Raw genomic sequence first — 57,671 nt, 5'->3', positions numbered from 1 at the left:
GCTGCTCGGCGTGCATATGCGGGTACTCGGCCTGCTCGCGAACACCCGAACGGTGGTCAGCGGCTACGAGCACAGCGGGCGTCCGGAAGAAGCCGAGGTCGATCAGGCGATCGGCCTGTTCCTGAATTCGATACCCTTGCTGACCGAGCTTCGGACCAACGAATCCTGGTCGGCGCTGGTGCGCCGCCTTCATGCGCAGGAGGTCGAATTCCTGCCGTATCGCCGGTTCCCGATGGCTGACATGAAGGCGATGCTGGAGACCACGCAGACGCTGTTCGAGGCCGTCTTCAACTTCACGCACTTCCATATGCTCAAGGCGCTGCGTGCGCTGCCCGGCATGAATGCATTGAACGTGCGGGTTCGGGCGGAGACCGAGTTCCCGCTACGCGCGGAATTCTCGCAGAACGCCTATACCGATCAGGTGCAGTTGAGCCTGCATTATCACCGCAACGAATTCGATGCAGAGCATGTCGCGCGGATTGGCGAGTATTACCTGAATGCGCTGCGCACCATTGCCGACGATGCCGAACAACCCTACTGGCTGGCCGAACTGATTCCGCCCGCCGAGCAGGCGCTGCTCGCGCGCCTCGGGCGGGGCGAGCAGCGCCCGCTGCCGTCTCATACGGCGATTCATCGGATCCTGGATCATGCGCAGCGCACGCCACGAAAAATCGCACTGCGCGACGCACGGCATATGCTGAGCTTCGAAGCGCTGGCCGCTGCGGCGAGCGCGGTCGCCTCGGTACTGCCGGCGCGTGCCGGTGCTCCTCGCGTGGTGGCCATCGCGCTGCCGCGCTCGGTCGAATGGATCGCAAGCATCGTGGGCGTGATGGCGGCGGGGGCCGTCTACATGCCGCTGGACGCAGACTATCCGGACGCACGCATCCTGGAGCTGCTGAACGAAGCTCGCGTCAGCGACCTGATTTGCGAGCGCGATCAGCATGCGCGCTTCATGGCTCTGCTGCAGGGACACGAGGCGCCGGTTCGCCTGCATGTACCGGCTGATCTCCCGGCCGGCACGCAGACTATCTGCCGCCCGGGGATGGACGATCTGGCCTACGTGCTCTTTACATCCGGCTCGACGGGCAAGCCCAAGGGGGCAATGCTCGAGCATAGCGGCATGCTGAATCACATGCTGGCAAAGATCGAGGATCTGGCGCTGAACGACTCGGACGTTTTGGCGCAAACCGCGCCCGTCACCTTCGACGTCTCGGTCTGGCAGGCCCTGACCGGGCTCGTGTGCGGCGCGCAGACCGTGGTCTATGCGAAAAACATTCAACTGGATCCGGCCACCTTCTGCGCGCGCTTGAAGCAGGACGGCGTGAGCGTGCTGGAAATCGTTCCATCGTATTTCGCGCTGCTGCTCGAATACCTGGAGCAGCATCCTGTCGATCTGGGCGCGTTGCGCGTGCTGTTGCAAACGGGCGAGGCGCTCAAGCACGAACTGGTGGTGCGTTGGTTCGCCCTGTATCCGCAGATTCGGCTGGTCAATGCCTATGGCCCCACCGAGGCATCCGACGACATCACGCATCACATGCTCGAGGCGCCGCCGGCCAACGCCATCGTGCCGATCGGCAAGCCGATCCGCAACATGTGGATTCATATCCTCGATGATCAGGACCGACCGGTACCGTTCGGCACGCCGGGCGAAATCTGCGTATCGGGAGTCGGGGTGGGGCGCGGCTATATCAATGCGCCCGACAAGACCCGCACGGCATTCGATTTTGCACACCCGCTCGGACAATGGTCGAACGGGCGCCTGTACCGTACCGGCGACGTTGGCAAATGGCGCGCAGACGGCGTGCTGGCCTACCTCGGGCGCAAGGACGAGCAGGTGAAGATTCGTGGCATGCGGATCGAGATCGGCGAAATTGAAAATGCGTTGCTGGCGATCGAGCATGTGCGCAACGCCGCCGTGGTGCTGCAAGCGGGCGAACACGGCGGCCGGCTGATCGGAGTGGTGCAGGGGCAAGCCGATCCGGATCAGGTTCGGCAGCGGATCGCGGCGCAACTGCCGGACTTCATGCTGCCCGAATACGTCCTGCGATGCGAGGCCTTGCCGCTGAACGCGGCGGGCAAAGTGGACAAGAAGGCGCTGCTCGCCTGGTGCGCGCCGCAGCTTCGGGTCGACCAGCCGGCGGTACAGCCGCCTGCCGGTGCGCTTGAACAGGATCTGGCGGCGCAATGGTCCGAGCTGTTGAAGATCCCGGCCCAGGCGATCGGGCGCGACAGCAGCTTCTTCGCGCTCGGCGGCAATTCGCTGCTCGCGATGTCGGCGGCGATGCGCTCGCAAGGCCGATATACGCTCGTCGATCTGTTCACGTATAAAACGCCGGCGCGCCTCGCGGCATGTATCGAGAGCGACCGGCAGGTCGCGCCCCGCATCCTGCATCGTTTGGCCAGTGGAGGATCGGGACCGGCGCTTGTCTGCTTCAGTTACGCGGGCGGCAATGCCGTCAATTTCCAACACGCGGCTAACGCGCTGCGCGAACGCCTCGATCTGCAGGTGTTCGCGGCGGAGCCGCCGGGTAACGATCCTTCGATCGATCGTGGCTTGCTGCCGGCGACGCAGCTCGCACGGCATTGCGTCGAGGAATTGCGTGAAGCCGGCGTATCGGAGGTCGTCGCGTGGGGTCATTGCTCGGGATGCGGGCCAGCGGTGGAATTCGCCGCCCAGGCCATCGATGCGGGGATGCACGTGTCCGCAATCGTGTTTTCGGGCAAGGTACTGCGCCCGGTGGAAATCCTGAAGCAACAGATCGCGAAGACGCAGCAGCTGGACGACAGCGAGATTCTGCAATGGTTGACCGATGTGACCGGGCTGGACCTGAATGTCGACGAGAATGTCGAGGTTCGGGCACGGCTTGCCGCCGCGTATCGCAACGACGCAGTCGGGGCCAATGAGATCCTGCTGAAAATCTGGCGTGAGCAGTTGGTGTTCCGTCGTCCGATCCGGGCACTGTGCCTGCTGGCGGACGACGATCCGCTCACACGCGGGGACGAAGGGCAGGCGGAAAACTGGGGGCATCTGAATCTCGATCTTCAGGTTCGGCGCCTGCCTGACGGCGGCCATTATTTTCTGAAGACGCGTGCGCCGCTGCTCGGCGATATCCTGGGTGAATACCTGGCGCAAGTGCAGCCCTGAGTCGTGGCGCGCCGCGCTTCCGCGCGCGGCGCGCCAGATGCTTCGCAAGAATCGGTTTCCATCGTACGAGATCCAAAGCATCAGTCGATCGAGGAACGACGAAGCCATCAACAGGCCGTTGAAATACCTTGGCCTATCCCGCACGATGCAGTCTCCCGAGATCAACGAAGAGGGAGCAGATGCGAGGCGCCGACGGCTACAACGAATCGTCGTTCAGCACGGTCAGGCTGGAGGAGTGTATTCCGCAGACCCATCCGTTGCGGCCGATCCGGACGTGACTGGACGAAGCGCTTTCGAAGAGGGATGCCAAGTTTTCGGCGATCTACGAAGCAGACGTCAAGGGTGGCCGCCCGAGCATCGCGCCGGAGAAGCTGATGGGCAGCCAAGCTGCTCCAGCTGTTGTACAGCATCCGCGGCGAGCGGTAGTTGGTCGAGCAGATCTCGTGCAACCTGCTGTTCCGGCGGTTCGTCGGCCTGTCGTCGATTGAGGATGCACTCTGGCATCACTCGGTATTCAGCAAGAATCGGGATCGGCTGATCGAGTTCGACGCGGTGAGTAAGCGCTGATTGGAGGCCGTTGTTCAGGCCCAATCGCTCGTCGTCAGTCGAGTCGATCTGAGACTGCGGTTCCGAGGCAACCAGCACCATGGCAAAGGCTAGGGACTGCATCCCTCTTCATTTTCAACTTATTCGCGAGGCCCTACATCGCAGTCACCGTTCATGCCTCCTCACTCTTCCGTAGACAGTTAGAGAATGACTTTCCAGGCCCGTTCGCGCGGATGAGCCTCAACCGTGAACGGGCGGTAGGCGCCTCCAACGTGGCAACAATGATACAGCGATCTTGATCAAACATTGCGCCAGAAGCCCAAGTCGGAAAATATTCGCTATCACTTTCTGCGAGTCGAGGCTGGTCGCAGCTTTTACGCACAGGACGGCAGTCAATTATTCAAAGACAACTTATTGAGACTACGGACATCTTTTCTGAGAGACAACACCAATAAGCAGTTGAATTGCCCGCTCACCAGTTCCGTACTGGTAATCATTCGTCAAATTGGCTCGGTACTGTACAGATACTGTCCACTAGACTTGCTCTCACCCTCAACGATTTCAGTGCAAAAAAGAGAGCATCACATGGACCATCTCACCGCCAGCGCGCTACCAGCCGGCCTGTTGTTCGCGCTTGTCACGTCGATCACGCCGGGCCCGAATAACACCATGTTGCTCGCATCCGGCGTCAACTTTGGCTTTCGCCGCACATTACCGCACATATTCGGCATCAGCGCCGGCGTAGCGATCCTGATGCTTGCGGTCGGTTTCGGCCTCGGTGAAGCATTTAAACGCATCCCGATGCTTTACACCTTGTTTGAGACCGCCAGTGTCGTGTATTTGCTGTACCTCGCGTGGCGTATCGGCACGTCCGGCGAAGTGCGTGCGCAAAACGGCAAATCGCGCCCGATGACGTTCATAGAAGCCCTGGCGTTCCAATGGATCAATCCGAAAGCGTGGATGATGGTACTGACCGCCGCGACCACGATTCAGCTCTCGGCCGACTATGGCCTCAACGCCGCATGGATGGCGCTCGTGTTCATCGCGGTAGGGTTGCCGAGCATTTGCGTCTGGGCCGCATTCGGCCAGGGAATGCGCGGCCTTCTGTCGAATTCGCGCCGGCTGCGCACATTCAACGTCATGATGGCAGCACTGCTCGTGCTATCGCTTTATCCACTGCTGTCAAAAATACTGGCGGCTGACTGACGCGCCGTGCGTTTGCCTTGGTGTCGTCCCTCGTTGTGATCCGTCCCGGCAAGGCGTACGCTGCAATCCTGACGCCGGTTCGCCGCCGTGCGAACCCGTCCCGGCTGGGAGGACGCTGATGAAGCCATTGCTGAAAGCAGGCGATCGGATCGAGGGGCTGCACTGGATCGCCGAATATCGTCACCGCGCGCATTTGATCCGGGTGCTGCGCGAACGTGTCGAAGTGGGCACTTACGGCGCGCCGTCCGCGTTGTTCGGCGACGAGGAAACAATGGGCGCATCGACAACCGCCGATCGCCGCAGCCGTGAAGCGGCGCTACGCGCCTACCTGCGGCACTTCGCGAAAGTCCACGACGCAGAGGAATGAGCTTGCCGGCCCGCCGTGCGCCCTACGCCGGAACGATCCGCGCGTATGCCCGATTGCTCCGACGACGATTCGGTGGCGATCCGGCGACGAAACGAACCACGTAACCGGAATCGTTCCATCGCCCGGCCATCAGGCGATACCGGTCGACACAGGCGCAGCCGCCTGCCGCCGCGCCGCCGAACGCTTGACGAGCAGCGCGCCCGTGGCGATCAGCGCCGGCACCGCGAGCATCGAGAAAATCGTGCTGAATCCGAGCTGCGCCTGCAGCAGCAAGCCTCCCGAAAAAGCCCCCAGAATTCCCCCAAAGCGCCCGACGCCAAGCATCCATGCGACGCCGGTCGCTCGTCCGCTCGTCGGATAAAACGCAGCGGCGAGCGTGGGCAACGACGATTGCGCGCCGTTCATGCAAACACCCGCAATAAACACGACGGTCGCCAGTAACGCAAGATGTCCGGCCTGCCAGCCGATCATCCAGACAAACAGCGCGGTCAACGCATAGGTGACGGCGATCACGCGATGCGGCTCGAAGCGGTCCATCAGCCAACCGCATACGATCGCGCCGATCCCGCCTCCCAGCGGAAACAGCGCGGTGACGAGCGCCGCGTCGCGCACGGAAAAACCGCTGTCGCGAATCAGCGTCGGCAGCCAGCTCGTCAGCAGGTAATAAACGAGCAGGCCCATGAAGTAGGTGAGCCACAGCATCGCGGTGCCAGTGCGATAGCGCGGCGACAAGACGACGGCGGCTCCCGATCGCGCTTCGCCCTGTTCTTCAGGCAACACGAAACGCACTCGATCGAACGACACGCCCGGAGCGATCCTGCTCAGCACCGCAGCGATCCGGTCCGGACGCGCGCCGCGCAGCGTCATGAAGCGGATCGATTCGGGCAACGCAATCAGCAACGCGACACCGAGCACGAGCGGCGCGCTTCCGCCGACGACGAACACGCTGCGCCAGCCGTGCTCGGGAATCAGCGCGGCGGCAACCAGGCCACCGGCCGACGAACCGAGCGTGAAGCCGCAGAACATCGTATTGACGAGAAACGAGCGCTTCGCGCGTGGCGCGTATTCGGCCATCAAGGTTGTCGCGTTCGGCATGGCGGCACCCAACCCGAGCCCGGTCAGCAAACGCAGTATCGCAAGCTCGACAACAGAATTCGCGAATGCACAGCCGATGCTGAAGAGTCCGAACCATACGACCGACCCGACCAGCACACGCTTGCGGCCGATCCGGTCGGCCATCGGCCCCGCGGTGAGCGCGCCAAGCGCTAGGCCCACGAGCGCCGCGCTCATCACCGGCGAAAGCGCTGCCTTCGTCACATGCCATTGCTGGCCAAGCGCGGGGGCAACGAAGCCAATCGCGGCGGTATCGAAGCCGTCGGCCGCAACGATCAGAAAACAGAGAACTAGAATCAGCCACTGATAAGGCGAGAAGCGCTGCTCGTCGATAAATTGCTGCACATCGAGCTGGCGCGCAAAATCGGTCATGAATGTCTCCTTGAGTTGCCGTGGACGCTCGCCACGTCCTCTTGTCTCGTTGCCCTCTCACCACGCCGATTCGATGCCAGCGCTGGCCGTCGCACGCGGACGGCGGTTTCGTTCGGTATGCCGCCCACGCAAGCGGCCTCTACGGGGCCGTTGCGTTGCGCGCGGCGTCAAGCCGAGTAGGCCGACTTAGGCAGGCGCGTCCTCTTCACCGAAGATCCGCTGCGCGAGATGAAACGCTGAATTCGCAGCTGGCACGCCGCAATAGATCGCAGTCTGCAGCAGCACTTCTTTGATTTCATCACGTGTCACGCCGTTGTTCTTCGCCGCACGCAAATGCAGCGCAAGTTCCTCGCCGCGATTCAGCGCGACCATCATCGCGATCGTCAGCAGGCTGCGGGTGTGACGCGGCAACCCTTCGCGCGTCCAAATCTCGCCCCATGCGTATCGGGTGATCAAATTCTGGAATTCGTCAGTCAACTCGGTGCGGCTCGCAAGCGAGCGATCGACGTGCGCATCGCCGAGCACGGCGCGGCGCACGGTCATGCCCGCTTCGTAACGTTGGTCGTCATTCATGCCGAGACTCGCTTCAGGCCGTCAGAAAATCGATCAGCGCGCGGCTGAAATCGTCCGCGCATTCGATATTGGAAATATGTGCGCAGTCGAACTCGACATGCTTCGACCCGGCGATCGCCGCAGCGAGCGCGCGCCCCTGGCCGGCCGGCGTCGACTGATCGTGCGCGCCTGTCACAACGAGCGTCGGCACGGCAATGCGAGACACTTCATCGCGCAAATCGGCGGCATTCAATGCATCGCAATTCGCTGCGTAGCCGTTCTGGTCCGTGTGAACGAACACATCGCGGATCACATCGATCAGACGCGGCTCGCGCGCGAAGAACGCGGGCGTAAACCAGCGCTGCAGCACGGCGTCGGCGAGCACGGCCATCCCTTCGCTACGCGCCTTCGCCGCACGCGGCGCCCATACTTCAGGAGAACCGATTTTTGCAGCGGTATTGGCCAACACCACGCGCCCGATTCGCGCCGAATGCCGCGCGGCAAGCGCGGCGCCCGTGAGCCCGCCCATTGACACCCCGCAAAAATGCGCGCGTTCGGCGCCGATATGATCGAGCAAACCGAGCACGTCACCTGTCAGTTGCTCGAGCGTATATGAGCCGGCCGGCGCTTCCGAATGGCCGTGACCGCGCGTATCGTAACGCAGCAGATTGAAATGCTGCACGAGCGCGCCTACCTGCGGCGCCCACATCGACAAATCCGCTCCAAGCGAATTCGAAAACACGAGCCACGGCGCGTCGGCGCGCGCGGCGCGGTCGATCCGGTAATGCAGCCGTATTCCATTGACTGACGCGAAAGGCATCGCAATCTCTCCTTAGTGACGGCCCGCGTAAAGCGCGAGCACGGCGTCGACGTAAGTACGCGCTTCGCCGACGTAATGAGCGGGATCGAGCAACCGCCGCAATGCGTCGGGCGCCAGATGCGCGGTAACCTCCGTGTCGGCGGCAAGTACGTCGTATAGCGTACCGCCGCTCTGTACAGCCTCGCGCGACGCGCGCTCGACGAGATGATGCGCGTCGAGCCGGCCGATCTTGTCGCCGAGCGCAAGCATCACCGCTTCGCCGAGCACGAGGCCGCGCGTCGCGTCGAGATTCGCGGCAAGCCGCGCCGCATCGATCTGCAAGCCGGCGGCGATCTGCGCGATTTGCGCAAGCGCGCCGCCCGCAAGCCGCGCGAGCTCGGGCAGCGCCTCCCACTCTGCCTGCCAGCCGCCAAGCGCGCGTTCGTGCTCTTGCACCATCGCGGCGAATATGGTTGCAACGAGCCCCGGCGCCCGCACGGCCGCCGTCAGTACCGCCGCGCAACCGACCGGATTGCGCTTGTGCGGCATCGTCGACGAGCCGCCTTTGCCGGCCGCGGCCGGCTCGGCAAGCTCGCCGATTTCGGTTTGCATCGACAGCGAGATGTCACGCGCGATCTTGCCGAGCGTACCGATCAGCATCCCGAAATATCCTGCGACTTCGGCGATCCGGTCACGCTGCGTATGCCACGGCACGGCTGGCAGCACGAGCCGCAAGTCGTCCGCGAGCGAGCGGGCGACGGCAGGCGACGCATCGCGCAAACTCGCGAGCGTGCCCGTCGCGCCACCGAATTGCAATACGAGTGTCGTTCGGCGCAGCCCGTTGAGCCGCTCACGGTGACGCAGCAGCGTATCGAGCCATTGCGCGAACTTCAGCCCGAGCGTGATCGGCAGCGCTTGCTGCAGCCACGTGCGGCCGATCATCGGCGTATCGCGATGCGCGGCGGCAAGCGATGCGAGCTTCGCGCATGTATCGTCCAACAGCGGCTCGAGGGCATCGAATGAATCGCGTAATTGCAGCACTGTCGCGGTATCGATGATGTCCTGGCTGGTCGCTCCCCAATGCACGTACTTTGCCGCTTCGGCATCGTGTGCCTTCACGCGCGCAGTCAGCTGCTTGACGAGCGGAATCGCCAAATTGCCGCCAAGCGCCGCATCGCGCGCAAGCGCCTGCTGGTCAAGCGCGCCGGCAACGCACGCGGCCTCGATCGGCTGCACGGCGCTCGCCGGAATCACCTGATGCGCGGCGAGCGCGCGAGCAAGCGCCGCCTCGACATCGAGCATCCGCTGCAATGTCGCACGCGGCGACCAGATCGCATTGAACGATTCGATGCCGCAAATCAGGGAACTCAGGCGGGCGCTGTCTTCAAGCATGAGGTCGATCGGAAAATCAGAAATGAGAAATGCGCTTATTGTCCACCGAAGCGCCGGTTGTTGCGCGCTCGTGCGCGTCGGTGGGCGCGGGTTCGGCCTCCATGCAACGCCGCGCCCGCCTCTTCTGCCGCAAATAACGGCAGACGGCGGCAGATGACGCGCGCCTTCACATCACGCAGCAGCGGTTTGCGCCGCTTTCGCGTTGCCCGTCGCGTCAATCAGCAGCACGCCGGTCAGCCGCTGCAATTCGTCAAACGAAATATCCGCGAAGATCTCCCGCACCGCGAGCCCATCGCGTGTCACATCGAGCACGGCGAGATCGGTATAGATGCGATCGACGCAGCGCACGCCCGTCACCGGATACGAGCATTGCGCGACGATCTTGCTGTCGCCCTGTTTCGTCAAATGCTCCATCATCACGAACACCTGCTTCGCACCGATAGCAAGATCCATCGCGCCGCCGACGGCGGGAATCGCATCCGGCGCTCCCGTATGCCAGTTCGCCAGATCGCCTTGCGCGGAAACCTGGAACGCGCCGAGCACGCAGTAGTCGAGATGCCCACCGCGCATCATCGCGAACGAATCCGCGTGATGGAAGTACGCGCCGCCCGTCAGCAGCGTCACGTGCTGCTTGCCGGCATTGATGAGTTCGTCGTCCTCGTCGCCGGGCGCGGGAGCGGGACCCATTCCGAGCAGCCCGTTTTCGCTGTGCAGGAAAATCTCCTTGTCCGAATCGAGATGATTCGCGACAAGCGTCGGCACGCCGATTCCGAGATTCACATACGCACCTTCAGGAATGTCTTGCGCGACGCGCTTGGCCATTTCGTCGCGAGTCAATCGTTTCATCTTGTTCTCCTCGGGAATTCACGCGGCGTGGCCGGCATGCCCGGCGCACGCGGCCAGTTCGGCGGCATGCGCGGCCTGCGGCGCCTCGACGATCCGTTGCACGAAAATACCCGGCGTCACGATATGCTCGGGATTGAGTGCGCCAAGCGGCACGACGGCAGACACCTGGACGATCGTCGTCTTCGCGGCCGTCGCCATCACCGGGCCGAAGTTGCGCGCCGTCTTCCGGTAGACGAGGTTGCCCCAACGATCGCCTTGGAGCGCCTTGATGAGCGCGAAATCGGCACGAATCGGCGCCTCGAGCACGTAATGCTTGCCGTCGATCATGCGTGTCTCCTTGCCTTCGGCGAGCTTCGTGCCGTAACCGGTCGGCGTGAAAAAACCACCGATCCCCGCGCCCGCCGCCCGAATGCGTTCGGCGAGATTGCCTTGCGGCACCAGTTCCAGCTCGATCTCGCCCGCACGATACAGCGCGTCGAATACCTGCGAATCGGCTTGGCGCGGAAACGAGCAGATGATCTTGCGCACGCGCTTGGCCTTCAGCAGCGCGGCCAAGCCGGTTTCGCCGTTGCCGGCGTTGTTGTTGACGATCGTCAGGTCACGCGCGCCCTGGGCAATCAACGCGTCGATCAGCTCGGCGGGCATGCCAGCCGTGCCGAAGCCGCCGATCATGACCGTCGCGCCATCGTGAATATCGGCAACCGCCGCGTCGAGTGAATCGAAGATCTTGTTGACCATGTCTGTTCCTGATGCGAATCCGTGTGCGGCCCCGCGCGGCGGGAGCACGGCATGCGTTCACGGGCGGCGGCATACACCACCGCTTTTGTTCGAAATATGAACTTAGATTCGTTAAACGAACGATTGGCCAATCATAGGGATGCGTGCGCCAGCTTGTCAAGGCGCGTTGTCACCAGCGGCACTTAAGCCGCCGCATCGATCGAATACATCTTCGCCTTGTCGTCGAACGGCAAGCCGACATAGTTTTCCGCCAATGCCTGAGCGCCCGCGCTTGAATGTGTGACGTACTTCAGCTCGGCGCGCTTCAGACGGGCCACGAACGGTGAATCGTCGGCGCACGGATGCAGCATGTTCGTCATCCAGTACGAGAAATGCTCGGCGCGCCATACCCGCTCCAGGCACGTCGACGAATACGTTTCGAGCAGATCGTTGCGGCCGTCCCGGTAATGCGCGGCGAGCGCTTGTCCCAACACGCGAACGTCGGCAACCGCGAGATTCATTCCCTTCGCACCCGTCGGCGGCACGATATGCGCGGCATCACCGGCGAGAAAGAGCCGGCCGTATTGCATCGTCTCGGAGACGAAGCTGCGCATCGGCGCCACGCTCTTCTGGATAATCCGGCCTTCGGTTGGCGTCCAGCCGCTGTCGTTCGCGAAACGCCGGTGCAGTTCATCCCAAATACGCGCATCCGTCCATTCTTCGACGTTTTCATCAGGCCGGCATTGCAGGTACAACCGCGTCACGCTCGGAGAGCGCATCGAGAACAGCGCGAAGCCGCGCTCGTTATGCGCATAAACAAGTTCGTCGAGCGACGGCGGCGCATCGGCCAGGATGCCGAGCCACGCATACGGATAAACTCGGTCGAACGTGGCCAGCCGTTCGGTTGGAATCGTCTGGCGCGATATTCCATGAAAGCCGTCGCAGCCAGCGATATAGTCGCAATCGATCCGGCCCTCGCGGCCGTCCGTGTCCGTGAACGTCACCGACGGGCGCCCGGTTGCAACGTCGTGCAACGCGACGTCGTGCACGCCGAAATACAAGCGCTGACCGTGCTCGCACGCCGCCGCGATCAGATCGCGCACGACTTCATGCTGACTGTAGACGGTGATCGCCCGGCCGGGCGTCAGCTCACCGAAGTCGATTCGGTGACGCACGCCGTCGAACAGCAGTTCGATACCGCGATGAACGAGCCCTTCACGCCGCATCCGCGCCCCGAGCCCCGCTTCGTTCAGCGTATCGACTGTTCCCTGCTCAAGCACGCCGGCGCGAATCCGGTTCTCGCAGTAATCGCGCGAACGCGTTTCGACCACGACCGATTCGACGCCGCGCAAACGCAGCAGATGTGAAAGCAGTAAGCCTGCCGGTCCGGCGCCGATGATTGCGACTTGGGTACGCATGTTTGTCTCCTTGCCGATCGGAACGGGCTTTTAGCGCCCCCTCCGGTCGCATGCCTTGATTGACTGGGGTTTGCGCTTCAGCGCCCTGTGTCGATCAGAGTGACCGCTTCGGCACTGCCTCCGCCGTCATATTTCGCACTCCGTCTCACGCCAAGCCCAACGTTGATTGGATTGGCGGCCCCATTGTCCATACTCTCCCGACTATTCAACAAGACAATTCAATGGATAAGTTGTATACAAAATCCAGATAGTGCTCCCCTCGATGCCCAACCTCGATCTGAACCTGATTCCATACCTGGTTGCACTCGACGAGACGCGCAATGCAAGCCGCGCGGGCGAACTGCTCGGCGTCGGGCAACCGCGCGTCAGCGCCGCGCTCGGCCGGCTGCGCGCGCATTTTGGCGATCCACTGTTCGTGCGCACGGCGCGCGGCATGCAGCCGACACCCCGCGCACTCGCCCTGCTTCCCGCCGCCCGCGCCGCGCTCGAGAACATCGAGCGCGGTCTCGGCGCACCGGTTCAGTTCGATCCGGCCACGAGCACGCGCACGTTTTCAATCGCGCTGTCGGATGTCGGCGAGATCGTGTTTCTGCCGCGCTTATTGCAAGCGTTTGCTCAGCACGCGCCGCACGCGAACCTGCGCTCCGTGTCGCTGCCGCACCTCGAAGTCGGGCGCGCACTCGAAGACGGCGACGTCGACCTGGCGGTCGGTTATTTTCCCGATCTCGGCGGTGGCAACGTGTTTCAGCAGCGGCTCTTCACGCACCGCTTCATCTGTCTGTTGCGGCGTGGCCACCCGCTCGCCACGCAACCGCTCACGCTCGAGCGGTTTCTCGCGTGCGGCCACGCAGTCGTGCGTGCGGAGGGCCGCAGCCAGGAACTGCTTGAGCGGCACCTCGCGAAACATCGGCTGGTGCGGCGCGCGGTGCTCGAAACGCCTCACTTCATGAGCCTGCCGTTCATCCTGAGCCGCACTGATCTGATCGCCACCGTGCCGCATGCGATCGGCTACGCCTATGCGGCCGAGCACGCGGCAATCGCGCTCGTCGAACCGCCCCTGCCGCTGCCCCGCTTCGACCTGAAGCAGCATTGGCATCGTAAATTCCACAACGATTCGTGCATTGCGTGGCTGCGCGGCGTCGTCGCCGGCCTCTTCAACGATGCGCTGGATGAGTGGCCCAAATAAGCGCGGCCATGCGGCGGCGCACACGCAAGGCCAAAGCATGAAACAATGGCCGATCTGGCCGAGAGATCGGCGGTACATACACAGGGCACGACACATGGCTAAAGGAAAGACCGCGGACAAAGCCGCCACGCCGACTGCTCACCACGCAGCGGGCAAGACAGCCGGTAAAACGGCAAGCAAGCAGAAAACCCCCGGCGCGAGTCATGCGCGCTCGAATGCGGCCCGGCCCAGCCGGGACGACGCCGAAGCAGCCGTGCGCGTGCTGCTGCGCTGGGCCGGCGACGATCCCGAACGCGAAGGGTTGATCGACACGCCCGCGCGCGTCGTGCGCGCGTATGAGGAATTCTTCTCCGGCTACGCGCTCGAACCCCGCGACATCCTCGCGCGCACCTTCAGCGAAGTCGACGGCTACGACGAAATGATCGTGCTGAAAGACATTCGCTTCGAAAGCTATTGCGAACATCATATGGTGCCGATCATCGGGCGCGCGCATGTCGCGTATCTGCCGAATCATCGCGTCGTCGGCATTTCGAAGCTCGCGCGGCTCGTCGACGCGTTCGCGAAGCGTCTGCAAATTCAAGAAAAGATGACCGTTCAAATCGCCGACACGCTGTTCGACGTGCTGCAACCGAAAGGCGTGGGCGTGATTCTCGAGGCGGCGCATCAGTGCATCTCGACGCGCGGCATTCATAAACCGGGCGTCGAAATGGTCACGTCGCGGATGCTCGGCACGTTCCGCACCGATCCGGCGACGCGGCGCGAATTCCTGTCGATCGTCGCGAATCCTTCCGCTGTCAATCTGACGAACACCTGAATGCAGTCGATGCAGTCGAATCCCAATCCAGGCCCCGCACCTGTCGTACTCGTGACGGGTGCCGCGCGCCGCGCGGGCCGCACGTTCGCGATGCGCTTCGCGCAGCGCGGCTATCGCGTCGCGGTGCATTACGACCGGTCGGCCGATTGCGCGCACGATACCGTGCGCGCAATCGGCGCCGCGGGCGGCGAAGCTGTTGCGCTGCAAGCGGACCTCGCTCAGCCGGACGCGATCGTCGCGCTCGTCGATGCCGTCTATCGGCGCTTTGATCGTCTCGACGTGCTCGTCAACAATGCGTCGGTGTTCTGGCAGGACCACTTGCCGAGCTTCGATCTCGCCGCGTTCGATCAGTCATGGGCGGTCAATTGCCGCGCACCGGTTCTGCTCACGCGCGCGTATTACGAGCGAGCGAAAGCCACCGGCGCGCAAGGCGTCGTGATCAACGTGGTCGATCAAAAAATCAAGGAAAATTTTCATCGCGACCACTTCAGCTACACGGTCGCGAAGACGGCGCTCGGCAATCTGACGCAGATGCTTGCGCTGTCGGCGAACCCGGTGCTGCGTGTGAATGCGGTGTTTCCGGGGCTGATGCTGCCAAGCGACGACCAAACCCCGGCTGACTTCGCGCATGCGAGCCGCGCATCGACGCCGCTTGCGCGCATCGCAGGCCCCGACGATGTCGCCGATGCGATCCTGTTGCTGACGGGCGCTGCGTACAACGGCGTCGATTTCGTCGTCGATGCTGGACAGAATCTGATTCGCGTCGATCAGGACGTACTGTACAAGCACCGCTCGCCCGCCAGCCAGCGCTAGCGGGTTGCCGTTCACGGAACCAACAGGGGCCGCGACGGCAAGGGCTTTCGTCAATCCTTCTCGGCCCGCTCCCCTTCGCGAATCTTCCCTTGCGCGACGCTGCTGCCGGGCGGCACGCTATGCGTCAGCCACACGTTGCCGCCGATCACCGAGCCGCGGCCGATCGTCACGCGGCCAAGAATCGTCGCGCCCGCGTAGATCACCACGTCGTCCTCGACGACCGGATGCCGCGCGTTGCCCTTGACGAGGGTGCCATCACCATCGGCGGGAAAACTTTTCGCGCCGAGCGTGACCGCCTGATAAAGCCGCACGCGCTCGCCGATGATTGCGGTTTCGCCGATCACGACGCCCGTGCCGTGATCGATGAAGAAGCTCGAACCGATCTGCGCGCCGGGATGAATGTCGATACCGGTCGCGGAATGCGCGATCTCGTTGATGAAGCGTGCCAGGAGCGGCACGCCGAGCCGATAGAGTGCATGTGCGAACCGGTGATGCATCATCGCGCGCACCCCCGGATAGCAGAGCAGGATTTCGGTGATGTGCTGCGCAGCGGGATCCCCCGTATACGCTGCCTGGATATCGCTGACGAGCAGCGCGCGGATGGCGGGCAACTGCGTGCCGAACTCGCGTGCGATCTCGAATGCGCGCTCGGCCAGAACGGCGGACGGCGTTTGCGCATGCTCCGGCAGGAACGGCAGCGCCCGGCGGATCTGCTCGGCAAGCAAGCGCAACGTGCTCTCGAGCGTATGGCCGACGTAATAGTCGACGCTCTCGTCGGTCAAGTCGGGCGCACCATAATGCGTCGGAAAAAGCGACGCGCGCAGCCCGACGACGATCTTGCTTATCGCGTCATACGACGGCAGTTCGCGAATGCCGCGCGGATGACGCGTGCGATGCAGGCTCTCGCGCGATTCGCGCAATTCGGCGACGATCTGTTCGAGGCCCCAGTTTCGGGCAAATTTCGACATAGGCAAAAACGCATGGCCGCGCGCCGACGCGCGGCCACCGATAAAAGTGACGGGTTCCGCAAGATTACCGCGTTTTTGCCGCGTCAGCGGAATGCGCGCCAACGTATGCCGGGCCGCCTACCTCGTCGGACTGCTTGCGTCGATCCATCGGACGGCCCAATCGCGCGCATGCGCGATCGCTGCGTCCTCATCGTTGAAATGCAGGTCGGACGGGAAGAAGCGATTCGCAACTAGTTCGCCGTCGCTCGATCGGGAGATGACGACATATGGCTGAAACGAGCCGTCACTGGCACGCGCCGGCGCGCAATTCAACAGATAACCGCGATGCATGAATGCCGTAGTCGTAGAGTGCATAAGTCCGCCCACCTTCAGTCCCCTTACCTTCTTGTTCGCTACCCGTCCGTTAAGGATGCTGCGGTGCCCAATCCGGGCGGAAGCGGGTGCGCCGGATGTCGCGCACCGCTTTGCAGGAAAAGAATCATACTCTGTAGATAACGCGTCTTCTAGTTGAAATATTTATTAGGAAAACATAGCGCATGGCGCGGCTGCGGCGCTCGCACGTGCGCCTTTTCCTGTCGTGTCCGCAGCGGGTTTTGCCCGCCGCCGGACGCCGCGCCGCGGAGGTGACTGCGATGAATTCGTTCGAACGCACCATACCGGCGCCCGCCAACGCCGGGCGCCCCAATGCACGCATGCATCCGCGCAGCATTGAGCAATTCAACGACGCGACACACGACAGCACCGTCGATGCCGACGGCAAGAACCGCGAAGCAACCCGCATCGCGAACGGCGAGCCTATCTCGCCGGATCAGATCACGACGAGCAACGCGTCGCTCGTCAACGCGGTGCCGGAAACGCCCGACGGCTTCGCCGGTTTCGATAGCCGGCCTGGCGGCAATCATCCGCAGTTCGCATTGCGCACCGGCTATACGGTCATCGACAAAGGGTTCGACTCTGCCGCGCCGCTCGACGCGATTGCCGACGACGAACGCCCGCCGTTGCATCGACCGCTGCAACGGCCTGCGCGCATCGTCGAACTTGCGCCGGCTCCGCGCTGACCGCGACGGCCGGCCAGGCAGCCGGCCGCTGCACAGTGGCACCGCTGCATCCGCAGGTGCGCGAGCCGCGTTCGTTAGCCCCCCGGCATGACATGCGGCATCGGCGCCCACGCGTCGATTGGTCGCGCCGGCCGGCGTCAGCTATCGTTTATTTTGTAAAAGGACGGCGGCGGACGCAATCCGCCAAACAGCCGATCTTTCCCCGAACACGCCACGGAGACATCATGTACAAACGCATCCTCGTCGCGGTCGACGGCAGCGAAACATCCCGCCATGCATTCGACGCGGCGCTCGCGCTCGCGAAGGAGAACGCAGCGGAATTGCAACCGTACTACGTCGTCGAAAACGCCACGGTCTACTACAACGTTCCGGGCTACGATCCGGCACTGCTGCGCAATCAGCTGATCGAGCAAGGCAACGCGCTCGCGCAGGAGTTCACGCAGAGAATGCGGCAAGCCAACGTTACCGGAACCATGAAGATCGGCGAAGCCGAGACGTCGCTGGCCGATGTGCCGTCGCTGATCATCGAAGGTGCGAAAGCATTCGGAGCGGATCTGCTCGTGCTCGGCACGCATGGCCGCCGAGGCGTCAAGCGGCTCGTGCTGGGTAGCGTCGCCGAGCAGTGCGTCCGCCATGCGGTGCTGCCCGTGTTGCTGATTCCGGCCGCCGCCCATCAGCCGGCCAACCCGTAAAAATGCGCGCCGCAGCAAACGCGCAGATTCGCCGCAACCGGAATTGCGCGATGTGGCCAAACTCAGCTCGCGCGCGCTGCGGCATTGATCCAACCCACTGAACTTCAAGGCCCGTCCGTCATGCTCACGCCCGTCCCCCGCTCCGCCGCCGCTCCGGCTCACGCATCCGGCATCCGCACGCCGCGCCGGTCCGCGCAGTGCTCGACGTGTGCGATGCGCCACCTCTGCATGCCGCAAGGGCTCACGGCCGAAGCGCTTGCGCATCTCGAATCCGTGATATGCAGCGCGCGGACGGTGCGCCGCAACGAAGCGCTATTCCGCGAAGGCGACGCTTTCGACAATCTGTACGCGGTGCGCTCCGGATCGCTGAAGACGGTCGCGACCCGATACGACGGGCGCGAGCAGGTCACCGGCCTGCATCTTGCGGGCGAAGCGCTCGGCCTCGACGGCATCTGCGACGACGCGCATCCGCGCACCGCGATCGCGCTCGAAGACAGTTCGGTCTGCGTGATCCCTTACAGCGCGTTGAAGGCACTGTGCTCGAAAGCCAGCACGATGCAGTTGCGGATGCACAAACTGATGAGCGAGCAGATCGTTCGCGAAACGTCGCAGGCGATGGTGCTCGGCTCGTTGAACGCCGAAGAGCGCGTCGCGGCGTTCCTGCTCGACGTGTCGTCGCGCTACATGAAGCGCGGCTATTCGCCGACCGAATTCAATTTGCGAATGACGCGCGAGGACATCGGCAGCTATCTCGGGATGACGCTCGAGACAGTCAGCCGCACGCTATCGAAGTTCCACAAGCGCGGGCTCATCGAAATGCACGGACGGATCGTTCGGATCGCCGATTTCGAAGGCTTGCAGCACTTGTGATCCATCGCGCCGCGCTGTCACGTTTCTTTTACCGCAATCAATCGAGGAACAACGCGGCGCGCGCCTTGAGCGCCGCGCCGAACTCGTCGAGCCAGCCGATCGACAATCGCCAGCTCTGCCAGTAAAGCTCGATATCGATACTCTTGCCCGGCGACATATCGATCAGTTCGCCCGCGGCAATCTGGCGCTCGACCATCCGGTTCGGGCACATCCCCCAGCCCAGTCCCGCTTCGCATGCGCGCAGATAGCCCGCGACGTGCGGAATCCAATGTTGCGGCGGATCGAGATCCACGCGCGTCACGCGCCGGATGAAACGCGCCTGCAAGCTGTCCTTCGAGTTGAACATTACGCACGGCGCGCGCCGCAGCGCGTCACGATTCAGGCCATCGCTGAAATAGCGCTCGAAAAACGCAGGCGAACACACCGGGTGATAGCGTATCCGGCCAAGGCGCGTCGAGCGGCAGCCTTGGATCGGCTCGGCAAGCGCCGTCACCGCGCCTTGTACGCTGCCGTCGCGAATCCGCTCGGCGGTGTGATCCTGATCGTCGATCACGAGGTCGAGCAGCGTGCCGCTTTGCGCGCAAAACGGTCCAACCGCATCGATGAACCACGTGGCGACGCTGTCATCGTTGACAGCGACCCGCAGCGTCGGCCATGTGCCAGGCGGCGCATCGGGCGCCGCCGGCATATGCGATGACAGTTCTGCCTCGAGCATCCGCACGCGCTCGGTGTGACGGCAAAGGAGCGCGCCCGACGTCGTCGCGACGCATGGCTGCCCGCGCTTAACGAGCACGCTGCCGACCCGCTCCTCGAGCAGCTTCACGCGCTGAGACACCGCCGACGGCGATATGTTGAGCGCCTTCGCCGCCCGCTCGAACGAGCCCTGGCGGATCACTTCAGCAAGCGCATCGAGCAACGCGTAGTCGAGCATTAATTTTCCTTAATCAACATTAGCCAATTTAGCTTTGCTTATGTAAACGGATATCGGAGACTAGCGTCTTTCATTTCGTCAGTCCATCGAAGCTGCCGCAACCGCCATGAATTGGACCGCTTTTTCCCACGGCATGATGCTGTCCGCATCGCTCATCATCACGATCGGCTTGCAGAATGCCTTCGTCCTCAGGCAAGGCATCATGCGCTCGCACGTCGGCAAGATCGTGTTGATCTGCGCGTTGTCGGACATGCTGTTGATCAGCGCCGGGGTGGGCGGTGCGTCGGCGCTCGTCGAGCGTTATCCGGCCTTCGTTCATGCCGTGCTGTATGTGGGTCTCGCGTATCTCGCGTGGTTTGGTTTCGGTGCGCTGCGTCGCGCGCTCAAGCCGGCGCGCACGGCCCTCGACGCGGCGGACCCGGCCGCCGCGCAACCCGAGCAGCGCGCGTGGACGATCGTGCTGACGACGCTCGCGCTCACCTGGCTCAATCCGCACGTGTATCTCGACACGTTCCTGCTGATCGGCACGGCCGGCGCACGCGAACCCGAGCACGCACGCAGTGCGTTCGCGCTCGGCGCGATGGCGGCCAGCGCGATCTGGTTCGTCGGGCTCGGCTACGGCGCGCGGCTTCTTGCCCCTTGGTTCAAGCGCGCGTTCGCGTGGCGCGTGCTCGACGGCGCGATCGGCGGCATGGTGCTATTCGTCGCAGCCGCGCAGTTGCACTGAGCCATCCGCCCGGCTTGGCCGGTTGCGCCGGTTTCATTGCGCCTGGCCGTTGTCCATTCGACATTCATTCACGAATATGGTGCATGGCCGGCGCATGCCAGGCCCCATGCGCAAGCGCGATACGCGACACCCAATGCGCGCTGGCCGCGCAAACCGACGGCAGCCTGCCGGCCAAGCAATCACTCGCATCGCAGCAAGCGTCATGCGATTTCGATCGACGTCACATTACCGTTGCTCAATGGGCCCCGCCAGCAAGCCGGATCGCGGAAAAATTCGGGGAAATCTCAGATTGACCCGCGCGTATCGGCATGCTTTATTTCCACATCCTCAACATACTCGCGCACGACTCATTAAAAACTTCGCGGGTAAAAAAAGCAGTCTCGCAAACCGCTTGCTACTGAAGAGCGGGATACTCAAGGCGACGAAAAGCCGCGAAGAGCATTGCATCACTGGACCATCATGGAGAGAGACATCATGGCCTACCGCAACGCGTGGCGACTGCCACGATGGACCGCCAGGCTCATTGCGATCTGCACGCTGGCGACCCTCTCCTTCGTCACCCGCGCCGCTGTTCCCGCCGGCCCCAGCGCGTGGAGCAGCCAGCAAACCTGGGCCGCCGATACCGTCAACGGCGGCAGCCTGACAGGCTATTTCTACTGGCCGGCCACCCAGCCGACAACGCCCAATGGCAAGCGTGCGCTCGTCCTGGTATTGCACGGATGCCAGCAAACAGCGTCCGGCGACGTGATCGACGGCGCCAACGGGGCCGGATTCAACTGGAAAACCGTCGCCGATCAATACGGCGCGATCATCGTGGCACCCAACGCGACCGGCAATGTTTATTACAACCATTGCTGGGACTATGCGAACGCGTCGCCGAACCGCGCATCCGGACACGTCGGCGTGCTGCTGGACCTGGTCCGTCGCTTCGTCGCCAATTCGCAATACGCGATCGATCCGAATCAAGTGTACGTGGCAGGCCTGTCGTCAGGCGGCGGCATGACGATGGTGCTCGGCTGCATCGCACCGGACATCTTTGCCGGCATCGGCATCAACGCCGGGCCGCCGCCAGGCACGACCACCGCGCAAATCAGCTATGTCCCGCCCGGCTACACCGCGGCCACCGCAGCCAACAACTGCAAGACGTGGGCAGGCTCGAACGCCGGCCAGTTCTCGACCCAGATTGCCGGCGCCGTGTGGGGCACATCGGACTATACGGTAGCGCAAGGATATGGCCCGATCGACACGGCCGCATTGCGGCTCGTCTACGGCGGCGCGTTCACGCAAGGCGCGCAAGTGTCGATTCCCGGCGGCGGAGTCAACACACCGTATACCGACAGCAGCGGCCACGTGCGCACCCATGAGATCACGGTATCGGGCATGGCGCATGCATGGCCGGCCGGCGCCGGGGGCAACAATGTCAACTATGTCGACGCCACGCACATCAACTACCCGGCGTTCGTGATGGACTACTGGGTCAAGAACAATTTGCGCATCGGCCCGGTAACGACACAGCCCGGCGGCACGCCGACCGGCCTTGCTGTCACGGGTACGACCCAGACCACCGTTTCGCTGGCCTGGAATGCGGTCGCGAACGCCAGCGGCTACAACGTGTACCGCAACGGCGTGAAGATTGGTTCGACCGCCTCGACGTCCTATACCGACACCGGCCTGAACGCCGCAACGACCTATTCGTACACCATCACCGAAATCGATCCGAAGGCGGGCGAAAGCGCCCAGTCCTCCGCCGTATCGGCCACGACGCAATCGAGCTTTGCCTGCACCGCCACCACTGCCAGCAACTACGCGCACGTGCTCGCCGGGCGGGCGCACGATTCCGGCGGCATCGCCTACGCCAACGGCTCGAACCAGAGCATGGGATTGGACAACATCTTTTACACGACTACGCTCGCGCAAACGGCGGCGGGCTACTACATCGTCGGCAACTGCCCATGACCGTCAGCGTCGGCGGCTTTTCGAGGCCACGCCGCAAAAATGGCACGCATCGGCCGTTGCCGCATGCGCGTTCGTCGAATGCAACGCGCATCGTGCGCCGAGCCGCTCGCGCAAGCGTCGCTTCATGCAGTTCCGGCGACGTTTGCGACGATGGCACCGCGCACGTTCCACTTCGCCGTCATCGGCATGCCGGTGCTCATGCGGGCGACGATCGTCCGGCGGCTCGGCCCCAGGCACCCGCAGCCTGGCGCGCAGGGCCGAGCGCGGCAAACCGCCGGATCGCGCCCGGTCCGGCGCATCCCGAACTCATTCACGCGAATCCGCGAAAAATGCTGCGTTATCGCAGCGTGGTTTATTTGATTCGGGGAATTAGTGGCGAACCCTTGGCGCACCGAGCGTCGATTCGCGGGCAAGATCGACGAACGCGGCCAAATAATCGATCGACGCATCCGCGTCCCGCGTGCCCAGGAATATCTGCTTGGCGATGCCGCCCTTGCCGAGTTTGACCGGCACCACCGGCATCCGGTCCGAGTACTCGTCGGCGAGCCAGCGCGGCAGCGCCGCCACGCCGCGCCCGCTCGCCACCATCTGGAGCATGATGTCGGTCGTCTCGATCGCCTTGTGCCGCTTGGGAACGATGCCCGCCGGCATGAGAAACTGGGTGTAGATGTCCAACCGATCGGTTTCGACTGGATAGGTAATCAAGGTTTCATCCGCGAGCTGGGCCGCCTTGACATAGTCCACGCTCGCGAGGCGGTGCTGATCCGCCACCACCAGCACCTGCTCGTAGTCGAACACCGGCTCGAAGCGCAGCCCGGGCTTGTTCAGCGGATCAGGAGTAACGAGCACGTCGATGTCGTAGCCAAACAGCGCGCCGATACCGCCGAACTGGAAGCGTTGCTTGACGTCCACATCGACATCGGGCCAGCGCGCCAAATACGGCGACACCACTTTCAACAGCCACTGATAGCACGGATGGCACTCCATGCCGATGCGCAGCGTGCCGCGTTCGCCGTTCGCATACTGCTTCATCCGCGCTTCCGCATGTTCGAACTGCGGCAGCAGCCGGTTCGCGAGCGCGAGCAAATACTGCCCCGCCTGCGTCAGCCGCAAGCTTCGCCCTTGCCGATCCCAAATCGACGTGCCGAGCTGCTGCTCGATTTTCTTGACGGTATGACTGAGTGCCGATTGCGTGAGATACAACGCGTTGGCCGCCGCCGTCAACGACCCTTGGCGCTCCACTTCACGGATGATGACCAGATGAAACCGCTCCAGCATGGCTAGGACTCACGAAAAATTCACATGAACAAATTTAATGGATAAATGAAATAATGCCATTTTATTTCATGCTTCGAAAACCCTATCATGACCGCCGAATCCTTCAATTCCACTGCAAACGGCGGCTCTCATGGTCACGACACACAATCTCGGCTTTCCCCGCATCGGGGCGACGCGTGAGCTGAAATTCGCGCTCGAAAACTACTGGAAAGGTCAGGCTTCGCGCGACCAGCTCAAGACACTGGGCACACAATTGCGCCAGCGCCACTGGGACAATCAACAAGGTCTCGATCTGGTTCCGGTCGGCGACTTCTCGTTCTACGACCAGGTGCTCGACATGAGCTTCACGCTCGGCAACTTGCCGGAACGCGTGCAAGGCTTTCACGGCGACACGCTCGACAACTACTTCCGGGTAGCGCGCGGCCGCTCCGCGCAAACCGCGGAAGAACACGGCGCATGCTGCGGCGGCGTCGCTGCCGCCGAGATGACCAAATGGTTCGATACGAACTACCACTACATCGTGCCGGAATTCACCGCGACGACCCGTTTCTCGCTGGACGCCTCGCGGCTCGTCTCGCAACTGACCGAGGCCCGCGCCGCCAACGTGAACGCCAAGCCCGTGATCATCGGCCCCGTGACGTATCTGTGGCTTGGCAAGGCAAAAGACGATTCGGACCGCCTCGCACTATTGCCGAAGCTGCTGCCTGTCTATGCCGCGCTGCTCGACCATTTTGTCGCCCAGGGTGCCGAGTGGGTGCAGATCGACGAACCGGCGCTCGTCACCGAACTCGATCCCGCGTGGCAACAAGCATTCGTCACCGCATACGAGGCGCTCGAGACGCGGCGAGTCAAGCTGCTGCTCGCGACTTATTTCGGCTCATTGCGCGAGAATCTCGCGCTCGCGTGCTCGCTGCCGGTCGAAGGTCTGCACATCGACGCGATCAACGCACGCGCCGAAGTCGCCACGCTCGCTCGTCAATTGCCGGCGGACCGCGTGCTATCGGTCGGCGCGATCAACGGCCGGAACATCTGGAAGACCGATCTAGCCGCAACGCTCGACTGGCTCGAGCCGCTCGCGCAGATGCTCGGCTCCCGGCTGTGGATCGCGCCATCGTGCTCGCTGCTGCACGTGCCGGTGGATTTGTCGAGCGAACAGAAGCTCGATCCGGCGATCCGTTCGTGGCTCGCATTCGCGCTGCAGAAGCTCGACGAACTGAAGGTGCTCGCGTCGGCGCTAAATCACGGCCGTGCATCAGTCGACAACGAACTGGCCGCGAATGCGGCCGCAATCGAAAGCCGCCGCACATCGCCGCGCGTTCACAATCCGGCGGTCAAGGCCGCAGTCGACCGCATCACCGCGGCGCTCGGCCGGCGTCAGAGCCCATACGGCGCCCGCGCACCGAAGCAGAATGAACGGCTGAAGCTGCCCGCGTTCCCCACCACCACGATCGGCTCGTTCCCGCAAACCGGGGAAATCCGCCACGCGCGCAGCCAATTCAAGGCCGGCACGCTTGACGAAGCCGGCTACAAGGCCGCAATGCGCGCGGAGATCGCGCGCAGCGTCCGCGAGCAGGAGGCACTGGGCCTGGACGTACTGGTTCACGGCGAAGCCGAGCGCAACGACATGGTGGAGTATTTCGGGGAGCAGCTCGAAGGTTACGCGTTCAGCCAGTTTGGCTGGGTACAGTCGTATGGCTCGCGTTGCGTGAAACCGCCTATCCTGTTCGGCGACATCAGCCGCCCAAACGCGATGACCGTGGAGTGGATCGAGTATGCGCAATCGCTGACCAGCAAACCGATGAAAGGCATGCTGACCGGCCCCGTGACGATCCTCAACTGGTCGTTCGTGCGCGACGATCAACCCCGTTCGGTGTCATGCCTTCAGCTCGCGCTCGCGATCCGCAATGAAGTGCTCGACCTCGAGAAGGCCGGCATCCGCGTGATTCAAATCGACGAGGCGGCGCTGCGCGAGGGCCTGCCGCTGCGGCGCTCGCAATGGAAGGAATATCTGGATTGGGCCATCGAATCGTTCCGCATTGCCGCCAACGGCGTAGACGACGAAACCCAGATTCACACGCATATGTGCTACTCGGAGTTCAATGACATCATCGCGTCGATCGCAGACATGGACGCCGACGTGATCACGATCGAGACATCACGCTCGGATATGGAATTGCTCGACGCGTTCGATAACTTCAAATATCCGAACGAGATCGGACCAGGTGTCTACGATATTCACTCGCCGAACATCCCGACCCAGGAGCATATAGTCCAGCTCATGAAGAAAGCGGCCGAGCGAATTCCGGCGCAACGACTGTGGGTAAACCCGGACTGCGGACTAAAAACGCGCCAGTGGACGGAAGTGATTCCGGCGCTGACGAACATGGTGGCCGCCGCCAACACGCTGCGCAACCAGGTGCAGTAATCGTATTGTCCCCGCCGAGCGCGCATGGCGGGGCACTGCATTGCGCCCCAGGCCGGTGCATTCCAGCCTGGGGCGATTTATTTCGTCAAAAGATTTTCTTCCGGAGTGACGACAGTGCTCATCACGCCTCCGGCCATACAAAACGGCCATCCTGGAAACGGGGCCTTGACGGTACTCTTCGTTCAAACAGTGCTTAAACGATCCACCATCCCGCTTCACTTATTTACAGCGCATGCCCATCACACAATTCAGTCAGATACGTCATTGCACACCATCTGGAATTAATTACCACCAAGAAAGAGTGAGCGGATGAAATTGGCTGTCAATAGATCACGGATTTTTAATTTTTAGATTCCTCAAGCCAAGTCCGCTTCATCGCCTCGCTCCACCAATTCACTCATCTTGGCTATCTCGATAAAACGATGAACCGGTCATAATTTCTTTTCGCCGGCATCGCAAGCGCCGAGATTGATTTAAGTGCGTACAACCGCGGAATTGAAAACATTCCGAAAATTCACTCCCAGGTAGCGTTGACACCAGTGGACAGTGCGAAGAGAATCAAACAGGCACGCTGATACGGCCAACCGCTCGCCATTCAGTCAGCAACGGCATGGCAGCTGCGAACAACCCGAAACATTTGCCGTTCGCAGCATCGCTGCCAAATCGTCCGCAATGCCGGTTTGAAGCCGCGCTCCGAATCAGAAAAAGCAATGTACGGCGGCACTAGAAGCCCAGTCCAAGCATCCAAAGGAAGGCCAGACTATGCACCGAAACACCCATGCTGATTATGAGTTAGATTGCCACAGCAGACCGGGCTCGATACCTCTCCATTTATCGAAATTCGAATCCACCATTTTGGCTTGCTCTCCGGGTCTATTTCGCCCGGAGTCTTCCCCATATTTCCATACATTGCCATTCCACTCAAGCAACCGAATAACCCGTCGCGCCCCTTCAAGTCGATTACATTCATACCATCCACTGCGAATAGGTGCCACGTCAGCTGAAAACCACCGAGTTTTGTTCATCCCCAACATTCCTCTTATTGGCAATAACGATGCTGCCGTACATCCGATGCAGCCACTCCATATAGCATCCGGCTCCTCTCAGCAAACTTATATAAAAACGACGTTGCCGTCACCTGCCAATACCAACAGGATATTAATTATAAAAATTGGTTTCAGATCGGCCACCCTTTACTGACGAACCAGACCCCTGATAAATGATCAAGCCGGACATGAAAATTGACCATTAGCATTACGATATAATATTGCAAATTGTCGTAACTTCGCGGGCTACAATGAATATTCGGAAAAATCAATACGCATTGGTATCAAGTCGTACATCTGGATAAAATCAGCTGCCTGAATTCAGCCTTCAGCCATGAATCAGAACACTCCTCCAAGCCCCAAAGAGCACTGTCTCCTCGCCGATCGGTCATCCAATCCCACTCAGCCCGCCACGCTGTCCGAAAAGCGGTTTTCCCCGTCCAAGCTGGCGGCCCTGGCCGAAGTGGCGCTGGATTTGGGGTTGGACATGCGTGAGGTGCTAGCAGGCACTGGCCTTAGCGCCGAAGACGTTGCCAACCCATTCATTCTTACGTCAACGTTACAATTCTTGACAGCCGCACGTAATACGATCCGCCTATGTCCGCGTTCGGATCTGGGTGTGCAAGTTGGCAGGCTGCTCCACGCTTCAAGCTATGGGATGTTTGGCTATGCCGGGCTGTGCTCGGAATCCATGGCTGATGCGTTTAACTCGGCAATCAAATTTCACCAGCTTGCAAATGGCATGCTCGGCGTTAGCTGGAACCAGCAGGGCGACTTAGTATTTTGGAATTTTTCAGGTTGGAACGAAACGAAATTGCCTGAAATCGATGCGGATTTGTATCATTTTCTCGTCGATATGCAATTCGCATTACATGTGACAGTCGTCAAGGATATCATGGGGACATGGTGTGTGCCGGTACGTGCGGAATTTATGCGTAAGCAACCACCTCATGCGAAACTGTTATCCGAAACGCTCGAATGTCCGCTTCTGTTTGAACAGCCATGCAACAGAATCAGTTATCCGTCGGCATGGCTGCCACGTGTTCCGCAGCTCGCTCATCCGGTCACGGCAGCACAGGTCTCACTGCAATGCGCGCGCCTGCTGGATGAAATCCGTAATCAATCTGATATCACGCAGCGCGTCTATCAAATACTTACACGCACGCCGGGCAAATTCCCAGAGATCGATGCTGTCGCTAGCGACTTATGCATGACCGCCCGCACGCTGCGCCGCAAACTCGACGCTGCGGGAACGTCATATAACGAACTGCTGACAAGCGTGCGAAGAGCGCTGGCCATTGATTACCTCAGTACAACCACACTGAGCATCGAAGACATCGCATTCTTACTGGGATTCAGTGATGCAGTGAGCTTTCGGCATGCATTCAAGCGTTGGATGGGAATAACCCCGAATGATATCCGCCGTAATCGAGAAAAATGGATCAACAGCGTGGAAGCCATGAACAAGCCGGAGTAATCTTCCTACGCAATCGCCATTCTTCCCGGCGAGAACTGCCTGCCGATACTCATGTCATCTCCCGCTTATCTCTCCGTAAAATGCATACGGGTCGACTTCTCAAAAAATCGAATTAATGATGGAAATGGTCATTTTTTTTGACCGTCTCCATCATTTTTGTAGCCCCCCTGGTGATCCATATTTAACCTGTCGAATCAATTTAATGCTTTACAAGCAATACATCGAGAATGCCATGCCTATCAGCATTAACGAAGATGGATCATCAACCCATACGAATCAATATTGCCGCGTTCAGCCGTCATCCAAGCGGATTGCGAATATTTTGGGCCGTATTGCTTCATACTCGATTCGGGCTTCGGCTAACTTAATTACTGCTTACCACGATAAGTCGGGGCGCCCCGTATAGCGGTGCTTCGCCCGCTTAAAGCGGTTCAAGCATAGGCGGTGGATATAAGTGCGCGCATGGAACAAGCCGTTCGACAGGTAAGAGAGACAGGCTATTCATTTTCGGCATACGGCTCTTGAAGCTGACCGCCGCCGCGATGTTTGACTTGTGCGCACGATGGGCTGTGCGCCAACACACCGAGTTCGCGTATCGGTTCACAATCCGGCATCGTCGACAAGGCAATCGCCCGTGACAATGTCGACTGTCACCTGCCCCGGGCATATCGAGCTGAAATGCGTACAGTCATTTTGGCAACTTATCCCCGACAGCATCATGCATACCCAAGCGCTCCTGATTCTCGCAGCGAGGTCTATCTATCGACGAGCCTGCTGCCAATCATGCTCGCGATATTGACGGTCGATCGTGAATCGTGGATTCGCAGAGCGGCACGAAAAGTATCAGCATTCGATCTGCCCAACCGCCTTATCATCCATCCGCAATGAAACCTATCGTAAAAATCACCGACTTCAAAAGCGTATGAATAGATCAAGCTCTCAAATCATTCACCGCGTCACTTACCATAAATTGCCCATACAAGCCCATCTCGATATTTATTTTCGTTTCACACGAAAATAAATTCATGAGCCAACATTTGGAATTTTAAAAGCACAATCCAAGATGGATCTTTTAACGGCAATGCGTGTTTTTGTCAATGTGGCGGAATTAGGCAGCTTTGTGCGCGCCGCGAAATGCATCGGAATTTCAACCGCTGTGGCAACACGACATATCGTGGCACTCGAAAATCGACTCGAAACCTGCCTTATCTATCGAACCACCCGCAGCCTTTCTTTAACGGAAGCTGGTTCGAAATATCTGATTAGCGCGCGGCAACTGCTGGAAGATCTCGAAAAAATCGAGGAAGAAATTTCCTCGACCAGTCGAGGGCCGATCGGAACTTTGCGCATAGCTTCGTCTCCGGGCTTTGCTCAGCATTGCCTCACTCCGCTCCTTCCATCATTCATGACGACATTCCCCAATATCTCCCCTGACCTGACGATCACGGAAAGACAAGTGGATTTCATCAAGGAAGGATTTGATATAGGAATATTAACGCCTCAACAAATACGCCATCCCAGCACGGTAACCCGCCCCATCACTAACATCCGCATGATTGCGTGCGCATCGCAACAATACTTAAATACGCATGGAACTCCACATTACCCGGTCGAATTGGAAAAACACTCGGTTCTCGTACTATCCAACTTATATTCCAACGGGAATAAATACAAATTCACGCATAAAAACGAAACTCATCAACTCAAGCTTTCGAGCCCGGTTTTAACCAATAACGATGAAATTATTCGTCATCTTGCACTACTAGGGTTCGGCATCGCGATATTACCGGAATACACGGTCGATCGAGATATTGCGCTAGGAAATTTGCAGGGAATATTGTCGAACTACGAGCTACCCAACCTCGAAATGTATATTGCGTACCCCAATCGTCAGCATATGCCAATTAAGGTTCGCTCGTTTATCGATTATTTACTTGCCAATTTCAATGAATGACTGCAATGGGCCCGGCAGAATTCCGCGGCAAGCTTCCCGATTAATGATGAAATGTAATACACGGGTCACGGGCAACCATTATTACCGGCCGAAGGCAACTCCGGGCGGCGTCGGCAAGTTATCTCGAATTGATTTCGCCTGGAACAATGGCCAATCCGGGGTCACGTCAACGCGAGATCAAAACGCTCCAGGCGTGGCTCGATACGCTTGGCATCGACCCACGCCTGATTGTCTTGTCGATACCGTCGTCACGCCTCGAGGAACGCCAGCAAATCCGCATTGACCTGGTCGGCATGCGTCACACAAATGCCGTGCGAGCCGCCCGGATACACTTTCAGCGTTGCTTGTTTGATGATCGCCGCGGACAAGCGCGCGGACGCGTCGATCGGCACAATCTGATCGTCATCACCGTGCAAGATCAGCGTCGGCACGTCGATTTTCGTCAAATCCTCGGTATAGTCGACTTCGGAAAATTCGCGCACGCACGCGTACTGACCAAGTATCCCGCCCGTCATCCCCTGCGCCCAGAATGCGTCGATCGTGCCTTGCGACACCTTGGCACCCGGCCGATTGAAACCGAAGAACGGCAACGCGAGATCTCGGTAGAACTGCGAGCGATTGTCCGCGACGCCCTTACGAATGCCGTCGAACACATCCATCGGCAGACCGCCCGGGTTCGCGTCGGTCTTCAGCATGATCGGCGGCACTGCACCGATCAGCACAACCTTCGCGATGCGTTGCGAGCCATGTCGGCCGACATAATGCGAAACTTCACCGCCGCCCGTCGAATGGCCGACGAGCGTCACGTTGCGCAAATCCAACGCGCCAATCAAGGCGGCGAGATCGTCCGCATACGTATCCATGTCATTGCCCGCTGCCGGCTGCGCGGAGCGGCCGTGTCCACGGCGGTCGTGCGCGATCACCCGATAGCCACGCCGTGCGAGGAACAGCATTTGCGCGTCCCACGCATCTGCGTTCAGCGGCCAGCCGTGCGAGAACACGACCGGGCGCCCCGAGCCCCAATCCTTGTAGAAGATTCGCGTGCCGTCTTTCGTCGTGATCGTGTCCATCCAAAGGCTCCGTATCGATGAGTAAGTGATAGGCAATCGGCACGACGCGCGCCGATCGGACTGCGGGTCATTTGTCGCGGCAGTAGGCTGCCTGGATCATGCCGTTCGGGATTTCTTCGGCACAGCGTAACAATCGGCGACGAGCCGGATGCGAAGTGCGTCAACTATCCATGCATGGCGTGTCGACCGCCGCACGCGCCGTGTTTAGCGTGCCATCTTGCGCTGCATCAGCTTACCCGCATTCGAGCTTTCCGTCCGGCGCCACCACGTCCGCCATGCATTCGGGCTGAGGCGAGCACCGCCATGCTCGGCACGATGCCGAGTACTAAGTCAACGCCGTTGGTCATGACGACGGCGTCCCCGGGGCGTCTGCCTCCAGCATGCAATGCTGACCGGCACCCTGCTCGTGCTGCGCACCGGTATTGTCTGAGCATTGCCCGGGATTCGCGCAATGGAATCCGGTCAAAAACGGGATTGGGGCTCTCCAATCGGGCACGGGCCGGTTCCGAGCACCGCTTCGTGACCGAAGCTACGCGTCAGCCTGCTCAATGGATGAATCACGCAGCGCCTGCTTTTCCTGCGCGACCTCTAACGCAAGCCGGTGTCGAGGATGTAGTTTCGATTGCTCTGCCCACTGGTGTGACAGAAGCGCTATCTGAGGCCGCTCGTCAGGCTCAAGGGAATCTATTGCTTATATTCGAAGCGGTTCATGTTCCGATTAAAAGGAATCATTGGCGGACGAGAATGCGCCGAGACCGGCGCCGGGGATAAAACATTGTGCGGGTCCTGCGGGCCGACGGCGTTCGCGCCACGGCGACCGACGATTGTAGTTGGGGGCTCCGGATCGCGTACCCGTATTCCGCGATCCGGATGGACGCACCCGCCGCGCTGCGTCCATACCCGCCGAGCGTGTTGATCTATTCGCAGCCCCAGCCGGTGATGACTTCGAACGCGGCATCTTTCGCAGCAACGACGTCGCCCCATCCCTGGCAATCGTCAGCGTCCATCACACGGCCGTGGCTCAGACACGAAAATCATCCGCGCCATCAAAAATCGTAACGGCTAGCTGCGTCGCCAACCTCATCAAAAGAGGCCATTTGTGTCATGCGTGGAACGCAAGTGCCGGCACACGCATCAGAAGCGGTGGCGTAGCCCAAGATTGATGATGCCTTGGGTCCGCGTTCCGCCGTAACCATAGGAACCGATCGAAGCCTGCGCCACTTGTGTACGTCCGTCGAGCGTGCGCTGTTCGCCGTTCGCACGCTGCCAGGCACCGACCGCATAGAGATCGGTGCGCTTCGACAGCACGTAGTCGGCACCGGCAGACACCTGATGGTAGGTTGCGCTCGTATCGCCGCGGGCGCGCGTGTAGCTGTAGCCGACGCCGACGAGCAGGCTGGCCGTCGCCTGATAGTTGAAGAAGCCGCGCACGGTATCGTACTTCTGCGTGCTGCGGAACGCAGACATTGCATCGGCCTTGTACTGCGCATTGCTGTAGTCGATGCCGGCGGCGAATGGCGCGAAGTTGTAGCGCAACGCGCCGCGCGCGATGTTGATCGATTTCGCCGAGATGTAGCCGCCGTTGACCAGCGACCCGTCGAACGTCCCGTCCGATGTGCCGTTCCAGCCGGTCCGGATACCGTTGGCGAGCGATGAATGATTCGCGGCGTAGTAATAGCCGCCCGCGACATCGACCGGACCGTTGCTGTACGAAAGACCCACCGACCAGGTTTGCCCGGCGCCGCTCTTGCCGGCCACGCCGCCGAGCGCATACATGCCGACGAACTGGAATCCACCGATCACGGGCGACGTGTATTTCACTGCGTTGTCGGTACGCGACGACGTGTCGTAATTGTCGACGTCGCCGGGCGTCGAATAGACGCTGCCGAAGTAGAAATCGCCGGTTACCGGCCACGCAACGTCGGCAAGGGAATCGTATTGGCGGCCAAGCGTCAGCGTGCCCCAGCGTGCGCTTTCGAGACCAACGAATGCCTGCCGGCCGAACATCCGGTTGCCTTGCCCAAGCGCACCGGTGTTCGGGTTGAAACCGTTTTCCAGCGTGAAGATCGCTTTCAGTCCGCCACCGAGATCCTCCACTCCTTTCACCCCGAAGCGGTTGCCGAGCAGATTGCCGTTGCCTAGACCGACGAGATTCTTGCCTTCCGCATTCGCGTTCCAGACAAACGACAAGGATGTGTCGAACAGACCATAAAGCGTGACTTCGGACGCTTGGGCCGCTTGGCTGATTGTGAGAAAAGTGCCCGACAGCATTAAGAACCGAAATGGCTTGTTCAAGGTGCGCTCCCCAATGTTCACAGTGGTTGTCTTATGCGTCGGATGGCTTCCGGTATCGTGCTTTACCACCTCTGGCGGGGCGGGAAATTTCCGAACGCGCTGCCGATTCTGGAAAGCATTCGCATCGCGGAGATGAGCAACAAATGACAAAAATGTCATTTCCGCGTCATCATAGATGCGGTGACAGTGATCTCGAATGCGCTCTGAAGAACGGGTTCTGAACCAGAATTGGGGAGAGGTGGCAACCCGATTCAGGCATGACGGCGTCACGCGAGCAGTGAAGAAAAGCCAAGGCGCCCGCTACGTGCGAAATGGGAATCGAGACGTAGTCGATGGCCGGGAAACGATCGATACGCACACCGCGATTCGCGGCTGCACTCATTCGATACCAATCCACAAGGCTGAACGACAACAACGCTCGCCGCCCTCATGCATAAACGTTATGCAGAATCTGCTTCGCGCATGACGCATGGCGACCGGCCGGTAGCTTCGTATCAATCGCGCAAACTCACGAAGCAGTTGCAATTGACAACGAGCGACCAGGTCATCGCAATGAATATCCGGGATAACGACAAAAGCCGGCGGTGGTGCAAACACACAGTCGATTCCCGGTCCGCTCTTCGTAACGAAGCAGCCGCCCTCGGCAACGGAACTCGCATGATCGACGCGTATCCAGCCCGCGCCACCACGTGGTAATTCGATCGTCGAGCATCGTTGCGTTGCCGAGCAAACACCCGCGACACGCGCAATCAAGCTGCGCCGATTGAGCCCTCGATCAGAAAAAACACGATGAAGCCGACAAAAAAGGCGGCAGTCGCCAGCGGCGTTTCCGGTATTTCATGTGCTTCTGTCAGCAACTCTTCGGTTACAAGATATAGCAGCGCGACTGTCCCAAGGCCCAGTAGAGCTGCGTAGACATTCGTCGGCAATCCCGAAAATGCCACAGTGCCCGCCACTGCAGCCAAGCTTAGCAGCACGGAAATCGCCATCGGTATGATTATCGCAAGCGCGCGGCTGATTCCCGAGGCCGCTAGCGCTGCGCTGACCGAAAGGGCAAGGAATAGCACCTCCAAGGTCAACGCGATGGTGAGGATGATGCCTGTCTGGTCGCTTGCAGAGAACGCGATGCCGAGCACGAGACCATCGATAACTAGATCAATCGCAGTGACGATGATGAGGCTGACGGGTAGACGCGTCTGTTGAAGCCGTGTCTCAATCACGCCGGATATTGTCCGGATCGCCAGCATCAACACAAGCCCCAACGCGAATCCGACGATCACGGGAACCGTCGCATAGGTGCGATCCTTGGGTAGCAACTCGAGCGCCGCAGCCGAAAAAACGATACCGCCCGCGAAGTGTTGAATGATGCTTGACGTCGTTGGCCGTGGGGCACGCAACGATGCGACCACGGAGCCCATGCAAGCCGCCAAGACAGGCGGAATCGTCAGCAATGCCAGTTTGGCCGTTGGAGTCATAAGTCGTTACGCCATAGGAGTGCTGCATTGGTTAAGGAATTTCGCGCGTGGCGGCAATGCGTAATTGCATTTCGCGTGGGCGGCCGGCAGCAATGGGGTTGCAACCGGGCACAAAATCTCGCTCCAGCCGGATTGGCGGCACGACATTGCGAAAAGATACGGCCATTGCTCGTGAGTGACAACGATTGGCTTGAATGTCCGCATTGATGATCAACCTGCCGGCGGCAGTCATATCCACCCTGATGACCGTGCGATCCAAGGTAGCCGCCGATATCCTGCATTTGGACAACACCCGGTTCCATGAAGAACCGAACGGACATGGCCGTCACATTCAGCAAGCGCTTACAGTGCCCGTCATCCGCTGAATTCACAATCAGGTGACCACGTTGATGGTGATGCAGCCTCTTCGGATATTCGTGAAACCGTGCCGGCTTGCCCTTTTTCGACATGCTCGCTCCGTCGCCTGTTTTCCGATCTTTAATGACTGCCACGTTGGAAACCGTGAACGAACGCGTCAAGGCTGCTGTTTACCACATTCACCGCCGTGGTCGCGGCAGCGATATCTATCTGCGGTTGAACCTCACTCAGGCCTGCAACGTCAAGCCTGCCGCGGGATATCGCATTGCAACAAATCTATCTGTCAGCAGCGACGGCATAGACCATGATATTAGCGCTCCATCGGCCGATACTTCGATGTACTTATGTCAAGGCTTCATCCTACTCGCCACCAAGCTGTGGCGTCTCGGCTCACCCGGACTAAATACGCCCGTGCCCAGCGAACCGGCGCCGCACTGACGCCGCAAACAGGCGTGAGGCGTTATCACGCTGTCCGTCACGAGCGAAGGAAAGAATGTCCGGTACAGCCTTGACGCAACCAGCAATTTATTCACGGAGGAGCCAGAAAACCGGGCCAGCGCGATGCGCGATACCGAGCAAACTTTCTCAATGGGGCCCGTACCGCGTTGCGATCGTAACTTTGCTTGACGCAGGTGATTTTCGAGATTGAAATTTGTGGCGACGAGGCGATCAACGAGCGTTGATATTTTTACTTGACCACAACACGGGGATTGTCATGGACGTTTCGATTCAGCAATCTGCGAGCCATTGGGGTGCCGTGCCGGCTGAATTTGCCATTCCGCTGGTTGAGAGCGCGTTCGTCCTCCGGCATCACGAAGACGGGCTAAGGTTGCGTGAGCATTCCCGTCGCTGGATGCTCGAGCATCGGCTGGTGCCGGTCGATGTCGTGGGAACACAGGCCGATGGGCTGCGTTACACCGAATTAGTAGCAAGTTATTCAGTCGGTGCGCCCTTTGACGCATTGTGCGCGATCTCGGATCTCAGTATCTGGTTCTTCGTGTGGGACGATAAGCACGGCCGATACGCGTTTCATCACCAACACGGCCGATGGGCGGCCCTGCGCGACGCCCTATATCGTGTCGTTGACGCGCCAGCGGCCTACTCGCACGATGCCGAACCGCTCCTTAGCGGGCTTGCCGATTGCCTGCTGCGTTTTCACGCGCTGATGAGCGAGCACTGGAATACGAGCATCGCGGAACACTTGCGCGCTGTGATCCACGCCTACGATATCGAATATCGCGAGCGTATCAACAACTACGTGCCGCCGATTGACGACTATGTGAAGCTGCGGGCCGGCACGTTCGGCTACCGCGTCTGGCTCGATTGCCTCGAACTCGCGGCGGGACGCGCATTGCCGGCCGATATCCGTCAGTGGGGCGAATACCGTCGCGCGGGCCTGGCCAGTCAAGAGTTTGCGGGCTGGTATAACGATCTGTGCTCGATCCGCAAGGAACTGGCCGCCGGTGAGCTACACAATCTCGGGATCACGCTGATCAAGCATCGGGGACTGTCGGTAGGCGATGCAATTGATGAAGTTCGCGAGCGCGTCATCACACGCGTCGAGGATTTCCTGCTCGCCGAGCGTGCGGCGCTGGAACGAGTGGATCGCGCGAATCTGCCGCCCGAAATTGCAGACGCTGTCCGGCATTGCGTGTTCAACATGCGCAACTGGATCTCGAGCGTTTACTGGTTCCATCACGCATCCGAACGTTACAACGTGAACGCGTGGGCAGACAGGTCGCACCCGCCATACGTCGTCGACGCCTGAGCGGGAAGCAGTCTGTGATGCTTGCATGTCACGCGCAATGAGGAAGCATGGTGTGGCGCGGCGACGTAGAAGCGCGAGCAAATGACGGAGGAAAGTTGAGTTATCCAAACTGCGTGGCCGGCAGCGGAAGCTGCCCGACCGAGGATCGTGGCCGGCGGGCCGGCCGTGCGCAACTTGTGCGCACGCTGACCGGTTACGGATTCGTCAATTCTCCTGTGGCCCAAAGGGGCTGTACGCTGTTTGGGTGCTGCTCGTGCCGGAGGATGACGATGTGCTTCTCCCTGCAACCGGAACGACCTCGACGGTCACGTGCGATAGATCCTTGAAGCGTTGCAGCAGGCCGTGATAGAAGCGCGAATCCCGCGCCGTGTCGCCGGTGGAAACGGAAACGACCGCGCTCATATGCCCCGGTCCGAGGCGCCAGACGTGCAGATCGTTAACCCGATCGCCGCTGCCTTCGATGGCGGCGCGCACGCCGTCTGCCAGCCGGCGATCCGAATTCATGTCGAGCAGAATGCCGCCCGTGTCGCGCATCAGGCCGAACGACCAGTTCGCGATCACCAGCGCGCCGATGATACCTGCGAGCGGATCCATCCAGACCCAGCCAAACGCACGCGCGAGCAGCAGACCAATGATCGTCAGAACCGATACTGCCGCATCGGCAATCACGTGAATGTACGCTGAGCGGATATTGTGATCCCGCGCCGCCGCAGCAGACGCGCCGTGATCATGTTCATCGAACGCAAGTTCGTGCTCTCGGCCGTTCAGGCGCACGATGGCCCTGAACTGATGAGGCTCGGGGATAACCTCGAGCGACTCCAGGTAGCCGCCACGGCTTTGCATCGCAAATTCTTGCCGGGTGCCGTCCGGGCGGATCGTCGTCACCGATACGGCATTCGCATCGACGAACGCCGTATCGTTCGTGGCAGGCGCCACGCGGAACACGGGCGGCACGCCATCTTCGAACACCGATACGAGCAATACCCCCTGCTGATCGAAGATTTTGTGCACTTCCTCTTCGTGCCCGTGATCATCGTGACCGCCATGCGCATGCCCGTGATGATGGCCGTGGCTATGGCCATGGTGATCGCCGCTTAGCAACCAGACGCTCGCGATGTTGACGAGCAGGCCGGCAACCGCAATCGGAATCGCTTCACCGAAATGGATCGGAACGGGAGCAAACAAGCGTGCGACCGCCTCATACCCGATCACGAGCGCGATCATCGCGAGCACGATCGCGCTCGTGAAGCCTGCGAGGTCGCCGAGTTTGCCCGTGCCGAATACGAAACGCGGATCGCTCGCGTGTTTGCGTGCATAGGTATACGCAAGCGCGGCAATCAGCATCGCGCCGGCGTGAGTCGACATGTGCAGCCCGTCGGCGATGAGCGCCAGCGAACCGAAAATCGACCCGCCGACGATCTCGGCCACCATCATGACCGCGCACAGCCCGATGACCATCCACGTTTTGCGCTCGTTCTCCTCGTGCGCAGCTCCCAGAAAAATGTGGTCGTGCCCCGCACCGAATGCAGCGTCCTTGAATTCGCTCATCACAGCCCCCGATTACTTGAAATAGCTGTGAACGACTTCGATCAATTGCTCGGTCGCGCTGCCCTCGTCTTCGTGCCCCTCGGCGTCGACGAAATGGCTGCGGATGTGATCCTCGAGCACGACCGCGAGCAGCCCGTTCATCGCGCCGCGGCTGCTCGTGATGCGCTGGAGGATTTCGTTGCAGCCGCGCTCTTCTTCCAGCGCACGTTCGATCGCTTCGACCTGTCCCTTGATACGGCGGACGCGATTCAGCAGCTTCTGCTTTTCCTTGACTGTGTGGCTCATGGCGGCTCCCTCATATAGTGGGGGGGAGTATAAGCCACTCCTCGTCACTCGTTGCCGCGGTAGACGATACATCCCACGCCAACGTCACCGAATGACCTAAATCCTCGCATTGCGCAGCCTCAGTGCATTCGAGATGACCGACGCAGAACTCAGACTCATCGCAAGCGCGGCAATCATTGGCGAGAGCAATAGCCCGGTGACCGGATAAAGCACGCCGGCCGCCAGCGGAACGCCAAGCGCGTTGTAGACGAACGCGAAACCTAGGTTCTGTTTCATATTCGCGACAGTCGCTTCCGACAGCTCGCGAGCACGCGCGATACCTCGCAAATCGCCCTTCACGAGGGTGATCTGCGCGCTGTTCATCGCCACGTCGGTTCCCGTTCCCATGGCAACACCCACATCGGCCTTGGCCAGCGCCGGTGCGTCGTTGATACCGTCGCCAGCCATCGCTACGATGTGCCCGGCTTGCTGAAACTTCGTCACCAAATCGAGTTTGTCGGCCGGCTTGACCTCGCCATGAAATTCATCGACACCGAGTTTCCCGGCGACGGCCTTGGCCGTCGCCACGCCGTCGCCCGTTGCCATCACGACTCGAATGCCATTTTCCTTCAACGTCGCGAGCGCTTCCGGCGTCGTCGCCTTGATCGGGTCCGAGACCGCCAAGAGCCCGGCCAAACGTCGGTCCACCGCCATATACATGACGCTCGAACCCTGCTCCCTCATGCCATCCGCTTCCTTTGCGAGCGGCTCGACCGATACGGAATCAGTCTGCATCATCGCGGTGTTGCCCAATGCCAATGAGCGGCCGGCAATGACGCCTCGCACGCCGATGCCTGTTACGGACTCGAAATTCTCGACACGGTCGAGCTTCAATGTCTTCTCACGGGCAGCTGCCACAATGGCCGCGGCAAGTGGATGTTCGCTACCCTGGTCTAGACTGGCCGCCAGTCGAAGCACCTCGTCCGGTGTATAGCCGTCAGCGCCCAAAGCGCGTTCGAAGGCAGGACGGCCCTCGGTCAAGGTACCCGTCTTGTCGACAATTAGTACGTCGACCTTGCGCAGATTTTCAATCGCCGCGGCATCCCGGAAGAGAACGCCGCTCGATGCGCCTTTGCCACTGGCGACCATGATGGACATCGGCGTAGCCAAGCCAAGCGCGCAGGGGCACGCGATAATGAGCACCGCGACTGCATTGATCAGGCCAAATACCCAACTGGGCTCGGGCCCAACGAGGCCCCATGCCACGAACGTCAACAGCGCTATGCCGACGACGACCATAACGAATACGCCGGCCACTTTGTCAGCCATCCGCTGCATCGGTGCTCTGGAGCGCTGGGCCTGGGCAACCATCTGTACGATTTGTGACAGCACCGTCTGAGAGCCGACCTTTTCGGACCGGATGACGAGACTGCCAGTCGCATTCATCGTCGCACCGATGACATGGTCACCGACACGCTTCGTTACGGGAATGGGCTCCCCGGTAATCATGGATTCATCGAGCGAACTCGAGCCGTCGGTCACCACGCCATCCACAGGGACCTTCTCACCCGGCCGGACTCGAAGCAGATCTCCCACATGCACGTGGGACAATGGCACATCCTCCTCCGAGCCATCGCCATTGATGCGTCGCGCAGTCTTGGGAGCGAGGCCGAGGAGCGCCTTAATGGCAGCTGACGTTTGCGAGCGGGCCTTCAGCTCGAGCAGCTGCCCGAGCAGGGTGAGCGAAATAATAACGGCCGCGGCTTCGAAATAGACGCTCACACGGCCGTGTGCACTGTATGTCGAAGGAAACGCGCCCGGGAAAACGGTGGCGACGACGCTGTAAATGTAGGCAGCCCCCGTACCGAGCCCAATGAGCGTCCACATGTTCGGGCTGCGGTTCAGGAACGAACGGACACACCGCTCGAAAAACGGGAAGCCCGCCCATAGGATCACCGGCGTGGAAAGCACGAACTCGATCCAACTCTCGGTTGACGCCGGCAGCAGTTCGACGCGATGGCCGAACATCGCCAGCACAAAGACGACTGCGGTCAGCGGCAATGTCCACCAGAAGCGGCGCCGAAAATCCACCAGCTCGGGGTTTTCACCTTCGTCGATGCTGGGCAGGATCGGCTCCAGGGCCATGCCGCATATCGGACATTGACCGGGATGGTCCTGACGAATCTCCGGGTGCATCGGGCACGTATAGAGCGCGCCCTCCGGTATCGGCGCCGCCGGCTCAGGGGATCGGGATTCAACGTACTTCTCCGGTGCCGACTTGAACTTCGTCACGCATGCGTTGCTGCAGAAGTAGTATGGTTTTCCGTCGTGCTCGGTATGAAAACGTGACGCATTTGTAACGTTCATCCCGCAAACCGGGTCGCGCAAGGCGCGGGCGGTATCGGCTGGCACGCGGTGTTCCCCATGCTGATGCGCGTGTCCGCCATGGCCGGTACGCGTGTCGCGCTTGCCCGCGCTGCCCATATCATCGGTGCTCGACGGCGCATGCCCTGAAATTCGTTGGTGATACGGCCTACCTTCGCTATCTCGATCGTTCATCTTGACGCTCCTCGATAATCTGCTCAGGCGCTTCCCCACTCCCCCCACGGAGCGGCCTGGCCCTTGAGCCCAGCCCTGAAACTTCCTCACAGTGACGAATCATCTTGGCCGGCACACCAGATGACTTCACGGCTTCTCCAATATTCGTGAACGGCTCCTCCGTCCAAACGCGCCATTGCGTCAGACGGAAACGAACAGGCTCTTCATCGGTTTTCTCCAGACCGGGGAAAACCCGTTTTCGAGCTAGATGGTATTGAATCGAACGTTGGTGCATCACTGGCCGCTCGCACACGACGGCCCTGCAGCAGCATCCAGGCAGCCGGGATCACGAACATGGAAAGCAACGGCGCAGTAATCATGCCACCCACCATCGGGGCGGCAATACGCTGCATGACTTCGGAGCCGGCACCCTGCCCCATCATGATGGGAATGAGGCCGGCCAGCACGACCGCGACCGTCATTGCTTTCGGCCGCACACGCAACACAGCGCCTTCGCGAATCGCATCGAGCAGCAATGCTTCAGTGAGCGGCTCGCCCGCTTCCAGCCGCCGGTTCAATGCACCCTTCAGGTAAAGTAGCATCACGACGCCGAATTCGGCGGCCACGCCAGCCAGGGCAATGAAACCGACCGACGTTGCGACGGAGACCGCGTGCCCCAGCATCCAGATGAGCCAGAACCCGCCGACGAGTGCAAACGGCACGGTCGACATCAGCAACAATGCATCCGCTGCGGAATTGAACGTCAGGAACAGCAGCACGAAGATGACGGCGAGCGTAACGGGGATGACCATACGCAGCTTTGCCGCTGCCCGCTCCAGATACTCGAACTGTCCCGACCAGGCGATTGAATAGCCTGGCGGAAGTTTGACCTGCCGCGCAACGGCCTTCTGCATGGCCTGCACTGCGGACTGAAGATCCGTATTGCGGATATCCACGTACACATAGCCGGACAGCCGCGCATTCTCGCTGCGAATCATCGGCGGACCGTCGGCGATCGTGATGTGCGCAACGTCGCCGAGTTGAATTTGCGCACCTCGGTCCGTGACGACGGGCAACTGCCGCAACTTTTCAAGCGAGTCCCGGACTTCGCGTGGATAACGGATATTGATCGGAAAGCGCTCGCGGCCGGCGATCGCCTCGCCGACGTTTTCGCCACCGACAGCCGACGACACGACCGACTGGACGTCCGCGACCGACAAACCATATCGTGCGGCCGCGAGCCGATCGATGTCGACATCGATGTATCGGCCGCCGTTCAGTCGCTCCGCCAGCGCGGATGTCACGCCGGGCACGTTCTTCACGGCCGCTTCGACCTGCGTCGCAATGCTGTCGATTTGCGTCAGGTCGGGCCCTGAGATCTTGACCCCGACCGGCGTCTTGATACCCGTGGACAGCATGTCGAGCCGGTTCCGGATCGGCGGTACCCAGACGTTCGACAGGCCCGGCACCTTGACGGTCCGGTCCAACTCGTCGACGAGCTTCTCCGGCGTCATGCCAGGCCGCCACTGATCACGTGGTTTGAACTGTATCGTCGTCTCGAACATCTCCAGCGGCGCGGGGTCGGTCGCCGTATCGGCGCGTCCGGACTTGCCGAATACCGTTGCCACCTCGGGCACCGTCTTGATCAGCCGATCAGTCTGCTGCAACAGCTCCGATGCCTTTGCCGCCGACATTCCGGGCAGTGCAGTCGGCATGTACAGCAAGTCGCCCTCATCGAGCGGCGGCATGAACTCGCCTCCGAGCCGCGAGATCGGGATAATCGTCAGCGCCAATGCAGCGGCCGCCAGACCGATCGCGAACCATGGACGCCGCAGTGTTCCGTCAAGTAGTGGCTTGTACAGTTGAATCAACACGCGGTTGATGGGGTTCGCGTTTTCATGCGGAATGCGCCCACGGATCAGATAGCCCATCAGCACGGGCACAAGCGTCACGGACAATCCGGCGGCAGCGGCAATCGTGTACGTCTTCGTAAAGGCGAGCGGCGAAAACAGCTTGCCTTCCTGGCCTTCGAGCGAGAAGACAGGAACGAACGACAGCGTGATGATGAGCAGCGAGAAGAACAACGCCGGCCCGACTTCCGCTGCAGACGTCGCGATCAGCTTCCAACGATGCGCCATTGATATCGGCAATTCCGGATGCTCATGCTCATAGGCTTCCAAATGCTTGTGTGCATTTTCGATCATCACGATGGCCGCGTCGATCATCGCGCCGATCGCAATCGCGATGCCGCCCAGCGACATCAGGTTCGCATTCACGCCCTGGTAACGCATGACGATGAATGCAGCCAGCACGCCAAGCGGCAGCGACAAAATGGCGACGAACGCGCTGCGCAGATGGAACAGAAATACTGCACAGACGAGCGCAACGATGATGAATTCCTCGATGAGCTTGTCTTTCAGGTTGCCGACCGCGCGCTCGATAAGCTGCGAGCGGTCGTAAGTCGTGACAACCTCGACGCCGGCTGGCAACGAGTGCTTCAGATCCTCGAGCTTTGCCTTTACCGCGCCGATAGTGTTCAAAGCGTTCTTGCCCGAACGCATGACGATGACGCCACCAGCGACCTCCCCTTCGCCGTTCAGCTCGGCGATGCCGCGGCGCATCTCCGGACCGATCTGGATACGCGCAACGTCGCCCAACAGCACGGGCGTGCCAGTGTCGTTCGTGCGGAGCACGATATGGCGGAAGTCATCCAGCGAGCGCAGATAGCCGGACGAGCGCACCATATACTCGGATTCGGCGAGTTCGACGACCGAGCCGCCGGACTCCTGGTTCGCCTTGCCAAGCGCATCGGCAACCGTCGATTGCGTGATGCCATAGGCGCGCAACTTGTCGGGGTCCAATACGACCTGGTATTGGCGCACCATGCCGCCAATGCTGGCGACTTCGGAGACATCAGGCACCGACTTCAGCTCAAACTTGAGGAACCAGTCATTGAGTGCACGCAACTGCCCGAGGTCGTGCTTCCCGCTCCGGTCAACGAGTGCGTACTCGTATACCCAGCCGACACCCGTCGCGTCGGGTCCGAGCGAAACGGTCGCGCCCTGAGGCAGACGGCTTTGTACCTGATTCAGGTACTCCAGCACACGTGAGCGTGCCCAATACTGATCAGTCTTGTCGTCGAACAGCACGTAGACGAATGCATCGCCGAACAATGAGTACGCGCGAATGGTCTTCGCGCCCGGTACGCCGAGCAGCGTCGTTGTCAGCGGATACGTCACCTGGTCCTCGATGACCTGCGGAGCCTTGCCGGGATACGAAGCCTTGATGATGACCTGTGTATCCGAGAGGTCGGGCAATGCGTCGAGCGGCGTTTCCTTGAGCGAGTAAACGCCCCACGCAGCGATGAGCACGGTCGCGAGCAGCACCAGGAGCCTGTTGTGAATGGACCAGTGGATGACACGCGCAATCATTTGGCGCCTCCGAGCGGTTCAACCTTCGTCAATTGGTAGCCGTCGTCCGTTTGCTCGAAGACGAAATGCACGGTCTGCCCGGCCTTTACGTCAGGAAAGGCGTTTGCAGCCGGCTTGTTGAACGCCATCGTCATCGCCCCCCAGCCGAGCGCCGGCACGGGTTGGTGAGAAAACGTGATGTCCGTGGCCGTGACCTTTTCGACCTTGCCGGTGGTCTCATAAGATTGCACGGCGGTGGCCGGACCCGATGCGGGCATCGCTACATTCGAGCCGGCGTTTCCTTCAAGCCGTGGCAGAACGGACTTGAGGCTCGCCTCCGAATCGATGAGGAACTGTCCCGACGCGACGACGGTATCGCCTTCGTTCAATCCACTGAGCACTTCGGTTTCGTCGCCGGCATCATTGCCGATGGTTACCGAGGCAGGCTGCAGGCGACCGTCGCTGTTCTTAACGATGACGACCGATCGCTTGCCGGTGGTAATGACCGCTTCGGACGGCACGAGCAATCGAGAAACGTTCTTCCGGCCGGCGACGCGCACACGCATCAGCATGCCGGGCGTCAGTTTCAGCGATGCATTGTCGATTTCCAGGCGAGCCTGCAGCGTGCGGCTGCTCGTGCTGATGCCCGGCAGGATTTCGCGGATGTGCCCGGTGAAGTGTTGCGCCGGATCACCGGCAAACGTCGCGTCGACCGCCATTCCCGGCTGCACCGTCAGCGCAAGCGCCTCCGGAATCTCGACGATCAGCCAGAGCTTCGACAGGCCGGCAATCTTTGCCAACGTCTGCCCGGGTGCCACCATCGCGCCGTCCCGAACATTGAGTTCGCTAACGACGCCCGTCTCCGGTGACGATAGAACGACATGGGTTTGCGCTTTGCCGGTCCTGTCGAGGCTCGCGATCACGCCGTCCGGAATCGACAGTGCACGCATCCGCGCACGCGACGCATCGAGCAGGCTGCTATCCAGCCCGCCGCGCTTGAGCGCAAGATATTCCTCTTGCGGTGCCAGCCAGTCAGGCACGAACAGAGATGCGATCGGCTCGCCCTTGGCGATGCGCTGCATCGGCGCACTGGCGTACAGGTGATCGATGTAACCGGTCACACGCGATTGAACGACGTCCGAGCGGGATTCGTCGAACTGTGTGGTGCCGACCGCGTCGAATCCAGCCGCTGTCTCTTGCCGGCGAACGGTCGCATAGCGAATCCCGAGATTCTGCTGCAGGCCCGAGTCGATCTTGATGCCGGACGCACTGCCGCCTTCATCGGCGTAAACCGGTTCGAGTTGCATGTTCATGAAGGGAGACTTACCAGGCTTGTCGAAGTGCTGGCTCGGCACCATCGGGTCGTGCCAGTACAGCACCTTCCGGCCGGTCTTCGGGTCGATTTTGTCGCCCGAAGCGGCGTTGGCGGCAGACATCGCCGTCTCGTTCGTCGAGGCATGGCGCGTGCCGGCGAAATAGCCTGCGCCAAGCAACGCTGCGCCGGCGAATGCCGCAAAAATTGCGCGCATCAGTGGTTTCTTCGTCATGTTGCGCTCCTTCACTGGGCTACGGCCATCGTTGACGGAACCACTTGATATTCGAGCCGGGCCCAGGTTTGCGACACCTCGCGCTTCAGATCGAGCACTTGAAGCTGCGCTTCCAATTGCGCGCGGCGGGCAGCAAACGTGTCCGCAAGCGAGCCGGTGCCGGCCCGGTAGGCAGCGTCGGCGAGTTGCACGCGCTGGTCAGCGGCAGGCAGAAGCGACCGGCTCAGGTTGGCGATACGCTCGCGGCCGCTCGTCAGCGTAGCGGACTGCGTGCGGATATCGGTCTGGATCTGCCGAAGCGTGTCGTCGTACATCAACCGAGCCTTCGTCGCCAGTTCGGCTTTTTCGGCGACGTCTCGGTTCTGACGGTTCTTTCGGTTCAGCGGCAGCGGGATGGTCACGCCCACCGACACCATGTTCGAATACGCACCGCCGCGCTGCTGGTAAGCGACTTCCCACGTCCAGTTCGGACTGCGTTCGCTGTTCGCGACTGCAGTATCGGCTTCGGCCACCGCGATATCGTCGGCAGCCGCCACGAGTGTCGGCTGCGAAAGGCGCAATTCGTCGGGCGGCAACGACGACACGAACGATTCCGGCGCCGGCGGTTCACCGCTCACATCGGATGCGGGTACCGCCGTCCAACGCGATAGCGCAATGAGTGCGGTTTGGTAGGTCTGCTGCGCTTTGAGTACCTGGTCTTGCGTCTGTGCCAGCATCGCTTGCGCCTGGACTACATCGGCCGCGCTGGCCTTCGCACCGCGGTAGGAGGCTTGGGTGGCCGCCAGTTCGTGCGTCATGTGAGCCAGCAATGCTTGCTGGAGCGCGACGGCTTGCTTTGCGTAGACGGCGTTGAGCCAGGCAGCCGCGGTTTGCTGGCGGACATTTGCGAGCTGCATCAGATAACCGGCCCGCTCGCGCCCGACCATTTCGCTGGCCAGCGCCGAACGAAGACGCCGCTTGTCGCCGGACACCCACTCCTGCTCGATGCCAATGCGCCGCATCGTCATGAAATCCTGACCGACCGTGAACCGCTGCGGCCCGTTCACCGGCAGGTTATCGATACCGGCTTTGAGCATCGGATCAGGAAGTTGGCCGGCCTTGACGGCCGCCTCCGAGCTGGCACGGATGGACGCTTGCGCGGCTTGCATCGATGCCGAATGGTCGCTGGCCGACTGCAGGGCCGCGTCGAGCGTGAAAGGAGCTTGCTGCGCATGCCCGACGCCCGCGACAAGCAGCGCGGCAACAAGGATGGGCACGCGCCGAAGAGCACGCCGACCGCGCGGCGTGCCAAAAATAAATGGCATGGTCTAACCCCAACGGCGAAATCCCATAGGGATTCCACGTCCTGGCATAGGACGAACCTCACCGCATGCGCGGTGAACCTGTCAGCGTGGGATTAGATGAGACGCGGAGGTCGCCACAGCCCATTGGGGTCGCGAACCGGAAGTGAATCGACGTAGTGGAAGACGACCGAGCAGACCAACGCCGCAGGACGGCTGACGTCGGCACATGCCGTTGGATGATAGAGGCTGCCGAACTGGCACTCGGCGGTGGCCTTGCAGAACACGCCCTTCGCAGCGGCTTTTCCCGGCGACGACGAGTTCATCGAATCGCAGCCGCGCATATCGGCGGACATACTCGAATCCGAGTCCATGGACATGGATTGCTGCATCGGACATTCGCCGGTCAGCCCGCTCGCTGCCAACCCACTGATGGGCAGCATCGCGCAAAGCAACAACAGGAGGATAGTCCGGAGCAATTTCATAGGCCGCATTATAGTCCTGCGATACCGCCGATTGCAGCGCAATTGCAATGATGTTTAGGCCCCGAAACATACGCTCGATACGAGCGCCACGACGAGTTCATGCTGAATTTGAGTACAGCGCTTGCGTGCCTGGCCAAGAGACAAGTTACGCCATTCAGCGACTGCATCAAACTTGGCCTGGATTGCGCGAGCGGTCTGTCTGCTCGTGTCGAGCACGAGCCAGCCAGGTTGAATGCGCGGCCGTTCGGAACACGCCGCGCCAGGTTTTGAACAGCGACGCGTGCATCAATGTTGAGCGGCCCACTTCGGCTCAACCAGCCGGTGGAGTTCCTTGTTGCGTGCGATCGTCGCTTCGCTAGGCGGATAGTCGAGCTTGCTCGTCGGCAACAAACCATCGTGATAAGCCTGGATCAGCTCTTGCCGAACCTGCTCCCGAGTCTTGCCTGACGATACGGTATTTGCGCTTTGTGCCTGCAACGCCGCGGGCGAAATCACACTGGCGCCAGCGACGGCGCTGCTGTCTAGTGCGACAACGGGATAGGCGTGACCGCCATCGGCAAATGCAGACGTGGAGGCGAAAGCGGAAATAACGACGGCAGCAATGATTTCAAGTTTCATGTTTTCTCTCCATTGTGAAGTACGCAGCCGCACCTACGGCTCCATTGAGATCTATTCTGAAGAGGTAGCCCTGATCGGACCGTGACATGAAGATGATTTTTTGATCATGCTGCTTTTATTTTCAGTCGTACCCTGCGGCACCACGCGCGGTTACCTAAAAAAGCCCGGCCTAATCAGCCGGGCTGACAAAGACAAGATCCCTTACGAATCGCTCTCCCATGAGTGACTCGGCGACGTGCACGAACGGAATGCATCGGACGAATCACGTCGTTCCCGGCAACGGACTCGAAACGAGCACGGCAGCAACCGTCAGAACGCCCAGTAGAATCAGGGATTCGACGTGGAGTACAGCACCGAAGCGCCGAAGCGGCTTAGTAAATTCTGATTTCGTCGGTATCCTGAGCGTCGACAGCAGCGTCGGCATCTCGAAGAAGCGGTTATGTCCGCCGAGCGCGGCCGCAACCAGCACGAGCACAAGTTTCAACAAAAGAATCTGGCCGTATGCCGATCCCCCTAGATTCACCGGCGTATCGATCCATCTCCATCCGTTGTATGCCCCGGTGCTGAACAAAATCATCAATGCATAAGTCGACGCGTCTGAGAGCGATTGCACGAACGACGCACTGGTTTGCCGCTCGCTTGCAGGCGCATCAAGCAGGCTCGGCATCACGACGTAGGTCGTCACCAGAACGAGCCCCACCCACGTACTAATGGCCAGCAGATGCAACCAGTCCACCCACACCGGCAGGCTGAAGGGCCCCGTATCGACCGGATGACCGCTGTTGCTGCGCGCCAACGCAACGCAGGCCAATGCAACCCATATCCCCAACGCGAAGCGCTTCTCGCTGCCCTGGCGCAGGAATACCAATACGACAACGCAAAGCATGAAAATCGCCCCGGCCAGCCACGCATGTCCAAAGCCGGTTCCTACGAGCATGGACCACACGGCAGGCCCAGCCTCGAGCAGCGTCGAATCACTCATCAACGCACAATGTGCCCAGAACGACAGCATGCTCGCCAGCAGAGAAAGAATGGACGCCATCCGAATTGTCATGGCAAGCCGGCGGCCAACGCCGGCTTGCCACGTGGAGTCTCCCCGCACAAGCCAACGGCTGCTGAGTAACCCGCCCACGATCACCGCGAAGCCAACATTCTGAATCGCCACCGCGATCAGACGCAGGATGCCCAGGAACCCGTCGTTCATTACTTCACCTTGAACGTGTAGACACCCTTGGTCTTGTGCGCGTCCGCAGTCATGACAGCCCACTGAACCGTATACGCGCCGGATGCGAGCTTCGGTACGGCAAGCGTCATGACGCGCGGATTGGTCGCATCGATCTTCGCTTTTTCCTTCGTCACCGGTGCACCGGTCGCATCGGCGATTTTCACCGAACTGAAGGTCGACTCGAGGTCTTCATTGAAAGTCAGGCGCAATGCGTCTGGCGTAGCGTCGACGGTGCTGCCCGGCGCCGGCGTTGCGCTTTCCAGTTTGCCGTGTGCGAACGCGGCGAGGGGCGCGGATGCAACAGCACCAGCGATAGCGAGGCCGGCGAAATGTCTGAGAGTCGAAGTCTTCATATTGTTGCTTATCTCGAAGAATGAAACGGGGACTGCGGCATGCGCGCCCCCGTCATTTGTCATCACTGTTTCTGCAGCTTGACGACGGTCAAGGCGCCGTTGACTTCCTCGGCAACGAAATCGATCTTGTCGCCGACCTTCACCTGCGACAGCATCGCCGGATCCTTGGCCTTGAACACCATCGTCATCGCTCCCATACCGAGGTTTTCGAGCGGACCATGCTTGATGGTCAGCTTGCCTGCAGCCGTGTCGATCTTCTTGATTTCGCCGTGCGACATGCTGCCCGGCGCGTCGGCGCTTTGCTTTGCGTCGCCGCTCATGTTCATGTTGCTCATATCGCCTGCTGCATACGTCGACGCAGAGAACGCCAGCGCGCAGCCCATTGCTATTGAAAACAGTGCTTTCTTCATCGTGCTATCTCCAGAGTTGAGGTGATGAAACCAACGCTTGGGGGGTGGCCCCGGCCTTGTTGTGTCAATCAGCTGTCCGGCAATTCGCCGGTGTATTCGTATGCAACGGTGCCTTTGGGATGCTTGAACCAGCCGGGATCACGATAGTCGTTCCGCCCGAGCCCGCGCCGAACCTTGACGACCGTGAACATGCCGCCCATCTCCAGCGGCCCGAATGGGCCCGTACCCGTCATCATCGGCAGCGTGTTGTCGGGCAGCGGCATTTCCATCTCGCCCATTGCGCCACCGGTGCTGCCCATTGCCATGTAGTCGGGCACCAGCTTATTGATGCGCTTGGCCAGGTCCTTCTGCGGCACGCCAATCATGGTCGGCACGCTGTGCCCCATCGCATTCATCGTGTGATGCGACTTGTGGCAATGAAACGCCCAATCTCCCGGCCGGTCCGCGGTAAATTCGATCGCACGCATCTGGCCAACCGCAACGTCGGCCGTCACCTCCGGCCAGCGGGCCGCCGGCGGAATCCAGCCACCATCCGTACCTGCCACCTCAAAGTGGTAGCCATGCAGGTGAATCGGGTGGTTCGTCATCGTCAGATTGCCAAACCGGATTCGCACGCGATCGCCAGCCCGAATCGGCAATGGATCGATACCAGGGAACACGCGCGAGTTGAAGGTCCACATGTTGAAGTCGGTCATCTCGTTGACGCGCGGCGTGAAGCTGCCCGGGTCGATGTCGTAGGCGGACAGCAGGAACACGAAATCGCGGTCGACCGGCATTACACTACGGTCCTTCGGGTGCACGATGAACATGCCCATCATGCCCATCGCCATCTGCACCATCTCGTCGGCGTGCGGGTGATACATGAAGGTGCCGTGCTTCTCGAGCTGAAACTCGTATACGAACGTCTTGCCGGACGGGATGTGCGGCTGCGTCAAGCCGCCGACACCGTCCATGCCGTTCGGCAGCAGCATCCCGTGCCAATGGATCGTCGTATGCTCGGGCAACTTGTTGGTGACGAAGATGCGGACCTTGTCGCCTTCGACGGCCTCGATCGTCGGGCCGGGTGACTGGCCGTTGTAGCCCCACAGATTCGCCTTCATCCCGGGGGCCATTTCACGCACCACGGGCTCGGCTGTCAGATGAAACTCCTTCCAGCCATTCTTCATCCGCCACGGCAACGTCCAGCCGTTCAACGTCGCGACCGGTGTGTATGGGCGGCCATTGGGCGGCACGAGCGGCGGCTGCATCGTCGCCTTCGCCATGGTTGGCGCTTCCGGCAACGAAGCCGCGCCGGCCTTGCTGACCATCGCGGCGCCGAGGATTGCGGCCCCCGAGCCGCTGAGGAATTGTCGACGGGACACCATGTTATTTACCTTCCGAATGCATTTCGTGCGCCGGTTGTACTGTGGATGCTGACGCCGGCTGGGCCGTCGTTGCCGTGGACGGTTTCGCTGACGATTGCACGTCCGTCGGCGTGGACGCGGCCGGTGTGGCGTCGGCCTGCGGCAGACGTCCGCCCAGCGCTTGCTGGAGATCCGTTTCCGCCAGCCAGTAATCCTTCAGCGCGTCGATATAGCTGTTCACCGCGCTGACTTGCTCGCGCGAGTCGGCGAGTAGTTCGAAAACACTGGCAAGCATGCCGTTGTAGCGGAGCAATAATTCGTCAGAGATCGTCTTGCGGATCGGCACGACCTCGTCACGATAGTGCTTCGCTACGTCGTAACTGCTGGCGTAAGCGGAATACGACTCACGTACCTCCGATCGCGCATCGATCGCCGTTTGCGCAAGTCGGTTCGCAGACTGCATGTAGATGGCCTGCGCGCGGGCGACCTTGGCACTGCCGAAATCGAAAATGGGGATTTCGATGCTGATTTCGTAGCCGTGCTCGTGGCCCTTGTCGGTCTCGTAGTTGTTCTGATAGCCGGCATCGAGTGCGTTGATGAACCGCGTTGCCTTGCTCAGGCCCAGAGACGAAGCAACCCCCTGCGTCCGCAACTTCGCCGCCTGAATGTCGAGCCGGTTCTGCATCGCGAACTGCTCGAGATCCTTCAGTTCCGGCCGCTCCTTCGGCAGGTCCGGCAAGCGATCAGGCAAGATGTACTGCGTGCCGGTACCCCATACGCCCATCGTGCGTGTGAGTTTCTCCCTAGCCGATACCGCTAGCTGCCGGGCCTTGGCGACCTGGGCGATCGAGTCGGCGTAGAACGCCTGCTCCCGCGCATAATCGAGCTTGCTGAAGTTCCCCGCCTGCCGCATGCGCGAAGCCAGTTCGGCCCCTGCGTCGGCAGAGTCCTTCACCTGGTTCGCGTAATTGGCAGCCTGCTCGGCGGCCACTGCGTTGACATAGGCGCGCCTCGCCTCGGCCGCGAGCTTCAGCATCGCATCGGCGGTCTCGAGTTTCGTTTGCTCGAAGCGCCGGCTCTCGAGATGTGCGGCGAAAGGCAAGGTCAGAATGCTCAGTACGTTCGCCGAAAACGTACGGCCGATGCTCAGATCGCCATTGCCCGCTCGCGTGCGGCTGAACGTGAAGCCCGGATTCGGCAGCCGCCCCGCCTGCACCAGATCGGCCTCCGAAAGCCCCAATTCCGCATACGATGCCTGCAATCCTCGATTGTTCAGCAGCGCGATCTGTACGGCATCGTCCATCGAGAGCGGCTTGGCAAGCAATTCCTGCGTCCGCTTCGCCACTGTGTCCCGATCGGTATCGGTTTTGACGACAACCGCGTCCTTGCCGAGCCGCTCCGTGGCGATCGACGACACCGCACCGAATCCGCCGTCCTTCGAGAAGGTGGTACAACCGGCCAGAAGCACCATGAAAGCAACACCCGCGCTCATGCGTGTTGAAACGAATCGTTTCATCATTTGGCGGGCTTTCCATGCTGCGAATGATTCGACTTGCGATCGCCAACTGGCTCGTTCATCGCGCCGCCGTGCGTCACGCCGCCGTTGGCTGGCTTGTCCTGGACCGCTTGATTGAGTTGTTGCCAAGTCAGATTGCCGGCATCGTTGTATCGGCGATAGCCGTCGAAGGCCGACGCCGCCGAAATCGCCGGGACGGACGCCGCTGCATCCGTCGGGTCGGGAATCGTCTTTGTGGCGTGCACGAGCGTCGGCAATGAAGCCGCCGCGCCAAGCAGCGCCGCAGAAATCAGTCGCATAGATTTTCTCGTCGTAAATCACCTGACGGGCCCATGCAGGGCCGTCAGTACGAATGGCACATCCCGCGTGCTACCCGCGGTGGAAAATTAGATGAGGGCGTAGCGAGGAGGTCGCTCGATGCCGTCGGTCAGGAAAGACACGACACCGGCACAAGGCGGAATGGACGTGACGACGCGTGTTGCGTCCGAGGATATGACGACGGCCGGCACCGCCGGTAACCCGGTGCCGAAGCAGCAGGCCTCACATGTCGCACATGAATGCGCGTGATGGCCACCGCCGTGGTGACGGGTGTGATGGTCGTCGGCCGCGAGCGCCGTTGCGCGCATGTCGTGATGATGCTCGGACATGCGTTGCTCGGCATGAACGATTGGCGTTTCGCCGGCTTCGGCATGCGAGGTAACGCATTTCATCGAGACAGCCGCAAACGACTGAACCGGCAGGCTCAGCGCCAACAGCACGACGATGAAGAATTTGCGCCAATATGACATGGGTGCAGAGCTTAGCACGAGCAGTTCGCTACGATAACTTCGATAACGTGTTCGGGGTGGCCACCAGCGGTTTAGCCGGGATCTAGCTTATCGGCCGATGTGTGACAACGGCGTGGTCGAAAAATGACCATTTTTTCATCCAGCGATGGGGGCAGCGCTCGCCGGCTGCGACCATCGCGGATTCATGAAAAAATTGTCACCAAGCCGTCATGTTTCATACCCTTTCTCGCCCGTATGCTGGGCGCAGCGCTTGCTACGCCGAGCCCGTTGATAGGTCTACTGCACTTCCATGCGGATACTCATAGTCGAAGACGAACCCAAAATGGCGTCATACCTCCGAAAGGGGCTGACGGAAGCGAGCTATACCGTCGATGTTGCCGAGAACGGCAAAATTGGATTGTTCCTCGCGCTGCATGAAAATTTTGACCTCGTCGTGCTCGACGTCATGCTCCCGGAACTGAGCGGGTTCGAGGTGCTCAAGCGCCTCCGAGCGGAAAAGCAGATGCCGGTGCTGCTGCTTACCGCCCGCGAGGCTATCGAGGACAAGGTAACCGGACTTGAACTCGGCGCCGACGACTATCTGCTCAAACCGTTTGCCTACGCGGAATTTCTCGCCCGCATCCGGTCCTTGCTCCGGCGCGCACCCAGAAGCGTCCGGGACATTCTGCTCATTGCGGACATGGAGATTGACCTGCTTAAGCGGCGAGTCCGCCGCGGTGACAATCGCATCGAGCTGACCGCACAGGAGTTCGCGTTGCTGCAGCTTCTGGCTGATCGGGAGGGTGAGGTTTTGACGCGTACTTTCATCACCTCGCAGATTTGGGACATGAACTTCGACAGCGATACGAATGTCGTCGACGCCGCGATCAAGCGCTTGCGCGCCAAGGTCGACAATTCATATGACAAAAAGCTGATCCACACCATCCGAGGCATGGGATACGTGCTCGAGGATCGTTCATGACGGAAAAGGCGGCGCCTTACTCGCTGCTCACGCGGTTGACGGTCGCCTTTGCCGTCGTCGCCAGCATAGCGTTTGCGTTGACCGGTGCTTGTCTGTATCGATCCCTGTCGACCGAATTGCAGCGGCGCGACGATATCGAGATTAGCGGCAAGCTGAGTCAGTTTTTGCAGTTGGCTCACGCCAGCGGTTCGACACAGGGCGTTCGCGCGACTCCCGCGACGTTTCATGAGGTACTTCTCTCGCACCCCGGCGTCTACCTCGGTATCTACGACGCGCAAAACAATCCGCTCATCGAGCACACGGCCGGGCCGGGCGTGACGTTGAGGTCGATCGCCACCGGCGGCCATCCGTCTCGTGTTCCATACACGTGCGAGCCGGAGGGAATCGGGCCGTCACGCTGCATTTTCGCGAGAGACAAGTTGCCATCCGGCGAAGACATACAGGTCTCGCTTGTGCGAACCGCGACTGACCGGCAGTCGCTTATGGAAAACTATTGCGTCGACATCTGGCTTGCGGTCGCAGCCGGCGCGGCATTGCTCGGCGGCTTGGGTTATGCGATCGCCCGCCGAGGCCTTCGCCCGGTGGAAAGCCTGGGCCGCCAGACCTCGACGATTGAGGCGCACAATTTGAGCGAGCGACTCGACATACGCGGTGGCCCGCTCGAGCTGCGCGAGCTCGCGCTGTCGGTCAATCGAATGTTGGATCGCCTCGAGCGCGCGTTCGTGCGCCTCTCGCAGTTCTCTTCCGACCTCGCTCACGATATGCGTACTCCCCTCGCCAACGTGATCAGCTCGTCGCAGGTCACATTGTCGCGGCCGAGAACGCGTGACGAATACGAGGCGTTGATCGGCTCGAACATCGAGGAATGCGAACGACTGCAACGGATGATCGAAAGCATGCTGTTCCTCGCACGTACCGACAACGCGCAGCAGCACCTCAAGCTGTCAGATTTCGAATCCGGTCACGAACTGATGCGGCTGGCCTCTTACTTCCAGAGCGTCGCTGACGAGAAGCGCGTCGATATCGTGATCCAGGGCAACGCCCGCGTATCGGCTGACGCGACGTTGTTTCGTCGGGCAGTCAGCAATCTCGTGTCAAACGCAATCGACCATGCGGCGACCGGGTCGATCGTCGTACTGGCTTCGAGTCGCTCAGCGGGGCATGCCGTCATCGAGGTAACCAATCACGGACGGCCGATCCCGCCCGAGCACATCGACCGAATTTTCGAGCGCTTTTATCGAGTCGACACCGCACGGCACGGATCGTCCAGGAACGCAGGGCTCGGTCTCGCCATCGTGAAATCCATCATGGAGTTGCACCGCGGAAGCATCGACGCGACAAGCAGCGACGCCGCTACGACTTTCACTCTGCGCTTTCCGGATTCGACCAGCACGTGATCCTTTGACGCAGAAGCGCTAAAGGAGATCGAGAATGGCACTCCACATCCGAGGGTGGCGCTATGTGCAGCCGGCCCGGATCAATTCTCCGGTTTAAGCCGGGCGGGCGGCACCCACGCGAAGCTGATGCAACCGTGGTCATGAGTCTTTCCGTTGCCGAAGACCGGCGGCATGACCTGCCCCCGGTTTTAGTCCGAACTGGAGTTAGAGTCCGAGGTTAAAAACTGCTGCTTTGCATCGTGCGCCCGAGCGAACTGCGCAGGCGTCAGATAGCCGAGTGAATCGGCCCGGGTTTTTCGGAGACCTCAACCTTTGAGAGAATGGGGTCATGGAAACCTTAAAACCTGAAAGCAAT

The 57,671-nt window shown here is 60.7% G+C and carries 48 protein-coding genes and 1 pseudogene (1 of these 49 running past the window's edge); 22 read left to right on the top strand and 27 right to left on the bottom strand.

Annotation, left to right across the window (positions count from 1 at the left end):
* The 4 genes and pseudogenes from WS68_RS24270 to WS68_RS24260 all read left to right on the top strand — a co-directional run.
* Positions 1 to 3,145, top strand: the 3' end of a protein-coding gene (locus WS68_RS24270; protein ID WP_082710283.1) for a non-ribosomal peptide synthetase. 3,329 nt of this gene lie to the left of the window's left edge; the window shows 3,145 of its 6,474 coding nt (coding positions 3,330-6,474); the start codon falls outside the window, past its left edge; its stop codon occupies positions 3,143 to 3,145.
* Positions 3,146 to 3,324: 179 nt separating this feature from the next.
* Positions 3,325 to 3,700: pseudogene (locus tag WS68_RS27045) on the top strand (transposase); the annotation flags it as partial.
* Positions 3,701 to 4,276: 576 nt separating this feature from the next.
* On the top strand, positions 4,277 to 4,897 hold the full coding sequence (locus WS68_RS24265; protein WP_059573267.1) for a LysE family translocator: 621 nt from the start codon (positions 4,277 to 4,279) through the stop codon (positions 4,895 to 4,897).
* A gap of 118 nt (positions 4,898 to 5,015) precedes the next feature.
* Positions 5,016 to 5,264, top strand: a complete 249-nt coding sequence (locus tag WS68_RS24260; RefSeq protein ID WP_059573266.1) for a hypothetical protein — start codon at positions 5,016 to 5,018, stop codon at positions 5,262 to 5,264.
* A 129-nt stretch (positions 5,265 to 5,393) separates the two neighbouring features.
* Here WS68_RS24260 and WS68_RS24255 read toward each other — a convergent pair whose 3' ends face one another.
* The 7 genes from WS68_RS24255 to pobA all read right to left on the bottom strand — a co-directional run bounded on the left by WS68_RS24255 (position 5,394) and on the right by pobA (position 12,473).
* On the bottom strand, positions 5,394 to 6,749 hold the full coding sequence (locus WS68_RS24255; RefSeq protein ID WP_059573265.1) for an aromatic acid/H+ symport family MFS transporter: 1,356 nt from the start codon (positions 6,747 to 6,749) through the stop codon (positions 5,394 to 5,396).
* Positions 6,750 to 6,935: 186 nt separating this feature from the next.
* Positions 6,936 to 7,322, bottom strand: coding sequence for a 4-carboxymuconolactone decarboxylase (gene pcaC / locus WS68_RS24250; protein WP_059519481.1), 387 nt, complete (start codon positions 7,320 to 7,322; stop codon positions 6,936 to 6,938).
* A gap of 13 nt (positions 7,323 to 7,335) precedes the next feature.
* Positions 7,336 to 8,121: a 3-oxoadipate enol-lactonase gene (gene pcaD / locus WS68_RS24245; protein ID WP_059573264.1), complete on the bottom strand. Its 786-nt coding sequence runs from the start codon at positions 8,119 to 8,121 to the stop codon at positions 7,336 to 7,338.
* Positions 8,122 to 8,133: 12 nt separating this feature from the next.
* Positions 8,134 to 9,492, bottom strand: coding sequence for a 3-carboxy-cis,cis-muconate cycloisomerase (locus tag WS68_RS24240; protein WP_059573263.1), 1,359 nt, complete (start codon positions 9,490 to 9,492; stop codon positions 8,134 to 8,136).
* Between the two features lie 171 nt (positions 9,493 to 9,663).
* Positions 9,664 to 10,338, bottom strand: coding sequence for a CoA transferase subunit B (locus tag WS68_RS24235; RefSeq protein ID WP_059573262.1), 675 nt, complete (start codon positions 10,336 to 10,338; stop codon positions 9,664 to 9,666).
* Positions 10,339 to 10,356: 18 nt separating this feature from the next.
* The gene (locus WS68_RS24230; RefSeq protein ID WP_059573261.1) at positions 10,357 to 11,076 is read right to left on the bottom strand and encodes a 3-oxoacid CoA-transferase subunit A; all 720 of its coding nucleotides are present in this window, start codon (positions 11,074 to 11,076) and stop codon (positions 10,357 to 10,359) included.
* 182 nt (positions 11,077 to 11,258) lie between these two features.
* Positions 11,259 to 12,473, bottom strand: coding sequence for a 4-hydroxybenzoate 3-monooxygenase (gene pobA / locus WS68_RS24225; RefSeq protein WP_059573260.1), 1,215 nt, complete (start codon positions 12,471 to 12,473; stop codon positions 11,259 to 11,261).
* 262 nt (positions 12,474 to 12,735) lie between these two features.
* Here pobA and WS68_RS24220 point away from each other — a divergent pair, with 262 nt between their 5' ends.
* The 3 genes from WS68_RS24220 to WS68_RS24210 all read left to right on the top strand — a co-directional run bounded on the left by WS68_RS24220 (position 12,736) and on the right by WS68_RS24210 (position 15,286).
* Positions 12,736 to 13,659: a LysR family transcriptional regulator gene (locus WS68_RS24220; RefSeq protein WP_059573259.1), complete on the top strand. Its 924-nt coding sequence runs from the start codon at positions 12,736 to 12,738 to the stop codon at positions 13,657 to 13,659.
* A 94-nt stretch (positions 13,660 to 13,753) separates the two neighbouring features.
* A complete protein-coding gene (gene folE, locus WS68_RS24215; RefSeq protein WP_059573258.1) occupies positions 13,754 to 14,473 on the top strand; it encodes a GTP cyclohydrolase I FolE in 720 nt (239 codons plus the stop codon).
* 9 nt (positions 14,474 to 14,482) lie between these two features.
* A complete protein-coding gene (locus WS68_RS24210) occupies positions 14,483 to 15,286 on the top strand; it encodes an SDR family oxidoreductase (RefSeq protein WP_059573290.1) in 804 nt (267 codons plus the stop codon).
* A gap of 50 nt (positions 15,287 to 15,336) precedes the next feature.
* On the opposite strand, the gene epsC is transcribed toward WS68_RS24210, so the two are convergent.
* Positions 15,337 to 16,254 carry a serine O-acetyltransferase EpsC gene (gene epsC / locus WS68_RS24205; protein ID WP_059573257.1) on the bottom strand — a complete coding sequence of 306 codons (918 nt, stop codon included), beginning with the start codon at positions 16,252 to 16,254 and terminating at the stop codon, positions 15,337 to 15,339.
* 117 nt (positions 16,255 to 16,371) lie between these two features.
* Positions 16,372 to 16,608, bottom strand: coding sequence for a hypothetical protein (locus WS68_RS24200; protein WP_059573256.1), 237 nt, complete (start codon positions 16,606 to 16,608; stop codon positions 16,372 to 16,374).
* Positions 16,609 to 16,877: 269 nt separating this feature from the next.
* On the opposite strand from WS68_RS24200, the gene WS68_RS24195 reads away from it, so the two are divergent.
* The 3 genes from WS68_RS24195 to fnr all read left to right on the top strand — a co-directional run bounded on the left by WS68_RS24195 (position 16,878) and on the right by fnr (position 18,874).
* Complete coding sequence (locus tag WS68_RS24195; RefSeq protein ID WP_059573289.1) at positions 16,878 to 17,312, top strand: DUF3005 domain-containing protein; 435 nt, start codon at positions 16,878 to 16,880, stop codon at positions 17,310 to 17,312.
* 224 nt (positions 17,313 to 17,536) lie between these two features.
* Entirely contained in the window at positions 17,537 to 18,004 is a 468-nt protein-coding gene (locus WS68_RS24190) for a universal stress protein (RefSeq protein ID WP_059573255.1), read from the top strand.
* 120 nt (positions 18,005 to 18,124) lie between these two features.
* Positions 18,125 to 18,874, top strand: a complete 750-nt coding sequence (gene fnr / locus WS68_RS24185) for a fumarate/nitrate reduction transcriptional regulator Fnr (RefSeq protein WP_059573254.1) — start codon at positions 18,125 to 18,127, stop codon at positions 18,872 to 18,874.
* Positions 18,875 to 18,911: 37 nt separating this feature from the next.
* Here fnr and WS68_RS24180 read toward each other — a convergent pair whose 3' ends face one another.
* Complete coding sequence (locus WS68_RS24180) at positions 18,912 to 19,805, bottom strand: LysR family transcriptional regulator ArgP (protein ID WP_059573253.1); 894 nt, start codon at positions 19,803 to 19,805, stop codon at positions 18,912 to 18,914.
* Between the two features lie 106 nt (positions 19,806 to 19,911).
* Between WS68_RS24180 and WS68_RS24175 the strand changes: the two genes are divergently transcribed.
* Both WS68_RS24175 and WS68_RS24165 read left to right on the top strand, forming a co-directional pair.
* The gene (locus WS68_RS24175; protein WP_059573252.1) at positions 19,912 to 20,532 is read left to right on the top strand and encodes a LysE/ArgO family amino acid transporter; all 621 of its coding nucleotides are present in this window, start codon (positions 19,912 to 19,914) and stop codon (positions 20,530 to 20,532) included.
* A 474-nt stretch (positions 20,533 to 21,006) separates the two neighbouring features.
* Positions 21,007 to 22,488: an extracellular catalytic domain type 1 short-chain-length polyhydroxyalkanoate depolymerase gene (locus tag WS68_RS24165; protein ID WP_059573250.1), complete on the top strand. Its 1,482-nt coding sequence runs from the start codon at positions 21,007 to 21,009 to the stop codon at positions 22,486 to 22,488.
* Positions 22,489 to 22,857: 369 nt separating this feature from the next.
* Here the strand turns inward: WS68_RS24165 and WS68_RS24155 are convergent, their stop codons facing one another.
* Positions 22,858 to 23,766, bottom strand: coding sequence for a LysR substrate-binding domain-containing protein (locus WS68_RS24155; protein WP_059573248.1), 909 nt, complete (start codon positions 23,764 to 23,766; stop codon positions 22,858 to 22,860).
* Positions 23,767 to 23,896: 130 nt separating this feature from the next.
* Between WS68_RS24155 and metE the strand changes: the two genes are divergently transcribed.
* The 3 genes from metE to WS68_RS27040 all read left to right on the top strand — a co-directional run bounded on the left by metE (position 23,897) and on the right by WS68_RS27040 (position 30,668).
* Complete coding sequence (metE, locus tag WS68_RS24150) at positions 23,897 to 26,191, top strand: 5-methyltetrahydropteroyltriglutamate--homocysteine S-methyltransferase (RefSeq protein WP_059573247.1); 2,295 nt, start codon at positions 23,897 to 23,899, stop codon at positions 26,189 to 26,191.
* A gap of 1,380 nt (positions 26,192 to 27,571) precedes the next feature.
* Positions 27,572 to 28,714 carry an AraC family transcriptional regulator gene (locus WS68_RS24145; RefSeq protein ID WP_059573246.1) on the top strand — a complete coding sequence of 381 codons (1,143 nt, stop codon included), beginning with the start codon at positions 27,572 to 27,574 and terminating at the stop codon, positions 28,712 to 28,714.
* A 1,063-nt stretch (positions 28,715 to 29,777) separates the two neighbouring features.
* The gene (locus WS68_RS27040; RefSeq protein ID WP_082710282.1) at positions 29,778 to 30,668 is read left to right on the top strand and encodes a LysR family transcriptional regulator; all 891 of its coding nucleotides are present in this window, start codon (positions 29,778 to 29,780) and stop codon (positions 30,666 to 30,668) included.
* A 248-nt stretch (positions 30,669 to 30,916) separates the two neighbouring features.
* Here WS68_RS27040 and WS68_RS24140 read toward each other — a convergent pair whose 3' ends face one another.
* The 3 genes from WS68_RS24140 to WS68_RS24125 all read right to left on the bottom strand — a co-directional run bounded on the left by WS68_RS24140 (position 30,917) and on the right by WS68_RS24125 (position 35,508).
* Positions 30,917 to 31,738 carry an alpha/beta fold hydrolase gene (locus tag WS68_RS24140; protein WP_059573245.1) on the bottom strand — a complete coding sequence of 274 codons (822 nt, stop codon included), beginning with the start codon at positions 31,736 to 31,738 and terminating at the stop codon, positions 30,917 to 30,919.
* A gap of 1,134 nt (positions 31,739 to 32,872) precedes the next feature.
* Complete coding sequence (locus tag WS68_RS24135) at positions 32,873 to 34,009, bottom strand: porin (RefSeq protein ID WP_059573244.1); 1,137 nt, start codon at positions 34,007 to 34,009, stop codon at positions 32,873 to 32,875.
* Between the two features lie 773 nt (positions 34,010 to 34,782).
* The gene (locus tag WS68_RS24125) at positions 34,783 to 35,508 is read right to left on the bottom strand and encodes a ZIP family metal transporter (protein WP_059573242.1); all 726 of its coding nucleotides are present in this window, start codon (positions 35,506 to 35,508) and stop codon (positions 34,783 to 34,785) included.
* A 194-nt stretch (positions 35,509 to 35,702) separates the two neighbouring features.
* Between WS68_RS24125 and WS68_RS28120 the strand changes: the two genes are divergently transcribed.
* From WS68_RS28120 to WS68_RS24120, 3 genes are all read left to right on the top strand, one after another.
* Entirely contained in the window at positions 35,703 to 35,873 is a 171-nt protein-coding gene (locus tag WS68_RS28120; RefSeq protein WP_156429660.1) for a hypothetical protein, read from the top strand.
* A gap of 115 nt (positions 35,874 to 35,988) precedes the next feature.
* The gene (locus WS68_RS28115) at positions 35,989 to 36,303 is read left to right on the top strand and encodes a hypothetical protein (protein ID WP_156429659.1); all 315 of its coding nucleotides are present in this window, start codon (positions 35,989 to 35,991) and stop codon (positions 36,301 to 36,303) included.
* Positions 36,304 to 36,580: 277 nt separating this feature from the next.
* A complete protein-coding gene (locus WS68_RS24120; protein ID WP_197419676.1) occupies positions 36,581 to 37,633 on the top strand; it encodes a terpene synthase family protein in 1,053 nt (350 codons plus the stop codon).
* A 204-nt stretch (positions 37,634 to 37,837) separates the two neighbouring features.
* Here the strand turns inward: WS68_RS24120 and dmeF are convergent, their stop codons facing one another.
* The 13 genes from dmeF to WS68_RS24055 all read right to left on the bottom strand — a co-directional run bounded on the left by dmeF (position 37,838) and on the right by WS68_RS24055 (position 54,173).
* Complete coding sequence (dmeF, locus tag WS68_RS24115) at positions 37,838 to 39,181, bottom strand: CDF family Co(II)/Ni(II) efflux transporter DmeF (protein ID WP_082710281.1); 1,344 nt, start codon at positions 39,179 to 39,181, stop codon at positions 37,838 to 37,840.
* 12 nt (positions 39,182 to 39,193) lie between these two features.
* Positions 39,194 to 39,466 (bottom strand): metal/formaldehyde-sensitive transcriptional repressor, encoded by a 273-nt coding sequence (locus WS68_RS24110; protein ID WP_059573241.1) that lies wholly within the window; start codon positions 39,464 to 39,466, stop codon positions 39,194 to 39,196.
* A gap of 96 nt (positions 39,467 to 39,562) precedes the next feature.
* A complete protein-coding gene (locus tag WS68_RS24105; RefSeq protein WP_082710280.1) occupies positions 39,563 to 42,004 on the bottom strand; it encodes a heavy metal translocating P-type ATPase in 2,442 nt (813 codons plus the stop codon).
* A 203-nt stretch (positions 42,005 to 42,207) separates the two neighbouring features.
* Positions 42,208 to 45,414, bottom strand: a complete 3,207-nt coding sequence (locus tag WS68_RS24100; RefSeq protein WP_059573240.1) for an efflux RND transporter permease subunit — start codon at positions 45,412 to 45,414, stop codon at positions 42,208 to 42,210.
* On the bottom strand, positions 45,411 to 46,940 hold the full coding sequence (locus tag WS68_RS24095) for an efflux RND transporter periplasmic adaptor subunit (protein WP_059573286.1): 1,530 nt from the start codon (positions 46,938 to 46,940) through the stop codon (positions 45,411 to 45,413). Before WS68_RS24095 ends, WS68_RS24100 begins: the two co-directional genes overlap by 4 nt.
* Positions 46,941 to 46,951: 11 nt before the next feature.
* Positions 46,952 to 48,244, bottom strand: a complete 1,293-nt coding sequence (locus tag WS68_RS24090) for a TolC family protein (RefSeq protein ID WP_059573239.1) — start codon at positions 48,242 to 48,244, stop codon at positions 46,952 to 46,954.
* A 92-nt stretch (positions 48,245 to 48,336) separates the two neighbouring features.
* Positions 48,337 to 48,705, bottom strand: coding sequence for a hypothetical protein (locus WS68_RS24085; protein WP_059573238.1), 369 nt, complete (start codon positions 48,703 to 48,705; stop codon positions 48,337 to 48,339).
* 285 nt (positions 48,706 to 48,990) lie between these two features.
* Entirely contained in the window at positions 48,991 to 49,323 is a 333-nt protein-coding gene (locus WS68_RS27035) for a DUF4148 domain-containing protein (RefSeq protein WP_082710279.1), read from the bottom strand.
* A gap of 262 nt (positions 49,324 to 49,585) precedes the next feature.
* Complete coding sequence (locus WS68_RS24075; protein ID WP_059573237.1) at positions 49,586 to 50,527, bottom strand: copper resistance D family protein; 942 nt, start codon at positions 50,525 to 50,527, stop codon at positions 49,586 to 49,588.
* Positions 50,527 to 50,901 (bottom strand): copper homeostasis periplasmic binding protein CopC, encoded by a 375-nt coding sequence (gene copC / locus WS68_RS24070; protein ID WP_059573236.1) that lies wholly within the window; start codon positions 50,899 to 50,901, stop codon positions 50,527 to 50,529. Before copC ends, WS68_RS24075 begins: the two co-directional genes overlap by 1 nt.
* Before the next feature lie 62 nt (positions 50,902 to 50,963).
* Positions 50,964 to 51,311 carry a copper-binding protein gene (locus WS68_RS24065; protein ID WP_059573235.1) on the bottom strand — a complete coding sequence of 116 codons (348 nt, stop codon included), beginning with the start codon at positions 51,309 to 51,311 and terminating at the stop codon, positions 50,964 to 50,966.
* A 68-nt stretch (positions 51,312 to 51,379) separates the two neighbouring features.
* Positions 51,380 to 52,675: a copper oxidase gene (locus WS68_RS24060; protein ID WP_059573234.1), complete on the bottom strand. Its 1,296-nt coding sequence runs from the start codon at positions 52,673 to 52,675 to the stop codon at positions 51,380 to 51,382.
* A 1-nt stretch (position 52,676) separates the two neighbouring features.
* A complete protein-coding gene (locus WS68_RS24055) occupies positions 52,677 to 54,173 on the bottom strand; it encodes a TolC family protein (protein ID WP_059573233.1) in 1,497 nt (498 codons plus the stop codon).
* 414 nt (positions 54,174 to 54,587) lie between these two features.
* Between WS68_RS24055 and WS68_RS29435 the strand changes: the two genes are divergently transcribed.
* The 4 genes from WS68_RS29435 (at position 54,588) to WS68_RS24035 (ending at position 57,316) form a co-directional block, all read left to right on the top strand.
* Complete coding sequence (locus tag WS68_RS29435) at positions 54,588 to 54,737, top strand: hypothetical protein (RefSeq protein WP_156429658.1); 150 nt, start codon at positions 54,588 to 54,590, stop codon at positions 54,735 to 54,737.
* Positions 54,737 to 54,955, top strand: coding sequence for a hypothetical protein (locus WS68_RS29430; protein WP_156429657.1), 219 nt, complete (start codon positions 54,737 to 54,739; stop codon positions 54,953 to 54,955). The genes WS68_RS29435 and WS68_RS29430 overlap by 1 nt, the downstream gene beginning before the upstream one ends.
* A 292-nt stretch (positions 54,956 to 55,247) precedes the next feature.
* Positions 55,248 to 55,919 carry a heavy metal response regulator transcription factor gene (locus WS68_RS24040; protein ID WP_059573230.1) on the top strand — a complete coding sequence of 224 codons (672 nt, stop codon included), beginning with the start codon at positions 55,248 to 55,250 and terminating at the stop codon, positions 55,917 to 55,919.
* Positions 55,916 to 57,316: a heavy metal sensor histidine kinase gene (locus WS68_RS24035; RefSeq protein ID WP_059573229.1), complete on the top strand. Its 1,401-nt coding sequence runs from the start codon at positions 55,916 to 55,918 to the stop codon at positions 57,314 to 57,316. The genes WS68_RS24040 and WS68_RS24035 overlap by 4 nt, the downstream gene beginning before the upstream one ends.
* Positions 57,317 to 57,671 lie beyond the last annotated feature (355 nt).

The sequence above is a fragment of the Burkholderia sp. TSV86 genome, assembly GCF_001522865.1.
Lineage (GTDB): Bacteria > Pseudomonadota > Gammaproteobacteria > Burkholderiales > Burkholderiaceae > Burkholderia.
Note: the sequence above shows the minus strand (reverse complement) of the source record. Positions and strands in the feature narration are given on the sequence as shown.

What these genes read in the sequence shown, in the direction of transcription:
- WS68_RS24065 (WP_059573235.1), bottom strand. Translation starts at nt 51,311, where the DNA reads ATGAAGAAAGCACTGTTTTCAATAGCAATGGGCTGCGCGCTGGCGTTC.
- fnr (WP_059573254.1), top strand. Translation starts at nt 18,125, where the DNA reads ATGCTCACGCCCGTCCCCCGCTCCGCCGCCGCTCCGGCTCACGCATCC.
- WS68_RS27035 (WP_082710279.1), bottom strand. Translation starts at nt 49,323, where the DNA reads ATGAAACTTGAAATCATTGCTGCCGTCGTTATTTCCGCTTTCGCCTCC.
- WS68_RS24155 (WP_059573248.1), bottom strand. Translation starts at nt 23,766, where the DNA reads ATGCTGGAGCGGTTTCATCTGGTCATCATCCGTGAAGTGGAGCGCCAA.
- WS68_RS24165 (WP_059573250.1), top strand. Translation starts at nt 21,007, where the DNA reads ATGGCCTACCGCAACGCGTGGCGACTGCCACGATGGACCGCCAGGCTC.
- WS68_RS24090 (WP_059573239.1), bottom strand. Translation starts at nt 48,244, where the DNA reads ATGCCATTTATTTTTGGCACGCCGCGCGGTCGGCGTGCTCTTCGGCGC.
- WS68_RS24035 (WP_059573229.1), top strand. Translation starts at nt 55,916, where the DNA reads ATGACGGAAAAGGCGGCGCCTTACTCGCTGCTCACGCGGTTGACGGTC.
- WS68_RS24265 (WP_059573267.1), top strand. Translation starts at nt 4,277, where the DNA reads ATGGACCATCTCACCGCCAGCGCGCTACCAGCCGGCCTGTTGTTCGCG.
- WS68_RS24110 (WP_059573241.1), bottom strand. Translation starts at nt 39,466, where the DNA reads ATGAGCCACACAGTCAAGGAAAAGCAGAAGCTGCTGAATCGCGTCCGC.
- epsC (WP_059573257.1), bottom strand. Translation starts at nt 16,254, where the DNA reads ATGTCGAAATTTGCCCGAAACTGGGGCCTCGAACAGATCGTCGCCGAA.
- WS68_RS28120 (WP_156429660.1), top strand. Translation starts at nt 35,703, where the DNA reads ATGTCCGCATTGATGATCAACCTGCCGGCGGCAGTCATATCCACCCTG.
- metE (WP_059573247.1), top strand. Translation starts at nt 23,897, where the DNA reads ATGGTCACGACACACAATCTCGGCTTTCCCCGCATCGGGGCGACGCGT.
- WS68_RS24255 (WP_059573265.1), bottom strand. Translation starts at nt 6,749, where the DNA reads ATGACCGATTTTGCGCGCCAGCTCGATGTGCAGCAATTTATCGACGAG.
- WS68_RS28115 (WP_156429659.1), top strand. Translation starts at nt 35,989, where the DNA reads ATGACTGCCACGTTGGAAACCGTGAACGAACGCGTCAAGGCTGCTGTT.
- WS68_RS24140 (WP_059573245.1), bottom strand. Translation starts at nt 31,738, where the DNA reads ATGGACACGATCACGACGAAAGACGGCACGCGAATCTTCTACAAGGAT.
- WS68_RS24085 (WP_059573238.1), bottom strand. Translation starts at nt 48,705, where the DNA reads ATGAAATTGCTCCGGACTATCCTCCTGTTGTTGCTTTGCGCGATGCTG.
- pcaC (WP_059519481.1), bottom strand. Translation starts at nt 7,322, where the DNA reads ATGAATGACGACCAACGTTACGAAGCGGGCATGACCGTGCGCCGCGCC.
- WS68_RS24145 (WP_059573246.1), top strand. Translation starts at nt 27,572, where the DNA reads ATGAATCAGAACACTCCTCCAAGCCCCAAAGAGCACTGTCTCCTCGCC.
- WS68_RS24220 (WP_059573259.1), top strand. Translation starts at nt 12,736, where the DNA reads ATGCCCAACCTCGATCTGAACCTGATTCCATACCTGGTTGCACTCGAC.
- WS68_RS29435 (WP_156429658.1), top strand. Translation starts at nt 54,588, where the DNA reads ATGCCGTCGGTCAGGAAAGACACGACACCGGCACAAGGCGGAATGGAC.
- WS68_RS24105 (WP_082710280.1), bottom strand. Translation starts at nt 42,004, where the DNA reads ATGAACGATCGAGATAGCGAAGGTAGGCCGTATCACCAACGAATTTCA.
- WS68_RS24060 (WP_059573234.1), bottom strand. Translation starts at nt 52,675, where the DNA reads ATGGTGTCCCGTCGACAATTCCTCAGCGGCTCGGGGGCCGCAATCCTC.
- WS68_RS24210 (WP_059573290.1), top strand. Translation starts at nt 14,483, where the DNA reads ATGCAGTCGAATCCCAATCCAGGCCCCGCACCTGTCGTACTCGTGACG.
- WS68_RS24230 (WP_059573261.1), bottom strand. Translation starts at nt 11,076, where the DNA reads ATGGTCAACAAGATCTTCGATTCACTCGACGCGGCGGTTGCCGATATT.
- dmeF (WP_082710281.1), bottom strand. Translation starts at nt 39,181, where the DNA reads ATGAGCGAATTCAAGGACGCTGCATTCGGTGCGGGGCACGACCACATT.
- WS68_RS24055 (WP_059573233.1), bottom strand. Translation starts at nt 54,173, where the DNA reads ATGATGAAACGATTCGTTTCAACACGCATGAGCGCGGGTGTTGCTTTC.
- WS68_RS24180 (WP_059573253.1), bottom strand. Translation starts at nt 19,805, where the DNA reads ATGCTCGACTACGCGTTGCTCGATGCGCTTGCTGAAGTGATCCGCCAG.
- WS68_RS24240 (WP_059573263.1), bottom strand. Translation starts at nt 9,492, where the DNA reads ATGCTTGAAGACAGCGCCCGCCTGAGTTCCCTGATTTGCGGCATCGAA.
- WS68_RS24095 (WP_059573286.1), bottom strand. Translation starts at nt 46,940, where the DNA reads ATGACGAAGAAACCACTGATGCGCGCAATTTTTGCGGCATTCGCCGGC.
- WS68_RS24260 (WP_059573266.1), top strand. Translation starts at nt 5,016, where the DNA reads ATGAAGCCATTGCTGAAAGCAGGCGATCGGATCGAGGGGCTGCACTGG.
- pcaD (WP_059573264.1), bottom strand. Translation starts at nt 8,121, where the DNA reads ATGCCTTTCGCGTCAGTCAATGGAATACGGCTGCATTACCGGATCGAC.
- WS68_RS24100 (WP_059573240.1), bottom strand. Translation starts at nt 45,414, where the DNA reads ATGATTGCGCGTGTCATCCACTGGTCCATTCACAACAGGCTCCTGGTG.
- folE (WP_059573258.1), top strand. Translation starts at nt 13,754, where the DNA reads ATGGCTAAAGGAAAGACCGCGGACAAAGCCGCCACGCCGACTGCTCAC.
- WS68_RS24135 (WP_059573244.1), bottom strand. Translation starts at nt 34,009, where the DNA reads ATGCTGTCGGGCACTTTTCTCACAATCAGCCAAGCGGCCCAAGCGTCC.
- WS68_RS24175 (WP_059573252.1), top strand. Translation starts at nt 19,912, where the DNA reads ATGAATTGGACCGCTTTTTCCCACGGCATGATGCTGTCCGCATCGCTC.
- copC (WP_059573236.1), bottom strand. Translation starts at nt 50,901, where the DNA reads ATGAAGACTTCGACTCTCAGACATTTCGCCGGCCTCGCTATCGCTGGT.
- WS68_RS24075 (WP_059573237.1), bottom strand. Translation starts at nt 50,527, where the DNA reads ATGAACGACGGGTTCCTGGGCATCCTGCGTCTGATCGCGGTGGCGATT.
- WS68_RS24040 (WP_059573230.1), top strand. Translation starts at nt 55,248, where the DNA reads ATGCGGATACTCATAGTCGAAGACGAACCCAAAATGGCGTCATACCTC.
- WS68_RS24200 (WP_059573256.1), bottom strand. Translation starts at nt 16,608, where the DNA reads ATGCACTCTACGACTACGGCATTCATGCATCGCGGTTATCTGTTGAAT.
- WS68_RS24190 (WP_059573255.1), top strand. Translation starts at nt 17,537, where the DNA reads ATGTACAAACGCATCCTCGTCGCGGTCGACGGCAGCGAAACATCCCGC.
- WS68_RS29430 (WP_156429657.1), top strand. Translation starts at nt 54,737, where the DNA reads ATGGCCACCGCCGTGGTGACGGGTGTGATGGTCGTCGGCCGCGAGCGC.
- WS68_RS24125 (WP_059573242.1), bottom strand. Translation starts at nt 35,508, where the DNA reads ATGACTCCAACGGCCAAACTGGCATTGCTGACGATTCCGCCTGTCTTG.
- pobA (WP_059573260.1), bottom strand. Translation starts at nt 12,473, where the DNA reads ATGCGTACCCAAGTCGCAATCATCGGCGCCGGACCGGCAGGCTTACTG.
- WS68_RS27040 (WP_082710282.1), top strand. Translation starts at nt 29,778, where the DNA reads ATGGATCTTTTAACGGCAATGCGTGTTTTTGTCAATGTGGCGGAATTA.
- WS68_RS24235 (WP_059573262.1), bottom strand. Translation starts at nt 10,338, where the DNA reads ATGAAACGATTGACTCGCGACGAAATGGCCAAGCGCGTCGCGCAAGAC.
- WS68_RS24120 (WP_197419676.1), top strand. Translation starts at nt 36,581, where the DNA reads ATGGACGTTTCGATTCAGCAATCTGCGAGCCATTGGGGTGCCGTGCCG.